A 55,959-nucleotide genomic window follows, 5' to 3' on the forward strand; every position below is an offset into this window, starting at 1 on the left:
CCGTCACGCACGGCGTGAACGAGTGGCTGGCGATCCTGGCGGCCGTGGCCGGCGGCGCCGTGATCGGCTCCATCCACGGCTTCTTCTTCGCCAGGATCGGCGCCCCGGCCTTCGCCGTCACCCTGTCGGGCCTGCTGTTCTGGCTGGGCGCGATGCTGCAGATCCTCGGCAGCAACGGCACGATCAACATCGACTCCGACGGCGTGGTCGGTCAGCTGACCACGTACTTCTTCTCGGACGTGGCCGTCGCCTACGGGCTGGCCGCGCTCGCGGTGGCCGGCTACTTCCTCGCGGCCTTCTTCGACGCGAAGCGCCGCGACGCCGCCGGGATGCCCTCCCGGCCGCTCGCCGAGATCCTGCTGCGCACCGGCATGCTCGCGGTGTTCACCTTCGGCCCCGCCGTGGTGTTCAACCAGTACAAGGGCCTGCCGCTCGCGGTGGTGCTCTTCCTGCTGGCGCTGGTCGTCACGGACTTCGTGCTCCGTCGCACGACCTTCGGGCGAAACGTTTTCGCACTGGGCGGCAGCGTCGAGGCCTCCCGCCGCGCGGGCATCAACGTCACCCGGATCCGGATCACGGTCTTCGCGATCTCCGGCACCTTCGCCGCCATCGGCGGTCTGTTCTGGGCCTCCAAGATCGCGGCGGCCAACCAGAGCGCCGGCGCCGGCGACCTGCTGATGAACGTGATCGCGGCGGCCGTCATCGGCGGCACCAGCCTCTTCGGCGGCCGGGGCCGGACCTGGAACGCCCTCCTCGGCGTCATGGTCATCATCTCGATCCAGTACGGTCTGGCACTGGAAGGCATCGCGACGCCGATCCAGTACATGATCACCGGTGCGGTGCTGCTGACCACCGTGGTGATCGACTCGGTCTCGCGCAAGACCCAGAAGACGGCCGGACGCGCCTGACGGCGCGGCCGACTGCCCGCCGGAGCGGCATCCGGCGGTAAGACCGGTCACAGTGCCCGGCGCCACTTCACGTGGCGCCGGGCATCCGTGCGTACATCCGCGGGTACTCCTGTGCGGGTATACGCCCGTATGTGATGTGTGGCCGCGCGGTGGTGCGTACATGTATGACAAAGGTGTGACTCCGCCGGGACGGCCCGATGACCGCGTCCCGCAGCGGAACATTAGACTCGACAGACCAGCAAGCAACTGCAAGGAGGCACGGGTGCTGCTGACCCGCATCAAGGGACCGCGCGATCTGGACCGGCTCAGCCAGGAGGAGCTCGACCAGCTCGCCGCAGAGATCAGGTCCTTCCTCGTCGACGCCGTCTCCAAGACCGGCGGGCACCTCGGCCCCAACCTCGGCGTGGTCGAACTGACGATCGCCCTGCACCGGGTCTTCGAATCGCCCAAGGACAAGGTCCTCTTCGACACCGGCCACCAGGCCTACGTCCACAAGCTGCTCACGGGCCGCCAGGACTTCGGCAACCTGCGCTCCAAGGGCGGCCTGTCCGGCTACCCCTCGCGCGCCGAGTCCGACCACGACGTGATCGAGAACTCGCACGCCTCCACCGTGCTGGGCTGGGCCGACGGCCTCGCCAAGGCCAACGAGGTGCTCGGCCGCGAGGACCACCACGTCGCCGCCGTCATCGGCGACGGCGCGCTGACCGGCGGCATGGCCTGGGAGGCGCTGAACAACATCGCCGCCGCCAAGGACCGCCCGCTGGTCATCGTCGTCAACGACAACGAGCGCTCGTACGGCCCCACCATCGGCGGCCTCGCCAACCACCTGGCCACCCTGCGCACCACGGACGGCTACGAGCGCTTCCTGGCCCGCGGCAAGGAGATCCTGGAGCGCACCCCGGTCGTCGGGAAGCCGCTCTTCGAGACCCTGCACGGCGCCAAGAAGGGCCTCAAGGACTTCATCGCCCCGCAGGGCATGTTCGAGGACCTGGGCCTGAAGTACATCGGCCCCATCGACGGCCACGACATCGAGGCCCTGGAGTCCGCCCTGCAGCGCGCCAAGCGCTTCAGCGGCCCGGTCATCGTGCACTGCCTCACCCAGAAGGGCCGGGGCTACGAGCCGGCCGTCCAGGACGAGGCGGACCGTTTCCACGCCGTCGGCGTGATCCACCCGGACACCGGCCTGCCGGTGTCCACCGACGCCGCCAGCTGGACCTCCGTCTTCGCCGACGAGATGGTCAAGCTCGGCAAGGAGCGCAAGGACATCGTCGGCATCACCGCCGCCATGCTCCAGCCGGTCGGCCTGAAGAAGTTCGCGGACGCCTTCCCGGACCGGATCTACGACGTCGGCATCGCCGAGCAGCACGGCGCCACCTCGGCGGCGGGCCTCGCCACCGGCGGCGCCCACCCGGTCTTCGCGGTGTACGCCACCTTCCTCAACCGCGCCTTCGACCAGGTCCTGATGGACGTGGCCCTGCACAAGTGCGGGGTCACCTTCGTCCTGGACCGGGCCGGGGTCACCGGCACCGACGGCGCCTCCCACAACGGCATGTGGGACATGTCGATCATGCAGGTCGTGCCCGGTCTGCGCCTGGCCGCCCCGCGTGACGCCGAGCAGCTGCGCGCCCAGCTGCGCGAGGCCGTCGAGGTCAAGGACGCGCCCACCGTCGTCCGTTACTCCAAGGGCGTCGTCGGCCCGGCCGTCCCGGCCGTCGGCAAGGTCGGCGGCATGGACGTGCTGCGCGCCCCCGGCGCCGACGTCACCCGACCGGACGTACTGATCGTCTCGGTCGGCGCGCTCGCCCCGATGTGCCTGGAGATCGCCGGCCTGCTCGACAAGCAGGGCATCACCTCGACCGTGGTCGACCCGCGCTGGGTCAAGCCCGTGGACGAGGCGCTGGCCCCGCTGGCCGACCGCCACCGCGTGGTCGTCACCGTCGAGGACAACGGCCGTACCGGTGGCGTGGGCTCCGCCGTCTCGCAGGCCCTGCGGGACGCGGGCGTCGACGTACCGCTGCGCGACTTCGGCATCCCGCAGCGCTTCCTCGACCACGCCTCCCGCAAGGAGGTCATGGCCGAGATCGGGCTGACCGCTCCGGACATCGCACGGCAGGTCACGGGCCTGGTGGCCAAGCTGGACGGGCGCTACGACAGCGAGCCGGCCGCCGCCGTCGACTAGGACGGGTACCAGCCACTAGATCGCCGCGCGGTTGCACGTCACGGGCCGGGAGATCACCCTTGAAGGGGTGGGCCTCCCGGCCCGTTCGTGTGCGTCGTCACCTGTCGGAGGTGCGTCGGTGAGCAAGGACCTGAACAGCGTCTTCCGCACCAAGACGGTCGAGCAGTCCATCCGTGACACGGAGGAGCCGGAACACGCGCTCCGGAAGTCGCTCTCCGCCTGGGACCTGACGGTATTCGGTGTGGGTGTCATCATCGGCACCGGCATCTTCGTCCTCACGGGCATCGCTGCCCGGAACAACGCGGGACCCGCCACCGCCCTCGCCTTCGTGGCGGCGGGCATCGTGTGCGCCCTCGCGGCCCTCTGCTACGCCGAGTTCGCGTCCACCGTCCCGGTGGCCGGATCGGCGTACACCTTCTCGTACGCCTCGATCGGTGAGCTGCCCGCCTGGATCATCGGCTGGGACCTGGTGCTGGAGTTCGCACTCGGCACGGCGGTGGTCGCGGTCGGCTGGTCCGGGTACGTGCGCCACCTCATGGACACCAACCTCGGCTGGACCCTGCCGACCTCCCTGTCCGGCCCCGATGCCGGCGGCCACTTCGACCTGCTGGCGTTCGTGCTGGTCCTGGCACTGACGTGGATCCTGGTCGTCGGGACGAAGCTCTCGGCCCGCATCACCGCGGTCGTCGTCGCCATCAAGGTCACGGTCGTGCTGCTGGTCATCATCGCGGGTCTGTTCTTCATCAAGGCCGACAACTACTCGCCGTTCATCCCGCCGGCCCAGCCACAGGCCGAGGGCGTCAGCGGCTGGCACTCCCCCCTGGTCCAGCTGCTCTTCGGCTACGAGCCCACGAACTTCGGCGTCATGGGCATCTTCACGGCGGCCTCGCTCATCTTCTTCGCCTTCATCGGCTTCGACGTGGTGGCGACGGCGGCCGAGGAGACCAAGAACCCCCAGCGGGACATGCCGCGCGGCATCCTCGGCTCGCTGCTGGTCTGCACGGTGCTCTACGTCGCCGTGACCCTGGTGGTCACCGGCATGCAGAAGTACTCGGAGATGTCCCCGACCGCGCCGCTCGCCGAAGCCTTCAAATCGGTGAACCAGCCCTTCTTCTCGGGCGCCATCAGCCTCGGCGCGGCCGTCGGTCTGATCACCGTGTGCATGATCCTGCTGCTCGGCCAGACCCGCGTGTTCTTCGCGATGAGCCGTGACGGACTGCTGCCCCGGGTCTTCTCCGTGACGCACCCGAAGTACCGCACCCCCTACCGCGCGACCCTGCTGCTCGGCGGGATCATCGCGATCGTCGCGGGTTTCACCAGCCTGGAGACCCTCGCGGAACTGGTGAACATCGGCACGCTGTTCGCCTTCGTGGTGGTCGCCCTCGGCGTGATCATCCTCCGCAAGAGCCGCCCCGACCTGCACCGGGCCTTCCGGACCCCGTGGGTGCCGTTCGTCCCGATCGTGTCCATCGCGGCCTCGTTCTGGCTGATGCTCAACCTGCCGGCCGAGACCTGGCTGCGCTTCGGCATCTGGATGGCCATCGGCATCATCGTCTACTTCGCCTACGGGTACCGCAACAGCCGGCTGCACAAGGTCGGCCAGGACGCCAAGTTCTGAGCGCCGCTCACCGGCCGCACACGACGGCAGCGGGCCCGCACGGGAAATGTCTCCCGTGCGGGCCCGCTGCGTCGTGCGTGCGGTAGTCGGCGGCTCAGCCCTTGGCGGGGGAGTCCTTCGCCGAGGCGGGGACCTTCTCGTCCTTGCGCAGGGCGTCCCACAGCTGGGTGGCCTGCGGCTCGGCCACGACCACGCGGTTCGGGTCCACCTTGTCGTAGGCGACCGGCAGCATGATCGTCTCCATCGTGTCCGGGTTCACGCCCTTCATGCTCTGCGCGAAGTCGGACAGCGCGGTGAGCGAGGCGAGGTCGGAGTCGGTGGTCAGCGACTTGGTCCCGGCGTCCGCGAGCTTGTACAGCCGGGCCGGGTTGCCGAGGGCGTCCTGCTTCTTGATCTCCGACAGCATCGCCAGCATGAACTGCTGCTGCAGGCCTATGCGCCCGAGGTCGCTGCCGTCGCCGTAGCCGTAGCGGGTACGGACGAACTTGAGCGAGTCGGTGCCGTTCAGCCGGTGCGTGCCCGCGTCCAGCTTCAGGCCGCCCTTGGCGCCGCTCATCGGCTTGTCGAGGGTGACGGTGACCCCGCCCAGCGCGTCCACCAGGCCCTTGAAGCCGGCGAAGTCCACCTCGACGAAGTGGTCCACGCGCACCCCGGACAGCTGCTCCACGGTGTTGACCACACAGGCCGGACCGGCGAGCGAGTAGACGGAGTTGAACATGACCCGCTTGGCGGACGGCACGGTCTTGCCCTTGCCGTCCTTGCACTCGGGCCGGGTGATGAGGGTGTCGCGGGGGATGCTCACCGCGGTCGCCTTGGCCCGGCCCTCGGGTATGTGCACCAGCATCGCGGTGTCCGAGCGGGCGCCGCTGACGTCACCGTGGTCGAGGTCGGCATTGGCGCCGGCGCGCGAATCGGAGCCGAGCACCAGGATGTTCTGCGCGTTCGCGACGACCTTCGGGGGGCGGTTGTCCCCGATCGCCTGATCCAGGTCGACGCTGTCGATGTTGCCGTTGAGATGGCTGTACGTCCACCAGCCCGCCCCGGCCGCGCCCAGGATCAGCACGGCGACCAGCAGCAGGGTGATCCGCAGAATGCGGCGTCGGCGGCGCCTGGGCCGCGCGTGCGTTTCCGTCATGGGGGTGAATCTTAGACAGATATTCGAACGGCCGAAGCCCGCCCCCCGAAGGGGGCGGGCCAGGCCGTGGAATGCCCGTCTGCGACCCGGACTAGGCCGGGACGCTCGCCAGGCCGGGAGCGAGGAACTTCTTGCCGTTCACGCGCTCCGAGACGCCTTCACGGTCCAGGTACGGCGTGATGCCGCCCAGGTGGAAGGGCCAGCCGGCACCGGTGATGAGGCAGAGGTCGATGTCCTGGGCCTCGGCCACGACACCCTCCTCCAGCATCAGGCCGATCTCCTGCGCCACCGCGTCCAGGACGCGGTCGCGGACCTGCTCCTCGGTCAGGACGGAGTCGCCCTGCACCAGGAGGGCGGCGACCTCGGGGTCCAGCTCCGGCTTGCCGGAGTCGTAGACGTAGAAGCCGCGCTTGCCGGCCTTGACGACCGCCGCGAGGTTCGGGGAGACGGTGAAGCGCTCCGGGAAGGCGCGGTTCAGGGTCTCGGAGACGTGCAGACCGATCGCCGGGCCCACGAGCTCCAGGAGCACCAGCGGGGACATCGGCAGGCCGAGCGGCTCGATGGCCTTCTCCGCCGTGACGACCGGGGTGCCCTCGTCGATGACGTTCTGGATCTCGCCCATGAAGCGGGTCAGGATGCGGTTCACGACGAACGCCGGGGCGTCCTTGGTGAGGACCGCGGTCTTCTTCAGCTTCTTGGCGACACCGAAGGCCGTGGCCAGCGAGGCGTCGTCGGTCTGCTCACCGCGGACGATCTCCAGCAGCGGGAGGATCGCGACGGGGTTGAAGAAGTGGAAGCCGACCACGCGCTCCGGGTGCCGGAGCTTCGAGGCCATCTCCGACACCGACAGCGAAGAGGTGTTGGTGGCGAGGATCGCGTGCGCCGGGGCGACCGCCTCGACCTCCGCGAACACCTTCTGCTTGACGGACATCTCCTCGAACACGGCCTCGATGATGAAGTCCGCGTCCGCGAAGCCCTCGGCCTTGTCCAGGACACCGGTCACCAGGGCGGTCAGGCGGTTGGCCTTGTCCTGGTTGATGCGGCCCTTGCCGAGCAGCTTCTGGATCTCGGCGTGGACGTAGCCCACGCCCTTGTCCACGCGCTCCTGGTCGATGTCGGTGAGGACCACCGGCACCTCCAGGCGACGCAGGAAGAGCAGCGCCAGCTGCGAGGCCATCAGGCCCGCGCCGACGACGCCGACCTTGGTGACCGGACGGGCCAGGGACTTGTCCGGGGCACCGGCCGGGCGCTTGGCGCGCTTCTGGACCAGGTTGAAGGCGTAGATGCCGGAGCGCAGCTCGCCGCCCATGATGAGGTCGGCCAGGGCCGTGTCCTCGGCGTCGAAGCCCTTCTGCAGGTCGCCGTCCTTGGCCGCCTCGATGATCTCCAGCGCGCGGTAGGCGGCCGGGGCCGCGCCGTGCACCTTGGAGTCCGCGATGGCGCGGCCGCGGGCGACGGCCGCGTCCCAGCCCTCGGCGCGGTCGATCTCGGCGCGTACGACCTCGGTGGTGCCGTTCAGCACGTTCGCGGTCCACAGGAGCGACTGCTCCAGGAAGTCCGCGCCCTCGAACAGCGCGTCCGCGATGCCCAGGTCGAAGACCTGCTTGCCGCGCAGCTGCTTGTTCTGGTTGAGCGAGTTCTCGATGATCACCGAGACCGCGCGGTCCGCGCCGATCAGGTTCGGCAGGATGGCGCAGCCGCCCCAGCCCGGAACCAGGCCGAGGAAGACCTCGGGCAGCGAGAAGGCCGGGATGGCCTTCGAGACGGTGCGGTAGGAGCAGTGCAGGCCGACCTCGACGCCGCCGCCCATCGCCGCGCCGTTGTAGTAGGCGAAGGTCGGGACCGCGAGCGCGGAGAGGCGCTTGAAGACGTCGTGGCCGCCCTTGCCGATGGCGAGCGCCTCGTCGTGCTTCTTCAGCAGCTCGACACCCTTGAGGTCGGCGCCGACCGCGAAGATGAACGGCTTGCCGGTGATGCCCGCGCCGACGATGGAGCCCGCGAGGGCCTCCTGCTCGACCTGGTCGATCGCCGCGTTCAGGTTGGCGAGGGACTGCGGACCGAAGGTGGTCGGCTTGGTGTGGTCGAAACCGTTGTCCAGCGTGATGAGCGCGAAGCGCCCGGCGCCGAACGGCAGGTCCAGGTGGCGGACGTGCGCGGAGGTGACGACCTCGTCCGGGAACAGCTCGGCCGCACCCTTCAGGAGCTCGGCGGTGGTGCTCACTTGGCGTCTCCCTCGGCGGTGAAGTGCGGGTTCTCCCAGATGACCGTGGCGCCCATGCCGAAGCCGACGCACATGGTGGTCAGGCCGTAGCGGACGTGCGGCTGCTCCTCGAACTGACGGGCCAGCTGCGTCATCAGGCGCACGCCCGAGGAGGCGAGCGGGTGACCGAAGGCGATGGCGCCGCCGTACTGGTTCACGCGGGCGTCGTCGTCGGCGATGCCGTAGTGCTCCAGGAAGGCGAGCACCTGCACGGCGAACGCCTCGTTGATCTCGAACAGGCCTATGTCCTCGATGGACAGGCCGGCCTGGGCGAGGGCCTTCTCGGTGGCCGGGATCGGGCCGTAGCCCATGACCTCCGGCTCGACACCGGCGAAGGAGTACGACACGAGGCGCATCTTGACCGGGAGGTTGTTCTCGCGGGCGAAGTCCTCGGACGCGATGATCGCGGCGGTGGCACCGTCGTTGAGACCGGCGGCGTTGCCCGCGGTGACCCGGCCGTGCGTACGGAACGGGGTCTTCAGGCCGGCCAGGTTCTCCAGCGTGGTGCCCGGGCGCATCGGCTCGTCGGTGGTGACCAGGCCCCAGCCCGTCTCACCGGCCGCCTCGTTGGTGTTGCGCACCGAGATCGGGACCAGGTCCTGCTGGATCTTGCCGTCGGCGTACGCCTTGGCGGCCTTCTCCTGCGAGCGCACGGCGTACTCGTCGGCGCGGAGCTTGGTGATCGTCGGGTACCGGTCGTGCAGGTTCTCGGCGGTCATGCCCATGAACAGGGCGGACTCGTCGACCAGCTTCTCGGAGACGAAGCGCGGGTTCGGGTCCACGCCCTCGCCCATGGGGTGACGGCCCATGTGCTCGACACCGCCGGCGAGGGCGACGTCGTACGCACCGAAGGCCACACCGCCCGCGACGGCGGTCACGGCGGTCAGCGCGCCGGCGCACATGCGGTCGATGGAGTAGCCCGGGACGGACTGCGGGAGGCCCGCGAGAATGCCGGCCGTACGGCCCAGCGTGAGGCCCTGGTCGCCGATCTGCGTGGTCGCGGCGATGGCGACCTCGTCGATCTTCTTGGGATCCAGGTCCGGGTTGCGGCGCAGCAGCTCCCGGATCGCCTTCACGACGAGGTCGTCGGCGCGGGTCTCGTGGTAGATGCCCTTCGGGCCCGCCTTGCCGAACGGGGTGCGGACGCCGTCGACGAAGACGACGTCCCTGACGGTACGAGGCACGTTGGCTCTCCTCCAGGTGCGGGTGTGCACTGCTGCGCGCGGGGGCGTTCGGCATGCGTTGCTGAGCGCCCGCTCACCCGACCATGCTACTTGCGGGTAACCCTTGTGGACACCCCCTCCCCCAGGAGCGGTGAAGGTCACACTCCGCCCGCGGCGGTGCGATCGTGCGCCCCCGTCCGATCGGACCCGGCGGGCCAACCCGTTCAGGTCACGTGTGGCGGGCGCCCGGCCGTGGTCGTGGCATTTCCCCCGGACCGTCCCGATCCTGACCCGGCCGGAGCGTCCCTCCTCCGGCTGAGTCGACGGATCGGATGCCAGCGATGCCCCCCACCACCCCGGCCGTGAACCACCAGGTCCCGCACACCTCGACCGTCCCCGCCAACAAGGGACAGGCCGTCAGCCTGTTCGTGCGCGAGTACGACGGCACCCCCACGGGCCCCAACGCGCAGCGCAAGACCGTCCTGATGCTGCACGGCCGGAGCGTTCCGTCGGTCGTGGCCTTCGACCTCCAGCACGACGGAGGCAAGTACAGCTGGGCGCGGTTCCTGGCCGGCGCGGGGTTCGACGTGTTCCTCATGGAGCTCACCGGATCCGGCCTGTCGCCGCGGCCGGAGATGGACAAGCCCCGCAACGCCAACCCGCTGCACCAGGGCATCCTGATCCCGAACCCGCTGCCGGACGCCAGCCCGCCGCCCTACCCGCACGAGCTGGGGAACTCGGAGAGCGAATGGGGCGAGGTCGACACGGTGGTCGAGTTCATCAAGAGCCTGCGGGGCGTGGCCAAGGTGTCCCTCGTCGGCCAGTCGGCCGCCGCCTTCGTGTTCGGGCCGTACGCGATCCAGCACCCCGAGAAGGTCGAGAGCCTGCTCCTCCTGGCGCCGATCTATCCGCCCGACGGCCGGGCCAGCGTGCCGCCCGACGGCTTCGGCGCACCGGTCCCGATGTTCCCCGTGTCCGACCCGCCGTCCCTGTTCGGTTTCCCGATGAACCTGACCAGCAGGACGGGTCTCGAAAGCGCCTGGGACAAGGAGGTGCACGGCAAGAAGCAGCGGGCGGCCGGCATGGTCGAGGCGGTGTGGAAGGAGTGCATGGAGGTCGACCCGATCGGCAGGACCTGGGGCGGCCCGGTCGCCGGAGCGCCCGAGGGCGTCCTGCGGTTCCGCAACTCCTTCTGGTGGGGCTGGAACAAGGACACCGTCTCGATCGGCGGCGTGCTAGGGGACCGGGTCCCGGTGATGATCGTCTACGGCGAGCACGACCAGACGGCGAACTCGCCCACCTTCTCCGTCCCGGCGTTCTACGACGCGATCCCCGGCGTCCGCAAGCTGATGTTCCGGGTGGCCGGCGCAGGACACTCCATGGTCTGGGAGCGCCAGCACAAGGTCCTGCACCGGCTGTCCAAGCGGTGGCTCCAGCACGCCAAGGTCGACGACCTGGAGAAGGGCAGCTTCTACGTGGACGAGGACGGCGCCTACACGGACACCATCTAGCCAGTGCCCCCCGGCGCCGGGCCGAGGGGCCGGACCGGGGGGTTCCACCGCGTCGGGGCGGTCAGGCCGTGGCCGCCAGGGCCGGGACCAGGACCGGCGTCACCTGTTCGATCTGCCAGGCGCGGGCGCCGTAGCCGGCCAGGGCCTGCGCCACGGTGTCCGCGTCGAGCCGCTGCGGCGGCTCCCAGCACAGCCGGCGGACCGTGTCCGGGGTGATCAGGTTCTCCTGGGGCAGGTTGAGCGCTTCCGCCAGCGCCGAGACGGCGGCGCGGGCCGCCGACAGCCGGGCCGCGGCGGCCGGGTCCTTGTCCACCCAGGAGCGCGGCGGCGGCGGACCGGCCGGGGTCGCCCCCGGCTGCGGCAGCTCGCTCTCGGGCAGGGCCTTCGCCCGGTCCACGGCGGCCATCCACTGGTCCAGCTGGCGCCGGCCCATCCGCTGCCCGTAGCCGGGCAGGGCGGACAGGGTGTGCACGTTCGCGGGCAGGGCCAGCGCGGCCTCGACGATCGCGGCGTCGCCCAGCACCTTGCCGGGCGACACGTCGCGCCGCTGCGCGATCCGGTCCCGGGACTCCCACAGCTCCCGTACGACCGCCATCTGACGGCGCCGGCGCACCTTGTGCATGCCGGACGTACGGCGCCAGGGGTCCTTGCGGGGCGGCGCGGGCGGGGCGGAGGCGATGGCGTCGAACTCCTGGTGGGCCCACTCCAGCTTGCCCTGCCGGTCCAGCTCCTTCTCCAGCGCGTCCCGCAGGTCCACCAGCAGCTCCACGTCCAGAGCGGCGTAGCGCAGCCACGGCTCGGGAAGCGGGCGGGTGGACCAGTCGACGGCGGAGTGGCCCTTCTCCAGCGCGTAGCCGAGCACGCTCTCGACCATCGCGCCGAGTCCGACCCGGGGGAAGCCGGCCAGGCGGCCGGCCAGCTCGGTGTCGAACAGGGAGGTGGGCACCATGCCTATTTCGCGCAGGCAGGGCAGGTCCTGGGTGGCGGCGTGCAGGATCCACTCGGTGCCGGACAGGGCCTCGCCCAGCGAGGACAGGTCGGGGCAGCCCACCGGGTCGATCAGCGCGGACCCCGCACCCTCGCGGCGCAGCTGCACCAGGTAGGCGCGCTGGCCGTAGCGGTATCCGGAGGCTCGCTCGGCGTCGACGGCGACGGGGCCGGTGCCCGCGGCGAAGGCCGCGACCACTTCGGCGAGGGCGTCCGCGTCGGCGACCACCGGCGGGATCCCCTCACGGGGCTCCAGCAACGGAATCGGCAGCCCACCGGGCGGAACAACGACGTCGTCCGGGGGGCCGCCCCCGGTGGTGGTGCGCAGGTCTGCTGCGGTCTCTTGGGCGTCGGTCACCGGTCAAGGGTATCCGTGTATACGACGCGCCCGTCGCCGGAACGTTCCGTCGACGGGCGCGAGCAGTATGCGGGGAGTTTTCCGGGGGTATCCCGGGAGGTTCCCCCGGACCGGGTCCGGGGGACGGTATCCGGGAGTTGCGCCCCGCGCTCAGTGGATGATCCCGGTGCGCAGCGCGACGGCGACCATTCCGGCGCGGTCACCGGTGCCCAGCTTGCGGGCGATGCGGGCGAGGTGGGACTTGACGGTCAGGGCGGACAGGCCCATCGAGACGCCGATGGCCTTGTTGGACTGGCCCTCCGCGACGAGGCGCAGGACCTCGACCTCGCGGCCGGAGAGCTCGCGGTAGCCGCCCGGGTGGCTCGGGGCACCCGGGGGGCGGCGGTGCATGCGGGCGGCCGCGGCGCCGATGGGGGCGGCGCCGGGGCGGGTGGGGAGCCCGATGTTGGTCCGCGTACCGGTGACGACGTAGCCCTTCACTCCGCCCGCGAGGGCGTTGCGCACGGCGCCGATGTCGTCGGCGGCGGACAGGGCCAGGCCGTTGGGCCAGCCGGCGGCGCGGGTCTCGGAGAGCAGGGTGAGACCGGAACCGTCGGGCAGGTGGACGTCGGCCACGCAGATGTCGCGCGGGCTGCCGACGCGGGGGCGGGCCTCCGCGATGGACGACGCCTCGATCACGTCACGTACTCCGAGGGCCCACAGATGGCGGGTCACGGTGGAGCGGACGCGCGGGTCGGCCACGACGACCATGGCCGTCGGCTTGTTCGGGCGGTAGGCGACCAGGCTTGCGGGCTGCTCGAGAAGAACGGACACCTAGGCCTCCTGGGGGAGTGGCGGGACGGCCGGCTCGGGGAAGGAAGCCGGTGCGAACCGTACGGATGGTCACTGACTCCTTCGGCACGTCACCCGCCCGGCTTTAGGGAATGATCACGATTTGGTGAGTAACAATTCGGGCAATTCGGACGCACGATCGATCATCGGGTGATCAGAAGCCCGCATCGGACGCCGCCTTCCGACACCCACTGGACGAGGTGGTCCGCGGGAGCGGCCGTACGGCCCTGCGGCTACGGGTGGTGCGGACCGCGCCGCTGTGGCAGGGAGACGACGCCCGTGACGGTGTCCGTCGGACCCACCGGCGGCAGTCCCGCGATCTGGCACAGCAGCTCGCACCACGCCGACAGGTGCGCCGAGGTGTCCGGCACCCCGCCCACCCCCTCGCGGGGCGTCCACGAGGCTCTGATCTCGATCTGCGTGGCCGGGCGCCGCTCCGCGAGCCCGCCGAAGTAGTGCGAGCCGGCCATGGTCACGGTCCCGCTCGCCTCCCCGTACGTCAGCCCGCGCGCGTCCAGCGCACCCGTCAGCCAGGACCAGCACACCTCGGGCAGGAGCGGGTCGGCGGCCATCTCGGGCTCCAGCTCCGCCCGTACGAGCGTCACCAGCCGGAAGGTCCCGTGCCAGGCGTCGTGCCCGGCCGGATCGTGGAGCAGGATCAGCCGGCCGTCGGCGAGGTCGTCCTCGCCGTCCACCACCGCGGCCTCCAGCGCGTAGGCGTGCGGGGCCAGTCTCTGGGGCGGTTTCGTCGGGTCGATCTCGATGCCCGGGCGCAGCCGCGCCTTCTTCAAGCCGTCGACCGCCCGGCGGAACGGGAGCGGGACGGAGCTCTCCTTCGCGCTGTCCATACCGTCAGCGCCATCTGAAAATCGTCCCTGAGCCGCAGCCATGCGGGGAAGACTAGGCGGTATGTGCGGCCGTACGGCGCAGGGACACCCGCGCCGGGTCGGGCACTTCTTCATACGTGCGAAGATTTGGGTCGTGAGCGCCAACGAACGCCCGACGGGCCAGCCGAGTCAGACGTACGATTCCGCCTTCCTGAAGGCGTGCCGGCGCGAGCCGGTGCCGCACACCCCGGTGTGGTTCATGCGGCAGGCCGGGCGCTCGCTCCCGGAGTACCGCAAGCTGCGCGAGGGCACGCAGATGCTCGAGTCCTGCATGCGCCCCGACCTGGTCACCGAGATCACGCTGCAGCCGGTGCGCCGCCACAAGGTGGACGCGGCGATCTTCTTCTCCGACATCGTGGTCCCGCTGAAGGCCATCGGGGTCGACCTCGACATCAAGCCTGGCGTCGGCCCGGTCGTCGCCCAGCCGATCCGCCGCCGCGAGGACCTCGCACAGCTGCGCGACCTCACCCCCGAGGACGTCTCGTACGTCACCGAGGCGATCGGCATGCTCACGGGTGAACTGGGCGCCACGCCGTTGATCGGATTCGCGGGCGCGCCTTTCACCCTCGCGAGCTACCTCGTCGAGGGCGGCCCCTCGAAGAACCACGAGCACACCAAGGCCCTCATGTACGGGGACCCGGAGCTGTGGGCCGACCTGCTGGACCGCCTCGCGGAGATCACCTCCGCCTTCCTGAAGGTCCAGATCGAGGCCGGCGTCTCCGCCGTCCAGCTCTTCGACTCCTGGGTCGGCGCGCTCGCCCCGGCGGACTACCGCCGCTCGGTGATGCCCGCGTCGGCGAAGGTCCTGGAGTCCGTCGCCTCGTACGGGGTCCCGCGGATCCACTTCGGCGTGGGCACGGGCGAGCTCCTCGGCCTCATGGGCGAGGCCGGCGCCGACGTCATGGGCGTCGACTACCGGGTCCCGCTGGACGAGGCCGTCCGCCGCGTGGGCCCGGGCAAGGCGCTCCAGGGCAACCTGGACCCGGCGGTGCTCTTCTCCACGCCGGAGGCGGTCGAGGCCAAGACGGACGAGGTCCTCGCGGCCGCGGCCGGCCTGGAGGGCCACGTCTTCAACCTGGGCCACGGCGTCCTCCCGACGACCGACCCCGACGCGCTGACCCGCCTGGTGGACTACGTCCACACCAAGACGGCCCGCTGACCCGAGCAGGATCGAAACGTCGGTACCGCGCCGTGCAGGACATGGCACGGGCCGACGTTTCGCATGTCCGGCGGATCAGACGCCCGCCGAGCGGACCGCGGAGACGGCCTTGCGGGCCGCCACCAGGACGGGGTCCCAGACGGGGGAGAAGGGCGGGGCGTAGCCCAGGTCGAGGGTGACGATCTGGTCCACCGTCATGCCGGCCGTGAGGGCGACCGCCGCGATGTCCACGCGCTTCGCGGAACCCGCGCCGCCGACGATCTGGACGCCCAGCAGGCGGCCCGTGCGGCGCTCCGCCAGCATCTTCACCGTCATCTCCGCCGCGCCCGGGTAGTAGCCCGCCGTCGTCGTGGAGGTGATCGTGGCCGTCACGAAGCGCAGACCCGCCTCCAGGGCGTCCCGCTCGCGCAGTCCCGTACGCGCGATCTCCAGGTCGCAGACCTTGCTGACCGCCGTGCCGACGACCCCGGGGAAGGTCGCGTAGCCGCCGCCCACGCCCGAGCCGATGACCTGACCGTGCTTGTTGGCGTGCGTGCCCAGCGGGATGTGCCGGGTGCGGCCCGCGACCAGGTCCAGGACCTCCACGCAGTCCCCGCCCGACCAGATGTCCTCGTGGCCGCGCACGCGCATCGAGAGGTCCGTGAGGATGCCGCCCGACGGGCCGAGCGGCAGGCCCGCGGCGCGGGCGAGAGCCGCACGGGGCTCCACGCCGATGCCGAGCACGACCACGTCCGCCTCGTACTCCTCGCCCGAGGCCGTGGCCACCGCACGGGCCCGGCCCTGCTCGTCCGTGAGGATCTTCGTGACCTCGGCGCCGGAGACCGTACGGATCCCCATGCGGTTCATCGCGCTGTGCACCAGGCCGCCCATGTCCGGGTCCAGCGTGGCCATCGGCTGCGCGCCCCGGTGCAGCACGGTCACCTCGTAGCCCCGCTCCACCAGGGCCTCCGCCATCTCCACGCCGATGTAGCCCGCGCCGACCACGACCGCCCGGCGGCCCGGCGTGCGCTCCAGCGACTGCATCAGGCGCTGGCCGTCGTCCAGGGTCTGGATGCCGTGGACCCCGTGCGCGCCGATGCCGGGGAGCCGGGGGCGGACGGGGCGGGCGCCCGTGGCCAGGACGAGCTTGTCGTAGCCCGTCCAGGATTCGGATCCGCTGTCCAGATCCCGGGCGCGGACCCGGGATCCGGGCAGGTCGAGCTCCACGACCTCGGTGCGGGTGCGCAGGTCGATGCCCCGCGCGCGGTGCTCCTCGGGGGTGCGGGCGATCAGGTCGTCGCGCTCGGCGACCCGGCCGCCGACCCAGTACGGGATGCCGCACGCGGAGTACGAGGTGAAGTGCCCGCGCTCGAAGGCGACGATCTCCAGCTCCTCCGGGCCCTTGAGCCTGCGGGCCTGTGACGCGGCGGACATCCCCGCCGCGTCACCGCCGACCACCACCAGTCGTTCCGTCGCCATCGTCCGTACCGCCCCTTCACCCCGACATCGGATGGTGAACACGCTACGGGCGAACGCGCGTTCAGTCCTGCACGTCGGCCTCGGAGTCCGGAGCCGGTGTCCGGGGCGCGGGGACCTGGGCCGCCGTCCGCTGCGGAGCGGGGAAAGGGGCAGGGGTCGTGACCGGGGCCGCCTTCGGGCGGGCCGGGCGCCGCCGGCGGTACAGCCGGACCAGCAGCGCCACGACGGCGGCCGTCAGCACGAACGGGAGCAGCGCTCCCACCGCCACCGTCAGGTACCGCACGATCTTGGTGAAGACCTCCCAACCGCCGCTCAGGGCGCCCAGGAAGGTGGGCTCCTTCTCCTTCTTCTTCTCCTCGGCCACCGGCTTCGCCGCGGGCTCCGAGACTTCCAGCGTGATGGTGCCCATGGAGGTCTGGTCCTTCAGCGCCGCCTGCTGCGCCTGCAGCGACTCCAGGTCGGACTGGCGCCGGCTCAGCTCGCTCTCCAGCATCACCACCTCGCTCAGCGCCGTGGCCTTGCCCATCATCTCCCGTACCCGGGCCACGCTGGCCTGCTGCGACGCGACGCGGCTGCCGATGTCGGCGACCTTCTCGGTGACGTCCTGGGCGTCGACCTTCCGGTGCAGGAGCTTCCCGCTGCCCTCCATGGCGCCGAGCACGGCGTCGTAGCGCTCGCCGGGCACCCGCAGGGTCACCGTCGAGGTCATCCGGCCGTCCTCGCCGCGCCGGGTGGACTCGTGCCGACGTAGCCGCCCGCCCCGTCGGCCGCCGCGCGGGCCGCGGCGAGGGCCTTCTGGGCGTCCGTCGTCTCGATGCCGAGCGTCGCCGTACGGATCACGTTCGGGCGGACCACGGCGGCCGGCGGGGCGTTCTTGTCGCCCGGAGCCGCGGACGCGGCCGGGGCCGCCGCGGCCCCCTTCGCCCCCTCCGGGGCCTTGCCGTCCTGGGCGGGCGCCGGCGCGACCGCCGCCCGGTCGGCCGAGGACGTCTTGCCCCCGGAGTCCGCGCCGCAGCCGGTGAGCGCGAGCGCCCCGGCCAGCGAGAGGGCGGCCAGGGCCGCCGCGGAACGGTGTCTGTGCGGAGCACGCATCATGCAAACCCCCGGTGTTCGGCTGGTGTTGCCGTTTCGACGTACAGAGTCCCGTCGCGGGTTTCGCATCCACGGTCCCGGGCCGGTCCCGATGCGGTCACGGTCCGGCCTCGGAGATCGGTCTGAGACGATGTGTCCATGCACGAAGCGGACATGCGTACGGATCGGCCGGCCCGGCCGGGCTCCCCCGGCCACGTCGTCGTCATCGGCGGCGGCATCGCGGGCCTCGCGGCGGCCCACCGGCTGCTCGCCGAAGGCGCCCGCGTCACGCTGCTGGAGGCCGGACCGCGCCTCGGCGGCAAGCTGTACGCCGGCGAACTCGCCGGGGCCCGCGTGGACCTCGGCGCCGAATCGATGCTCGCCCGCCGCCCCGAAGGCGTGGACCTCGCCCGGGCCGTGGGCCTCGGCGAAGCCGTGCAGCCGCCCGCCACCGCCACCGCCCACCTGTGGACCCGCGGCGCGCTGCGGCCGATGCCGCGCGGGCACGTCATGGGGGTCCCGGGCGACCTGGGGCCGCTCGCCGCCTCCGGGGTGCTCTCCGCGGAGGGCCTGGCCCGCATCGAGGCCGAGCGCGAACTGCCGCCCACCGAGATCGGCGAGGACGTCGCCGTCGGCGCGTACGTCGCCGCCCGGCTCGGCCACGAGGTCGTCGACCGGCTGGTGGAGCCGCTGCTCGGCGGGGTCTACGCGGGCAACGCCTACCGCATCTCCATGCGGGCCGCCGTGCCCCAGCTCTTCGAGGCCGCCCGCACGCACGCGCTGCTGTCCGACGGCGTACGGGAACTGCAGCGCCGGGCCGCGGCCCAGCCCCAGCAGGCGGGTCCGGTCTTCGCCGGCATCGACGGCGGCATCGGACGGCTCCCGCTCGCCGTGGCCGAGGCCTGCCGCGCGGCCGGAGCGCGGATCGTCACCGGCGCCCCCGTCACCGAGGTCATGCGTACGGCTGAAGGCTGGCGGATCGTGACCGGCGCGGGGACCGCAGGGGCCGCCGGGTCGATCGAGGCGGACGGCGTGATCCTGGCCACCCCGGCCGGGCCGGCCGCCCGCCTGCTGGACGGGCTCGCGCCCACCGCCGCAGCCGAGCTGCGCGGCGTCGAATACGCCTCGATGGCCCTGGTCACCATGGCCTTCCGCCGCTCCGACCTGCCGGCCGCCGTCGCCGGCGGGGGCGCCAGCGGGTTCCTCGTACCGCCCGTCGACGGGCGGACCATCAAGGCCTCCACCTTCTCCAGCAACAAGTGGGCCTGGGCCGGGGCGGATCCCGAGCTCTTCCTGTTGCGCACCTCGGTGGGCCGGTACGCCGACGAGGCCGACCTGGGGCGCGAGGACGGCGAGCTGGTCGACGTCTCCCTCGCCGACCTCGGCGAGGCCGTGGGCCTCGCGGCCCGCCCGGTCGCCTCCACCGTCACCCGCTGGGACGGCGGGCTGCCCCAGTACCCGGTCGGCCACCTCGAGCGGGTCGCCCGGATCCGCGGCGCCGTCGCCGCCCTGCCGGGCCTCGCGGTGTGCGGCGCGCTCTACGACGGGGTGGGCATCCCGGCCTGTATCGGCAGCGCCGGCCGGGCCGCGGAGGCGGTGCTCGCCTCCCTCGGTGCGCGGACGGCACCCCTGGCGCCGACCACTGATCAGCGCACGGGACAATAGGAACATGACTGCACCAGAGAAGATTCCCAACGCGGGGAAGAAGGCGAAGGACCTCAACGAGGTCATCCGCTACACCCTGTGGTCCGTCTTCAAGCTGAAGGACGTTCTTCCCGAGGACCGGAGCGGCTACGCCGACGAGGTCCAGGAGCTGTTCGACCAGCTGGCCGCCAAGGACATCACCGTCCGCGGCACCTATGACGTCTCCGGCCTGCGCGCCGACGCCGACATCATGATCTGGTGGCACGCGGAGACGGCGGACGAGCTGCAGAGCGCGTACAACCTGTTCCGCCGCACCAAGCTGGGCCGCGCGCTGGAGCCGGTGTGGTCGAACATGGCCCTGCACCGCCCGGCCGAGTTCAACAAGTCGCACATCCCGGCCTTCCTCGCCGACGAGGTCGCGCGCGACTACGTCAGCGTGTATCCCTTCGTGCGCAGTTACGACTGGTACCTGCTGCCGGACGAGGACCGTCGCCGCATGCTCGCCGACCACGGCAAGATGGCCCGCGGCTACCCCGACGTCCGCGCCAACACCGTCGCCTCCTTCTCGCTGGGCGACTACGAGTGGATGCTGGCCTTCGAGGCGGACGAGCTGTACCGCATCGTCGACCTCATGCGTCACCTGCGCGCCTCCGAGGCCCGCATGCACGTCCGGGAAGAGGTGCCCTTCTACACCGGACGCCGCAAGTCCGTCGCCGATCTGGTGGCCGGGCTCGCCTGATACCTCCCCTGGGGGGAAGGACCGGAGGACGACCACACCGTCAGGTGAGTTCCTCCGGTGGATCGGGAGGCCCTGCCCCCGAAACGACGCAGCCGGAGATCCCGCCCGGAAGTTCAGACGACTGGCGGCAGCAGCGCCCTGCGGGCGCTCGCTGCCCGGTCGTCCAGCGACACCGGTGCGGGCTCCGGATGCGGCGCACACGTGACACGCCACCCGGGGGTGGCGCCCGTCAGCAGATACCGCTCCACGTGACGGTCCACGCAGTCGTTGCGTCCGCCGACCACTCCGTGCGAGCCGGACCCCGCCTCCGTCACCAGCCCGGCCCCGGCGCCCAGCCGCCGCTGGAGCTCCAGCGCTCCCGGGTACGGGGTCGCCCCGTCCCGCTCCGCCGCGACCACCAGCGTCCGCGGCAGCCGGACCGGCCCCTCGACCGCCACCGGCCGCTGCCGCCGCGCCACCGGCCACGAGGCGCACGGCAGGTTCAGGAAGGCGTTGGCCCAGGTCTCGAAGGGGGCCGTGCGGGCCAGCTCCGTGTTGTCGCGGTCCCAGGTCTCCCAGTCCGCGGGCCAGGGGGCGTCGTTGCACAGCACCGCCGTGTAGACGGCCGTCGCGTTCTCCGCCGCGGCCGCCCGGGCGGGGTCCGGAGCGGCCTGGGCGGCCAGTTGCGCCGGATCGCCGCGCAGGAAGGCCGCCAGGGCCGACGCCCGCTCCGGCCAGACGTCGTCGTAGTACGCGGCCTGGAGGTAGGCGGCCCGGAGTTCGCCGGTGCCGACCCTCCCGCCGGCGGGGGTACGGGCCACCGCGTCCCGGGCCCGCTCGTAGCTCGCCTGCACGGCCGCCGGGGTGGCGCCGAGGCGGTACGTTCCGTGGTGCCGGGCGGCCCAGGCGCGGAAGTCGTACCAGCGGCGCTCGAAGCCGGGCGCCTGGGCGAGGTTGTTGCCGTACCAGACGCGGCGCGGGTCGGGATCGACCGCCGAGTCCAGCACCATCCGGCGGACGTGGCCCGGGTGGAGGGTGGCGTAGACGGCGCCGAGGTAGGTGCCGTACGAGGCGCCCAGGAAGGTCAGCCGGTCCTCGCCGAGTGCGGCGCGCAGGACGTGCAGGTCGCGGGCGTTGTTCAGGGTCGAGTAGTACGGCAGGGCCGCGCCGGCCCGCCGCGCGCAGCCGCGGGCGTAGGCCAGGGCGGCCCGGGCGCGCTGCCTCTTGTACGCGGGGGAGGGGTCGGCCGGCTCCTGGGTGGGGCCCGCGGCACGTGTGGCGGGGTCCTGGCAGGACAGCGGGGCGGAGCGGCCGACACCGCGCGGGGCGTAGCCGACGAGGTCGTAGGCGGCGGCGATCCGCTGCCACTCGGGCAGTTCGGCGACGAGCGGGAAGTGCATCCCGGAGGCTCCGGGGCCGCCGGGGTTGTGGACGAGCGCGCCCTGACGGACGGCTCCGCGGGCGCGGGTGGCGGTGACCCGGCTGACGGTGAGGGAGATCTGCGGGCCGTCGGGGCGGGCGTAGTCGAGCGGTACGCGCAGCTCGGCGCAGCGGACCGGGGCGGGGAGCCCCTCGACGCCGGGGCAGGCGCGGAAGTCGAGGCGGGCGGTGGCGGCGCGGCGGGCGGCGAGCGCGGCTCCGGCCGACTCGGCGTCGGCGGTGGCGGCCTGGCCGGTTCCGGCGGACCCGGCGGTTCCGGCGGTCGGTGGGACCGGTGCGGCGCCGGCGGCCGGTGTGCACAGGGCGAGGGAGAGCGCCGCCACGGCGGCTCCGTGGCGCGCGAGTCGCGTCCGCATGACGGGGGCCTGCCTCTCATCGTATGAAGTGATGAGAGGCCGGACCGTGTTCGTTGTAAAGGATCACCGGCGGGTGTCGCCCGCCATGCCCCCGTCGGCGTATCAGGAACTGCTGGAACAGCTCGAACTCGAACTGCTGGAACAGCTGGAGCCCGAACTGCTGGAGCAGCTGGAGCCGGAACTGCTCGAACAGCTGGAACCGGAGGAGCCGCCACAGCTGGAGCTACTGCCTCCGCAACCGCTGCCGGAGGAGCCGCAGCCGCCGCCCGAGGCCCCGCAGCTCGAACCCCCGCTCCCGCCGTCGCTCGCGGCGCACCAGACCACCGGCAGCAGCATGTCCGAGGAACCGGACGACGAGCCGTGGGTGTGGTGGGAGCGCGCGCCCGGCTGCGCGGCGGCCAGCCGGGTGCCGCGGGCGGCGGGCACCAGCTGCTGCCGCAGGTACGGGTCCCGCAGGCCGCGCAGCCCGAACAGGGCGGTCTGCACGTACGGGGTCCGGTCGTTCACGTACGCGGAACGCAGCGCCCGCAGCGCCCGCAGCCCCGCCCCGGTGACCCGGCTCTTGGCCCGGACCGAGCCGATCAGGCCCACGACGATGCCGATCACCAGTACGGGCAGCACCTTCACGATGAACGGCACCTGGGCGCCGCGGTCGACGGCGAGCCCCACGAAGGTCAGCACCAGCGAGAACGGGATCAGGAGCGCGCACACGGCGGCCTGGACCAGCCCCCGGCGGCGCCGGGTCCGCCCGGATCCGGGCGGGCAGACCAGCCCGCGGTCGGCCAGCGCGTCGCCGATCTCCTGGACGGCCGGATCGCACATGGCGGCGTAGCGCACCTGGTAGAGCCAGCCCGAGGGAGCCCCCGCGTAGGCCTGGAGCACGGCGCGCTCGGCCGGGTCGCCGGCCCGCGCCCCGGGGCGCACCTGGACGATGCCCGGCCCGCCGACCACGAGGCGGCCGTCGCCGAGCATCGAGACGAGCGCCGCGTCCACGACGGTGGCGGGCCCGCCCACCACGAAGGCGGCCTCGGACAGGTCGTGGAGACCGGCCGAGGGCCCCGCGGAGACGGGGCGGCCCCTGCGCGCCCCGCGCAGCAGCAGGAAGGAGGAGACGGCGACGGCGATCCAGATCGCCAGGGCGAGGAGGTTCATGCCGCCCTCCCCGCGAGCGCGCGGGCCCAGCGCACGACCCGGCGGGGCGGCCGCACCCCGGCCCGTTCCCGCCACCAGGCGGTGAGCCGGCGCCGGGCCGCCGGATCGGCCGGCAGGTCCCGGATCAGCAGGTGTTCGGCGAAGTCCAGCGCGTCCCGCCGGTACCCGGCGGTCATCGGGCGGCCCTTGGCGTACGCGAGGAAGGCCTCGCGGTACGGGTCGCGGCCGCCCAGGAGCCCGGGCAGCTCCGGAGCCACCTTGGCCACCACGTCGGCCCGCTTGGCGGCCAGCGCCCGGGCCTGCACCCGGATGCGCCCGCGGTCGAAGCCCTCGGGTACGGGGGTCCCGGCCACCAGCGCCGACAGCAGCGCGGCCTGCCCGAGCGCGACCCGGGTCCGGGCGGGCTCGATGGCGACGGGAGCCCCGGGCCCGGCGAGGGCCTCCGGCGCGGCCCCGGCTGCGGCCTTCGGCTCGGCCCCCGATACGGCCTTCGGCTCGGCTGCGGCCTCCGGCGCGGGCTCCGCCCGGACGCCCGCCGCGGGGCCGGCCGTCACCACCGACCGGATCGCCTCCAGTTCGCCCACGAGCTCGGCCTCCGGCGGGAAGTCGTCGTCCCGCTCCAGCAGCACGCCCGGCGGGTCCACCCGGGAGCGGAGCGCGGCGAGCAGGTCGAGCACCACCGGCGGCACCGGGTGCGCGTGCGTGTCGTGCCAGACGCCGCCCCGCTCGACCCCGCCCGCCACGTGCACGTACGCCAGCGCCTCCAGCGGGATCGCGTCCAGGACGGCCGCCGGGTCCTCGCCCCGGTTGACCCGGTTGGTGTGCAGGTTGGCCACGTCGATGAGCAGCCGGACACCGGTCCGCTCGACCAGTTCCGTGAGGAACTGCCCCTCGGTCAGCTCCTCGCCCGGCCACGAGAACAGCGCCGCGATGTTCTCCAGGGCCAGCGGTACCGGCAGCGCGTCCTGCGCGATCCGTACGTTCTCGCACAGCACGTCCAGCGCGTCGCGCGTGCGCGGCACCGGCAGCAGGTGCCCGGCCTCCAGCACCGGCGAGGAGGTCCGTACGAAGGCGATGTGCTCGGTGACGAGCGGCGCCCCCAGCGCCACCGCCCGCTCGCCGAGCGCCGCCAGCTTCGCGGGGTCCGGCCGCTCGGCGCCGCCGAGGCCCAGCGCGACCCCGTGCGGCACGACGCTCGTGCCGCGTTCGCGCAGCCGCAGCAGTGCCTCGGGCAGGTGGCCCGGGCAGATGTTCTCGGCCACCACCTCGACCCAGTCGAGGCCGGGCAGCCGCTCGACGGCGTCCGCGATCTCCGGCCGCCAGCCGATGCCCACCCCCAGGTGTGCCATGGGCTTCATGTCCCCTCGCCCCCTCTCAACGCATCGTGTGCCGGTGTCATGGCCCCGACGGAGTCGAGCCAACCGCAGCAGGGGACGTTCAGAGCAACATTTGAGGTTCCCGCGCACCCGCAGGGTCCCCGGGGCGGCGCCGTCAGAGCCGGGCGCGCAGCGCCGGATGGTCGGCGACCACCGTCGCACTGCCCGGCGCGATCTCCGTGAACCCGGCGTCGCGGACCACCGGCAGCCCGCTCCCGCCCAGTTCCGCCCACCGCTCGCGCGGGGCCGTCCGTACGGCCAGCCGGAAACCGGACTCCCGCCAGGCGGCGCGCTCCGCACCGGTCAGCTCCCACCACGCCAGCTGCGCGGCGTGCCCGGCCTGGGCCATCGCCTTGCCGGCCGACATGTCGAGGCCGGGGTTGAGCCACAGCACCGGCAGCTCCGGGTCCTCGACCGCGGCCACCGGCTCCGGGTCGTCCAGATCGGTACCCGACACCTGGAGCTTCGCGAGCTCCTTGGGCCAGCCGTCCAGGGGCACCGGCGGGAAGACCCGTACCTCCGAGGTGTCACCGTGCACCGTGACACCCGGCAGGGTCTGCGCCTTGCGCCACTCCGCCCCGCGGGCGCGCCGGACCACCTTGCGGATCCGCGCGTCCTGCCAGTCGCGGACCGCCTCGGCCCACTCGCCCTCGCCCTGCGACCGCTCGTCGGTGAGCAGGACCAGCACCGCGCGGGCCGCCGTCTCCAGGGCGTCGGTCCGGGCCGGCGGCTCGGCCTTCTCGATCCGGACCACCAGCGGCAGGACGAACTGCGGGGCCTCGTCGCGCAGGGCGTGCTCCTGCCGGAAGGGGCTGTCCGCGCCGACCGCGGGCACGTCGGTGGTGTCGTTCGTGTGCTGGCTGCTCATCCCGCCAAGGATGCCAGGCTCCACCTCAAGGAGGATGCCCCGGGTGCTCGCCGCGGGTGAGGATCGGCGGCATGAAGAGTGATCTTTTCGCGTCCGAGAACCTGGCCCAGGCCGCCGTCACCCCTGGCATGAGCCTGCAGAACGCCAAGTCCGTCAAGTACAACGTCAACGGTGAAATGCTGGCCCGCCAGGGCTCGATGGTCGCCTTCCGCGGCAACCTCCAGTTCGAGCGCAAGGGCCAGGGCATAGGCGGCATGCTCAAGCGCGCCGTGACGGGCGAGGGCCTGGCGCTCATGTCCGTACGGGGCCAGGGCGAGGCCTGGTTCGCCCACCAGGCGGCCAACTGCTTCATCATCGACTTCGAGCCGGGCGACGCCCTCACCGTCAACGGCCGCAACGTGCTCTGCTTCGACCCGACCCTCTCCTACGAGATCAAGATGGTGAAGGGCGCCGGCATGACCGGCGGCGGCCTCTTCAACAGCGTCTTCACCGGCACCGGCAAGCTCGCCGTGATCTGCGACGGACACCCGATCATCATCCCGGTCACCGCCCAGGCCCCGGTCTACGTCGACACGGACGCGGTCGTCGGCTGGAGCGCCCAGCTGGAAACCGGCCTGCACCGCTCGCAGTCGGTCGGCTCGATGATCCGCGGCGGCTCCGGCGAGGCCGTCCAGCTGATGCTGCGCGGCGAGGGCTTCGTCATCGTCCGCCCGAGCGAGGTCACCGAGACGGCGGCGGGGCACTGAACCTCACCGGTGTGGGCCGGCGTTACGGAGCACGCCGGCCCTGGGTGCTGCGCGGGGTCTCGCTGGAGCTGCCGCCCGGCACGCTGGTCCGTATCGAGGGCGGCAACGGCGGCGGCAAGTCCACCCTGCTGCGGCTCGTCGCCGGGATCGACACCCCGACCGAGGGGCGCGTCGACGGCCGCCCGCGCCGCACCGCCTACGTACCCGAGCGCTTCCCGGCGGCGCTGCCGCTCACGGCCGCTTCCTACCTGACCCACCTGGGCCGGGTGCACGGGCTCGGGCGGGCCGCGGCGGCCCGGCGGGCGGCGCACTGGCTGGAGCGGTTCGGGGCCGAAGGGCACGCCCGCACCCCGATGGCCGAACTGTCCAAGGGGACCAGCCAGAAGGTGGCCGTCGCCCAGGCCCTGCTCGCCGAGCCGGAGCTCCTGGTCCTCGACGAAGCGTGGACCGGGCTGGACGCCGCGGCCCGCGCCGAGCTGGACCTCGCCGTCGCCGAACGGACCGCCGCCGGAGCCACCGTGGTGTTCGTCGACCACGATCCCCGCCGGCTCGCCGGCACGCCCGACGCGCACCACCGGGTCGAGGGGACCGCGCTGGTCCCCGTCCCCGTCCCCGCCCCTGTTTCCCATTCCGGGACGGCCGGGCCCCGCGTACGGATCCGGGCCGCCGGACCGCCCGGCGGCCCGCTGCCGCCGGGGCTCGACGGGCGTCCGGACCCCGACGGCGCCGTGGTGCTGACCGTGGCCGCCGCCCGCTCCGACGACGTCCTGCGCGTCCTGCTCGCCGCCCGGCCGCCCTGGCACGTCCGCGCCGTGGAGGAACTGCCGTGACCGCTCTGCTCCGCTACCAGGGCGCCCTGTTGCTGCGCTCCCAGTGGTGGCTCGCCCCCTTCGCCCTGTACGCCGCCTTCGTGGCCGTCGGGATCCGGCCGGGCGACCCGGTGCTCGACTCCCTCGGCTACGCGGCCGCCGGCCTGGTCCCGCTGACGGCCTGGCTCGTCCGGATCTGCGTCACCAACGAGCCCGCCGCGGCCCGCGACGTCGCGGCCGCCGCGTCCGGTCCGGTACGGGTGCACGCGGCGGCCCTGCTCACCGCGCTGGCCGGAGCGCTGCTCAGCGGCGCGGCGGGCGCGGCCGTGGCGCTGCTGCTCTGTGACCCGGGCGGGTTCGGCCCCGCCCGGACCGCCCTCGCCGGCGGCCTGGCTGTGGCGGTGTGCGCGCTGACCGGCGCCGCCGTGGGGGCGCTGTGCAGCAGGCCGCTGGTGCGGCGGCGCGGCTACGGGGTCCTGGCCGCGGCCCTCGGCTCCCTGCTGGCCCTGGTCCTCGCGCCCTCCCCGGCCCACGGTGCGCTGTCCGCCCTGGTCGCGGGGGCGCGCTCGGGCTCCGTACCGCTGCCGCTCACGGCTCTCGCGGGGGCGATGCTGCTGGCCGCCGGGGCGGGCACGACGGCCTGCCTGGTCGCCGCGCGCCGGACCTAGGCCGGCGTCTCGTGGAGGCCCATGGGCGGCCGCCGGGCGGATGGGTGACCCGTCGCCGCCATTCGAGGCCTTCGACCGTTCCGAAGAGTGATGATATGTGACCTTCAGTGATTATCCGTCCGTGAGCGGGGATGCCCCTTCCCGTAGAAAGGCCGCTCCGTGCATGTCACGGGGGGCCTCCCCTCCAGGAAAGGACGCACATGAGGAAGCTGGCTTGGGCTGCGCGGGGCATGTCGGTCGTATCGGGAGCGGTCCTGCTCGGGGCGCTCATTGCCCCGTCCGCGGTCGCCGACAACGGCCCGGGGAGCACCGCGGATCCCAGCAGTTCCATGGCGGTGGGCAAGAAGTGCGGCGCACGCGACGTCAGCTCTGCTGCTCCGGACTTCATCAACTTCCCGGACGGCGTGATCTTCCGTGTCGCGAGTGACGCGCAAGGACACGCGTTCCTCAACGACAGCCGGAACCCGGGCGTGTGGGTCAACCTCGGCGTTCTCGACAACGCGCCGACGTGCGTCATCGGCACCGCGACCTCGGTCACCGAGCGGAACCCGGGTCTCCTCTACATCACGCTGCTGACCCAGGACGGGGAGCAGCACCAGGCCGTGTGCACCAGCGACAACACGCCTTTCGCGCCGTCGACCATCGTGGCAGCTTGCGGCACCGGGTTCTCGCTGCTCCCGAACACCCCCGTCAAGTAAGCCAGGGCTCTGAGGGGGTGTCTTGCCGACAGCCGGCAAGGCACCCCCTCAGCCCACGTCTGCGGGTGACGAACCGCCCGGGACGAGCAGGCGGGGCTCGCCCGTGCCGTCCGCCCGGGCCGACCAGATGTCGCTCGCCCGGCCGTCCTGTCCCGGCAGGGCGTAGGCCAGGGTCGCGTCGTCCAGCCAGGCGGCCTGGTCGTCGACGCTGTGCGGCTCGGCCGACGGGTGCTCGCGCATCGTCGCGAGGTCGAGGACGTACAGCCGCCACGGTGCCCGGGGGTCGTCGGAGACCTTCTTCTTGAAGGCGACGCGGGTGCCGTCCGGTGACAGCGAGGGGCATTCGGCGTTCTCCCGCAGCGCCTTCGCGGACCAGGCGCGCAGGTCTCCCTCGACGAGGTGGGTGGCGCCCCGGGTGGAGACGGTGGCGTAGAAGCGGTTGTCGTCGGCGGCGAAGGTCACGCCCCAGTAGTTGACGTCGGAGTCGTGGTGGCGGGCCCCGCCGAGGGTCAGCGGGATCTGCTCGATCGACTTGATCAGATAGCCGGTGCGCAGGTCCAGGATCGCCGTCCGGGTGGAGAACGCGGCGGTGTTGTAGGAGTCGCCCGTCGTGAACGTGGTCCAGGACGCGACCTGGCCCGAGGGTGAGACACGGGCCCGGTTCGGGATGCCGGGCACGGTCACCGAGCGGACCTCCCGCATGCGCCGGTCGAGTACGAGGGCCTCGGTGCGGGCCGGGACGCCGGGCAGCTTGCGCAGGCACAGGGCATGGTCGCCGGCGGTGTGGAAGCGGTCGCAGGACGGGCCGCCGGTCACCCGTGGCAGGCCGGGGCCGCCCTGGCGCGCGATCCGCCCGCCGGCCGAGTCCCGGAAGTAGAGGCCCGGCTCCTCGACGGTGAAGGAGGCGTCGGCCCGCTGCCCGGGCGGCCGTTCGCGGTGCCGTGCGTGCAGGACGTAGCCCAGCGAGCCGCCCGCCAGCAGCAGCACCGCGGTGACGACGAGGGCGAGGCGCAGCCGGCGGGACGGCGGATTCACGGGACCTCCGGGGTGGTCGGGGCGGTCGGGGGAGCGGCGGGCAGGATGCGCGAGGCGGCCGCGAGCGCCCCGGCCAGCGCGAGGGCGGCCGCCCACAGGGCGGGCCGCTGCCCCCAGAGGGTCCAGGCCGCGCCGAAGCCGGCGGCGCCCAGCAGCCGGGCCAGCGCCTGGCCGGTCTGCAGCACCGCGAGCCCGCCCGCCCGGCCGGCCGCGGGCAGCGCGGGAGCCGCGAGCGCCATCAGGACCCCGTCGGTGGCCGCGTAGAAGATCCCCAGCAGGACGAGCACCCCCACGACGGTCGGCGGGGAGAGCGGGGTGAGCAGCAGGGCGTACGCGCCGAGCAGGGCGCAGTGTCCGAGCAGGAAGGCCGTCCGGCGCCCGGTCCGGTCGGCGATCCGGCCCGCGGGGACGGCGAGCAGCAGGTAGACGGCGGCGGCCCCGAGCGGCAGCAGTGTGAACAGGGCGGGCGGCAGGTCGAGTCCGCGCAGGAGCAGCAGGTAGAGGAAGGCGTCGCCGATGGTGGTGGCGCCGAGCAGGGCCGAGGCCCAGAGCACCCGGCGGAACGCCGGGTCGCGCAGGACCGGGCGCCGGAGCGGGAGGGCCTTCGGCGGGGGAGCGGCGGCCGGCCCGGGCGCCGCCGGGACGTACACGACGAGCAGCAGCACGCCGAGCAGGCCGGTGCAGAAACTGACGGCGAACACCGCGTCGTAGGCGTCGGCGGTCGCCCACAGCACGGCGAACGCGGCGAGCGGCCCGAGCAGGGCGCCCGTGGTGTCCATGGCGCGGTGCACGCCGAAGGACCGGCCGAGGCTCTCCGGGGGCCCGCTGAGCGAGATCAGGGCGTCGCGCGGGGCCGTACGGATGCCCTTGCCCAGCCGGTCGGCGGCGAGCGCGGCGGCGATCGCGCCCGTGGCGCCCCCGGCGAGGAGCAGTCCGAGCCGGGAGAGCGCGGAGAGCAGGTAGCCGGCGCCGGCGACCCGCTTGTGGTGGCCGCGCCGGTCGGCGAGCCGCCCGCCGAGCAGGCGCACGAGGGCGGTGGCCCCGTTGAACATGCCGTCCAGGAAGCCGAACTGCAGGGGGGTCAGGCCCAGGCCCAGGACGAGGTAGAGCGGCAGTACCGCCGTGACCATCTCCGAGGAGATGTCGGTGACGAGGCTGACCGCGCCGAGCGCGAGGACGGCGGCGGGGACGCGCCGCCCGGCCCCCGGGGGGCGGGGCGGCGCGTCCGGGCGGCCGTTGGCGGCCAGGTACATCAGTGGCAGCTGTACTTCGGGCTCGTGTCCTTGACCTGGCCGTCGGTGGCCACGTAGGTCCACCCGTAGCCGGAGTCGGTGAAGTCCAGCTTCACCACGCCGTACGGTCCGCTGATCCGCTTCTGGCTGTTGGGCTGGACCTCCTCGATCGGGTAGGGCTCGGCGCCGCCCATCCCGCCGACGATCTCCACGATCCCGTCGGCGGTCGCCCGGCCCTCGGGGTCCTGCGGGGCGAACCGCTCGTAGTGGTGGTCGTGCCCGTTCAGGACCAGGTCGGCCCCGGCGGCGTAGAGGATCTTCCAGACCGGCTTGGAGACGGGGTCGTTGCCGTGCCCGCCGGAGGAGTACAGCGGGTGGTGCCAGTAGGCGGCGACGCACGGCCTCGCGTTGGCGGCGAGGTCGGCCTTCAGCCAGTTGAGCTGGGCGGCCTGGTCGAAGGAGTTGGAGTCGAGGGCGACGAAGTGCCAGTTGCCCTCGTCGAAGCTGTAGTAGCTCTTGCCCTGCGGGAAGGCGATGCTGCCGAAGTACGACTTGTACCCGGCGAGCGGGCCGGCCGGGTCGTACGTCTCGTGGTTGCCCGGCACCGGCCGGGTCCGGGCCTTGAAGGCGCCCCAGCTCTTGTCGTAGTAGGCGCGGTAGTCGGAGAGCCGGGCGTCGTCGTACTGGTTGTCGCCCATCGTCAGGTAGAACTTCGGGTCGATCCGCTGGGCGAGCGCGGCCGTCTTGGGGTGCGCGCAGCCGCTGTCCGAAGCCGTGCACTGCGCGGCGATGTCACCGGCGGCGACGACCGTGAAGGAGCCGCCCGGAGGAGGCCCGCCCCCGACGGTGCCGTACACCTCGGCCTCGAAGAGCGAGTAGCCGTACGAGGTGGCGCGCGCGGTGCCCTGGACGCGCAGGTAGCGGCCCTTGCCGGACAGGCCGGTCCAGTCGTCGACGCCGCCGTTGCCGGCGGTCTCGGTGGCGAGCGCGGTCCAGGCGGCGCCGTCGGCGGAGACCTCGACGCGGTACGCCTTGGCGTGGGCCGCCTCCCAGGTGAGCCGTACCCGCGAGACGGTGGCCCCGGCGCCGAGGTCGACCCGGATCCACTGCGGGTCCTTGCCCTCGGCGCTGGCCCAGCGGGTGGCCGGGTCGCCGTCGAAGGCGTTCTTCGCGCCCAGCGAGGAGGACTCCGTTGAGGAGGCGGTGGCGGGCTTCCCGCGGGATATGAGGGGGTCGGCGGCGGCCCCGGCCCGTCCGGGCCAGGCCAGGAGGAGCCCGCCGACGAGCGTGAGTGCGGCGAGGCCGGTGAGGGCGGTGAGGAGGAGGGGGCGAAGTCTGCCGCGTAACAGAGGGGGGCGAGCGGAGGCGTTCAGGTGCATACCTGTAACTCCCTGCCTTGAGGGGCGGCGAGAGCTGGACACTGGCGCGGGGCGCCGCACCCGCCCGCGGGCAGGGAACGGCGCCACGGCGGCCGGGTCAGAGCTCTCACTGAGCGCGTCATGCCCGTGGGGGTGGGCACCGCGCCAAGCCGCCGCCCGGGACACTAACAGGAAGGAAACTTTCCTACCAGTGCTCGGGCGGCACTTGTCCGCGAGCCGTCCGCCGATAAGCTCGTAGGCATGAACCGGTCGGACGAGACCCCGTCGTACGAGACCCCGTCGTACTGCCCCGCCCCCGCCGCCCCGGCCGGGCGGGTGGACGGGCCGCCGTACGCGGACTGCCTGGAGTGCGGCAAGCCCACCGAGTACGGGGTCGCGACACCGGGTGTGGTGCTCTGCCCGGTGTGCGAGTGGCAGGACGCGCAGCGCACCGCCTGTTCCGGCTGACGGGCCCGGTCACTTCCCGATGAGCTCGGAGACCTTCACGAAGCGGTAGCCGCGCTTGCGCAGCTCCGGGACGATCTTCCCGATGGCCTCCTCGGTGACCGGGGCGGCGCTGCGCGTGCAGTGCATGACCACCACCGAGCCGGGCTTCACCCCGTTGAGGACCTGTTCGGCCACCGCGTCGGGGTCCTTCGCGAAGGCGTCCCCGCTGACCACGTCCCACTGGACGGCCGTGACCTGGGCCGTGGACAGGGCCCGCAGTGCCTGGTCGTCGTAGCAGCCGCCGGGGAAGCGGAAGTACGGGACGGTGTTGACGGCCCCTGCCTTCCGGAAGGCGGCGAAGGCCCGGTCCACGTCGGCGCGGGCGGCGGCGCCGTCGAGCGCCGGCAGTCCGTAGCAGGGGGACTTGAAGGCGTGGTGGCTGTACGAGTGGTTGGCGATCTCGAAGTTCGGGTCGGTGCCGATGGCCTTCGCCTGGTCCGGGTACTCCTCGGCCCAGCGGCCCGTCATGAAGATCGTCGACGGCACCTTGAGCGTGCGCAGGGTCGAGATCAGCTGCGGGTTGTCGAAGTGTTCGCCGTCCGCGGCGCGCGGCCCCTGGTCGGAGGTCATGTCGGCGTCGAAGGTCAGCGCCACGGTCTTGTCGGTGTGCTGCTTCGCCCGCTCGAAGACCGGGGTCAGGCCGTTCGGGCCGGGGGCCAGGGTCGGCGGCTTGGCGGGGGCACCGGCCTGCGGGGCGTTGGGGGAGGGGCTCTGGGAAGCGGCCGGGGCGCCGGGGGCGGAGGCCGCGGGGGCGGAGGCCGCCGGCGTGCCCATGCGGGCTTCGCGGCCGGCGTCCGTGGTGCCGGAGCCGCCCCCGCATCCCGCGAGCGAAGCGGTGAGGGCGGCACTGAGAGCGGCCGAGGCCGCCACCTTGCGCACAGAAATGGTCACGCACGCAAACTATATGACTGTGTGACAAGTAGCCGTCTGCGGCACTCCCACTTGCCCGCAGGGCCCCCGGTCAGCGGTGCCAGGGGCCCGTCACCGCGAAGGTGGTGCCCGGGGTGTAGGCGTTGACGTACATCGTCCGCCCGTCGGGGGAGAAGGTGACCCCGGCGAACTCCCCCCACTCCGGGGCCCCCGGCTGCCCGATGTCCTGGGCGTTGCGGGCCACCGGATAGACCTCGCCGCCCGCCGTCACGCCGAAGACGTACTGGGCGCCGCCGCCGTCCTCGCACACCATCAGGCCGCCGTCCGGCGCCAGGCAGATGTTGTCGGGGGAGTCCCCGGGCAGCGCGATGTCGGCGGCCGGCCCGAAGAGCACGTCCAGCCGCAGCCGGGCCCGGCGCGGATCGTAGAACCACACCTGTCCGTGGTGGTCGGCCGACGCGCCTTCGCCCGTGCGGGCGAAGCTGGACACGAAGTGGACGCCGTCGCCGCCCCAGTAGCAGCCCTCCAGCTTCTGCGCGTGGGTGGTCCCGCCCGGCCCGAAGTCCTGGAGCCGGATCGGGGTCGAGGCCGCCGACGGGTCCGGTACGGGCACCCACTCCACCGGGAACTCCGCCCCGGGCTCGTCCACCGCGGCGAGGTCCGCGATCCCCGGTACGCGCAGGGCCTCCAGGGCGCCTCCCGCCCGCAGCGAGCCGAGCCCCCCGAGCGGCCGCGCGGGCAGGAAGCGGTAGAACAGCCCGAACGGCTTGACGAAGGCGTCCTCGGTCTCGTAGACGACCCCGCGGTACGGGTCCACGGCGACGGCCTCGTGCGCGAAGCGGCCCATCGCGGTGAGCGGGACCGCGCCCGAGCGGTGCGGGTCGGCGGGGTCCACCTCGAAGACGTAGCCGTGGTCCTCGGCGTAGCCGGAGGTGCCCGCGCGGTCCTCGGTCTCCTCGCAGCTCAGCCAGGTGTTCCAGGGGGTGCGGCCGCCCGCGCAGTTGACGGCGGTGCCGGCGAGGGCGACCCGCTCGCCGGTGACCGTCCCGGCCGCGTCGATCTCCAGGGCCGTGCAGCCCCCCAGGGCCCCGGGGTCGTACGTCAGCCCCGGGACGGCGGGGACGCGCAGGGCGGCGGTGGTGCGGTTCTCGTGGTTGCGGACCAGCCGCACGCGGCCGCCGCCTGCGTCGAAGGCGGCCATGCCGTCGCAGTTGGCCGGGACGGTGCCCTCGCCGGAGCGCAGCGGACCGCCCGCCCGCGAGAGCACCCGGTAGCCGAACCCCGCGGGCAGGTCGAGCAGCCCGCGCGGGTCGGGGAGCAACGGCCCGTACCCGCGCCCGGCGCGGGCGGCCAGGGCGGCGGGGGAGCCGCCGGCGAACAGCGCGCCGAGCGTCCCGCTGAAGGCGATCGCGCCGGCGGCGAGCAGGCTGCGTCGGGTGACGGACATCGGCGGCTCCGGGCGGTGTGCGGCAGCGGTGTTCGGCAGCAGTGTCCAGGAAGGACGCCGGGGCGGCGTCGGGGGCGCGCCGGGGACGGTGTCAGGGGCGGGTGGTGCCCGGAAGGCAGGTCACCGCCGGGTTGAAGGTCTGGAACAGGCCGCCGGGGTTGTCCTTCCAGAGCCACAGCTGCAGGGCGTAGTGGACCGGCTGGCCGGGGAAGTTGCCGGGCTTGGGGCCCTTGAAGGGGACGCCGAACAGCGTGGGGCGGTCGTCGTCCGTGGTCAGCTTCTGGTCGCGGTCGTAGACCAGCCACTGGACCCCGACGAGGCGCTTGCCGCCGCGCCCGTCGTCCTCGTAGTACAGCGCGGCGGGCTTCGCCGGGTCGAGGGAGTTGTCGTACGCGTGGTTGAAGTGCGGGTAGCCGAGCGCGCCCGTACCCCCCGCCTTGTCGACGACGCAGTACTTGTCGGGCTTGTAGCCGGCCGCCACCCCGTTGGCGTGCACCTGGTACCTGGCGGTCGCCTTGTACACGAGGGCCCGGTCGGCCACGGCCCGCCCGGTGCCACCGTCGGCGCCGGCGCCGGGACGGGGCGGGGCGCCGGACGAGGCGGGGGCGGCGGCGACGGCCGTCACGGCGAGCGAGGCGACTGCGGTGAGGGCCAGGGCGAGACTGCGGGCCATGCGCGGGCTCCTTGCGACGGGCTGGCAAGAGACCCCCTACCCCTTCCCCGGGCCGTCGCGCCCGCCACACATGCGGCCCCGGACGGCGGACCGCCGATCGGCTGAGGGCCGGCCGGACCCCGTACGCGGACGACCCCGTGCCCGGCCCCGCGGCCCTCACTCGAACGGGAACGGCGCCGTTTCGCGACGCACCCGCACGGGGAACCGGTGTGTCCGCAGAAGGCGAGTGCGAGCGAGTGCGACGGAGGGTGCGGAACATGGCGCAGCAGGATGCGGCACCGAACGGCGGCGGAGAGCTGCGGGACATCGTCTCGGCCGTGTCCAGGGGCGCGCCGGAGTACCGGCAATGCCCCCACCCGATGTACGCCGCCCTGCGCGAACAGGCCCCGGTGTGCCTGCTGACTCCGCCGCACGGGGTCGACACGTACCTCATCACGCGCCACGACGACGCCCGCGACGCGCTGTCGGACCCGCGCTTCAGCAAGAACATGCGCGGCGCCATCGACACCTACCACGCCGTGTACGGCAGCTTCTTCGACGCGCTCGACGACAACGTGCTCTTCTCGGACCCGCCCCGCCACACACGGCTGCGCCGCATCCTGCGCAGCGCCTTCACCCCCCGGCGGGTGGAGGAGATGCGCCCACGGATCACCGAGATCGCCGAGGGCATCCTCGCCGAGTGCCGGAAGGCCGGCACGGTCGACCTGATGGCCGCGTTCGCGTTCCCGCTGCCCATCGCGGTCCTGTGCGAACTGATGGGCATCCCGCAGGAGGACCGCCCGGAGATCCTGGAGCAGTTCGCCGTGGTGACGCGCTCCCGGTTCGATCCGAGCAGGCGGGCGGAGCTGAAGGCGGCCGAGGAGCGGCTGCAGCACCGGCTGGAGCGGCTCATCTCCGACACCCGCGCGCACCCCTCGGACTCCTTCCTCAGCGACCTCCTCCAGGCGGAGGAACGGCTGGAGGACCCCGAACTGGTCGCGTCGCTGTGGGTGCTGTTCTTCGCCGGCCACAAGACCACCGCCTACCAGATCGGGAACTCCGTGCTCAACCTGCTGCTCCGCCCCGACCAGGCGGCGAAGCTCCGCGAGGACCCCCGGCTGATCCCGCGGGCGGTCGAGGAGATGCTGCGCTTCGAGGGTTCGGTGGAGACGTCGACCTTCCGGTACGCGGCGCAGGACGCCCGGATCCGGGACACGCTGATCCCCGAGGGCTCCCTGGTGCAGATCGCGATCTCCTCGGCCAACCGGGACCCCGAGAAGTTCGACTCCCCGGACGAACTGGACGTGACGCGGGAGGGACTCCAGGGGACGCACCTGGGCTTCGGACACGGCACCCACTACTGCCTGGGGGCGCCGCTGGCGCGGCTCGAACTCGAGATCGCGTTCGCCTGCCTCCTGCGGGAGTTCCCGGACATGGAGCTCGCGGACGCGGAGGAGACCAAGGGGGCGTGGCTCAAGGGGCCGGTGGCGGCGTTCCGGGGACTCGAACACCTCCGGATCGTCCTGGAGCCCTCGCGCCCGGACGGGGATCCCGGCGAGCCGACCCTGGCCTCCGTGGCCTCCGGAAAGTAACCCAGACCCGATGGGCGGTGGATCGGCATGACGGATTCCGTGAGTACTCCCGCGCTGCGCCTCCTGGGCACGCCGGCGGACGAACTGCGCATCGCCGCGGTGGGCACCAGTGAGGTCATCCGCGTCGGGCGGGGCCCCTCCGCGCCGGGCCCGGACGCGGCGCGCGCGGTCCATTCGAAGATCGACATGCATCACCACTACTGCGCGCCGCAATGGCGCGAGTGGGCCGTGCACCACGGGCTGATCACGCAGGAACAGCTGCCCCCGTGGACGCGGCTCGGCATCGCGGACGCGATCCGCTTCATGGACGGGGCGGGCATCACGACCGCCGTCCTCAAGCCGATGCTGCCGGCGCGCTACCGCTCGTCCGCGCAGCTGCGCGAGGCCGTCAACATCACGCTGCAGTCGATGATCGAGGTGGCGGCCTCGCATCCGGGCAGGTTCTCGTACTACGTGCCCCTGTTCCTGGACGACCCGGAGGCCTCGTCGTGGGCCGTGCGCCGCGGCCTCGGTCAGCTCGGCGCCGTCGGCGTGAACGTGACGGCCAACTACGGGGGCGTCTACCTCGGGGATCCCGCCTATGACAGGCTGTTCCACGAGCTGAACGAGTTCTCCGCCGTGGTGGACACCCACCCGCACAACCTGCCCGGCTGCCCGCCCGGCGCGTCGAGCGTCCCCGGCATTCCGAACTTCATGTGCGACTTCCTGCTGGACACCACGCGGGCCGCCGTGAACATGATCAGCAGGCGGACGTTGGACCGCTTCCCGGACATCTCCGTCGTCCTGCCGCACGCCGGCGGCTTCCTCCCGTACATCGCCACGCGCCTGGAGGCCCTCGGACGGTTCTGCGAACCGCGCGTGGAACCGGCCGCCGTCCGCGATCACCTGAGCCGCTTCTACTACGACACGGCGGGCCCCATGGCGCCCGCGGCGACCCTGCTGGAGCACGTGCCGGCCGATCACGTCCTCTTCGGCACGGACTGGCCCGCCGCCCCCGCCGATACGGTCACGGAGCTGGCGTTGCCCGCCCTCGAAGCGGACCCGGCCTTCACGCCGGAGCAGCTGCAGGGCATCTACCACGGCAACGCGCTGCGGCTGATCCCGCAGCTGGCGAACGCCTGACGGGGGCGCGGGCCGCAGCCGCGGCCCACGCTCCCGATCGCGTCCCGCCGGAGCGGGAGCGTCAGACGAGCTCGGCGCTCAGGGTGATCGTCGTACCCGTCAGGGCCTGGCTGACCGGGCAGTTCTTCTTGGCGTCCTCGGCGGCCGCGGCGAAGCCCTCGGCGTCCAGTCCGGGGACCTCGGCGCGCACGGTCAGGTGGATGCCGGTGATGCCCTCGCCCGGCTGGAAGGTCACGTCCGCCTTGGTCTCCAACCGGGTGGGAGGGGTCCCGGCGCCGTCCAGACCGTGCGAGAGGGCCATCGAGTAGCAGCTGGAGTGCGCGGCCGCGATCAGCTCCTCCGGGCTGGTCTTTCCGTTCGCGGCCTCGGCGCGGGAGGGCCAGGAGACGTCGAACGAGCCCTGGCCGGAGGAGTCGAGGGTGACGACGCCTGAGCCCTTGAGCAGGTTGCCTTCCCAGACGGTGTGCGCGTGACGCGTGGTGGCCATGGGTGATCCCTTCGCAGAAGTGGAAACGGCCGGACACCGGTGAGGGCGTCCGGCATCCCCAAACCTACTGGGACACCAGGGGTTTCGCGTCGCGCGCCAGCGCGGTGAGCCGCGAAATGGCGCGGAAGTACTTCTTCCGATAGCCGCCGTTCAGCATCTCTTCGCTGAAGAGCCGGTCGAAGGGGACCCCGGAGGCCAGGACCGGGATCTCGCGGTCGTACAGCCGGTCGGCCAGTACCACCAGCCGCAGCGCCGTCGACTGGTCGGGCACCGGGCCCACGTCGGTCAGGCAGACGACCGTGATCCCGTCGGTCAGCGCGCCGTACCGGCTGGGGTGCACCCGGGCCAGGTGCTCCAGCAGGCCGGGGAAGTCGTCCAGGCTCGCGCCGTCGGTCGCGTACGCGGCCTTGGCGACCTGCTCGTCGGAGAACGGGGCGGGAGCCTCCGGCAGGCCGCGGTGGCGGTAGTCCTGGCCGTCGATCCGCAGCGGCCGGAAGTGCGCCGACAACCCCTGGATCTCGCGCAGGAAGTCCGCGGCGGCGAAGCGGCCCTCGCCCAGCTTGCCGGGCAGCGTGTTGGAGGTGGCGGCCAGGGCCACGCCCTGCTCGACGAGGCGGCTGAGCAGCGAGGACACCAGCACGGTGTCGCCCGGGTCGTCCAGCTCGAACTCGTCGATGCACAGCAGCCGGTGGCCGCCCAGGGTCTGCACGGTCTGCTGGAAGCCGAGCGCGCCGACCAGGTTGGTCAGCTCCACGAAGGTGCCGAAGGCCTTGAGCGCGGGCTCGGCGGGGGTGGCGTGCCACAGGGAGGCGAGCAGGTGGGTCTTGCCGACGCCGTACCCGCCGTCGAGGTAGACCCCGCGCGGGCCGGAGGGGGCCGCGGGCTTCTTGGAGAACCAGCGCCTCTTGCCGGCGCCGCTCGCGTGCGCCCCGCCCAGACCGGCGGCGAAGCCGCTGAGCACGGTGACGGCCTCGGACTGGCTCGGCTGGGTCGGGTCCGGGTTGTACGTGTCGAAGCGGACCGAGTCGAAGCGCGGCGGCGGCACCATCTCGGCCACCAGCCGTTCGGCGGGCACCCGCGGCTCGCGCGCACACAGGGCCTGGGGTCCCGCGTCGGCTATCGGCGGCCGGCCGGAGGTGTAACCGGAGGTGGAGAGTGATGTCGACACAGCCCTTAACTCTACGGGGCGTGGCACACTGCCCGGATGCGACGCCTGTTCCCTGTGACCGATCAGACACCAGCCTCGCCGCGGGACCGGGCCGACCGGGAGTGGTCGCTCGACGAGCTCGCGGACGCCTACGCGTACCCCGCCTTGGGGCCGGACGGGCACTGGCTGCGGGCGAACATGGTCTCCACCCTGGACGGGGCGGCCCAGCACGACGGCCGCTCGCAGCCGATCTCCGGCGAGACCGACATGAGGATCTTCGGCACCCTGCGGGCGCTGGCCGATGTGGTGGTCGTCGGGGCGGAAACGGTTCGCCAGGAGGGCTACCGTCCGGCCCGGGCCCGGGAGGCCTTCGCCGCCCGCCGGGCGGCCGCCGGACAGGGCCCCGCCCCCGCGATCGCCGTGGTCACCGCGCGCATGGACCTGGACTTCTCGCTCCCCCTGTTCACCTCCCCGCTGGTGCCCACCCTGGTGGTCACCGGGGCCGCCGCGCCCGCCGACCGGGTGGCCGAGGCGGTCAAGGCGGGGGCCGAGGTCGTGGTGGCCGGCGACGGCGCGGCCGTGGACCCGGCCCGCGCGGTACGGGAGCTGGCCGGGCGGGGGCTGCGCCGCCAGCTCACCGAGGGCGGACCCCGGCTGCTGGGCCAGTTCGTGGCCGCCGACGCCCTGGACGAGCTGTGCCTGACGATCTCGCCGATGCTCGTGGCCGGTGACGCCCAGCGGATCGCCGGGGGACCCTCCGTCACGGTTCCGCACCGGCTCGCGCCCGCCTCCGTGCTGGAAGAGGCCGGGTTCCTCTTCACGAGCTACCGTCGGATCTGACAAGGGGCGGAATTTGGCGTTCCGCTTTGCTTCCGCTGGGCACATAACTGGGCAGACATGTCTGCGCAAGGCCCCGTGCGACAGCGGGGCAGGATGGTTTCCGCAGGGGCCGGCCAGCCGGCCTCGGCCCATGAAGGAGAGGGCGTCCGTGTTCACGAGCGTATTGATGATCGAGCAGCCGCTGACCACGGTGGACGTGGACTTCGTCACCACCCTGCACGGGGACGACCCGGTCTCCTTCATCGTCCTCATGCGACCCCGGGGCGACCAGGACCGACTGCTGCGCGCCATCGACGACGTCGCGCTCGGTGAGCTCCCCGAGGCCATCCACGAGGGCGACGAACCCGAGGGCGAAGCCGCCCAGGGCCCGGCGGCGCACGCCCTCGCGCACTCCCTGAACGCCCTGCGGCAAAAGGGCGCCAACGCCACCGGGCAGATCATCGGGGACCACCCGCTCGACAAGCTGAAGGCGGTCGTGGACGAGATCGGCGCCGACGAGGTGATCGTCCTGACCGCCCCGCACTTCGTGGAGGAGTTCTTCCACCGGGACTGGGCCTCCCGGGCCCGGCACAAGGTCGGCGTTCCGGTGCTCAAGCTCTTCGCCCACAACGAATAGGCTTGGCCCGTCAGAGCTCGACAGCACCACCCCTCGATCCTGGAGCGACCTGAATGAAGCCCGGCCTGCCGACCGCCATGGAACGGCCCCACTTCATCGGCATCGGCGGCGCCGGGATGTCCGGCATCGCGAAGATCCTGGCCCAGCGCGGCGCGCAGGTCGCCGGCAGCGACTCCCGCGACTCCGAGACCGCCCAGGCCCTGCGCGCCCACGGCGCCACGGTCCACGTCGGACACGCGGCCGGCCACCTCGCCGCCGACTCCACCTGCGTGGTCGTCTCCAGCGCCATCCGCGCCGACAACCCGGAGCTGGCCCGCGCCGCCGAGCTCGGCATCCCCGTCGTGCACCGCTCCGACGCGCTCGCCGCCCTGATGGACGGGCTGCGCCCGATCGCCGTCGCCGGCACGCACGGCAAGACCACCACCACCTCGATGCTGGCGGTCTCCCTCTCGGCCCTGGGCCTGGACCCCTCCTACGCCATCGGCGGCGACCTGGACGCCCCCGGCTCCAACGCCCACCACGGCGAGGGCGACATCTTCGTGGCCGAGGCGGACGAAAGCGACCGCACCTTCCACAAGTACAGCCCGCAGGTCGCGATCATCCTCAACGCGGAGCTCGACCACCACGCGAACTACGCGTCGATCGAGGAGATCTACGAGTCCTTCGAGACCTTCGTCGGCAAGGTCGTGCCCGGCGGCACCCTCGTCGTCGCCCACGGCCAGGAGGGCGCCGCCGAGATCGCCCGCCGCGTCGCGGGCCGGGAGGGCCTCACCGTCGTCACGTACGGCGAGGAGGAGGACGCCGACGTCCGGATCACCAAGATCACCCCGCGCGGCCTGACCAGCGAGGTCACCGTGGTCCTCGACGGCCGGATGCTCACCTTCACCGTCTCCGTGCCCGGCCGCCACTACGCGCACAACGCCGTCGCCGCCCTCGCCGCCGGCGTGGCCCTCGGCGTCCCGGCGCACAACCTGGCCTCCGCCCTCGGCAAGTACACCGGCGTCAAGCGCCGCCTCCAGCTCAAGGGCGAGGCCGCCGGCGTTCAGGTCATCGACTCCTACGCGCACCACCCCACCGAGATGACCGCCGACCTGGAGGCCATCCGCGGAGCCGCCGGGGACTCCCGGATCCTGGTCGTCTTCCAGCCGCACCTCTTCTCCCGCACCCAGGAGCTGGGCAAGGAGATGGGCCGGGCGCTGGCCCTGGCCGACGCCTCGGTGGTCCTGGACATCTACCCGGCCCGCGAGGACCCGATCCCCGGCATCACCAGCGAGCTGATCATCGCGGCCGCCCGGTCCGCGGGCGCCGACGTCACCGCCGAGCACGACAAGGCGGCCGTCGCCGACGTCATCGCGGGAATGGCCAAGCCCGGCGATCTCGTTCTCACCATGGGCGCGGGAGACGTCACGGACCTCGGTCCGGCCATCCTCGCCCGGCTGTCGAGCTGAAGGTACGAGGGAGCGGGAGAGTCATGTCCTACGAGGTAGAGAAGACGGACGAGCAGTGGCAGGCGGAGCTGACCCCGTCCGAGTACCAGGTGCTGCGCCTCGCGGGCACCGAGCCGGCCTTCCGCGGTGAGTACACCGACACCAAGACGAAGGGCGTCTACTCCTGTCGCGGCTGCGGGGCCGAGCTGTTCCGCTCCTCGGAGAAGTTCGAGTCGCACTGCGGCTGGCCGTCCTTCTTCGACCCGAAGGACACCGACGCGGTCGAGCTGATCGCCGACACCTCGCACGGCATGGTCCGTACCGAGGTCCGCTGCGCGAAGTGCGGCTCCCACCTGGGCCACGTCTTCGAGGGCGAGGGGTACCCCACCCCCACCGACCAGCGGTACTGCATCAACAGCATCTCCCTGCGCCTGACCCCCTCCTCCGACGAGGGCTGACACCGCGGGACCCCGGCGGGCCCCCACCGACCCCGTATGCGGGCCGGTGGGGGCCCGCGCGCGTCCACGGGTTCCGGTTGCCGGTCCGCCCGCGGCGGGCGGGCGCTCGCGCGGCTGGCCGGAACGGGTCCGCCCAGGTGTCGAGGACATCGCAGTTCGATTCCGATCCGGTCTCTGGCCTGCGGTGATCCAACGGCGATAGCACGGTTGGCCAGTGAAGACACCTATCCGTTTTCTCCATGTGTCTGGTTATGATCGGCACCCTCACATCCCGCCGCGGCCGGACCGGTTGTGGCCGTCCCCTCCCCAGGACCGTGCCGTCCGGCTGCTCGGCAACCCCCGACATCCCCCTGCCGCCCCCGCTCCCGAGGACCGATGTCTCCCATAGAACCCGAAGGCGTACGAGGGCAGTCGACGACGCGTCGGTGGCGCAACGTGCGCCTGCGCACCCTGCTCATCTGGCTGGCGGTCGTCCCCACCCTGGCGATGGGCACTCAGGTCACCGTGACCGCACAGCGGTTGCTGGCCCAGTCGGAACAGCTGCGGGCCGACGTGGAGGCCGCCGAGCGGATCGGCGCCCCGCTCTACACGCTCATGGTCGACATGCAGGCGGAGCGGACGGCGACCGCCGCCCAGTGGGCGGGCAACGACGGGGCCGAGGGCGAACTGCGCGCCCGGCGCGCGGCAACGGACCTGGCCGCCGCCGAGTTCCGCCGACTGGCCGACGATCCGTCGAGGTCCTTCGCGGAAGTGACCCGGCAGCTCGACAAACTGCCCGCGTACCGCCAGCGCGCGGACACCCGCAGCGGCGCCGCCGACAGCACGCTCGCCTACTACTCCGAGGTGATCGGCAAGGTCATCCAGGTGTACCAGCAGGAGTTCAGCCACGCGGAGGACGCCGAACTCGCGCAGGCGAGCCGGCCCGTGGTGGCGATGCTCCAGGCCACCGAGATGGTGGCGCGCGAGGACACCGTCCTGGCCCTGGCCGGGCCCTCCGGGGAGCTGACCTTCGTCGGCTACGACCAGTTCGTCAGTTCCCTGGGCGCCCAGCGGTACCTGCACGAGGCGTTGATCGTGCCGCACCTCGCGGAGGGGGACGAGCGGTTCTACGAGCGGGTCATCGGCTCCGCGGACTGGCAGACGAAGACGCGCATCGAGAACGCGGTCCTCTCCGGGCACAAGGACACCGTCTCGGGCATCAGGGTGCCCGCCGAGGTCGCCGGCTGGTCCTCCGCGCACGCCAACTTCTCCGTGCAGATGACCACGCTCAACATCGACCTGGCGCGCTCGGTGCTCGCCCGCGGCGAGGCCAAGGCCGCGGAGCTGCAGACCGAGGTCGCCTGGCTGATCGGGGGAAGCGGCGGCGGACTGCTGGCCGTTGTGATCGTCGTCGTGTTCACCACCCGGTCGGTGCTCCGCCGGCTGCACGAGCTGCACGTGCGCACGGTGACCGTGGCCGAGGAGACCCTTCCCGACGTCGTCGCCCGCCTCCAGCGCGGACAGAGCGTGGACCCGGCGGCCCTGCCGGCCGTGAGCGGGGACCGGGACGAGGTCGGACGCATCAGCGACGCGTTCGCCCGGGCCGTCGCCGTGTCGGTCGACGGGCACCGGCAGCTCGCCGCCGAACGCCACGGGTTCGGCCTGTTCGCCTCGGGCATCGCCTCGCGCACCGGAAACCTGGTCAGCCGTCAGCTGAGCCTCACCGAGGACCTCCAGGACACCTTCGGCCACGACGAGGCGCTGCTCGCCCAGTTGATGCGGTCCGACCAGCTGACGGTCGGCATGCGGCGGCAGATCGAGAACCTGCTCATCCTGGCGGGCGGCGAGGTCCCCGACCCGCACACCGAGCCCATGCGCGTCGCCGACCTGCTGCGCGAAGCCGCCGCGGAGGTCGAGGACTTCCGGCGCATCGAGCGGCAGGCCCTGGACGAGACCAGCGTGGAACCGAGCGCGATCAGCCAGATCAGCCACCTGCTGGCCGAGCTGCTGGACAACGCCACCCGCTTCTCCCCGCCGAAGGCCAAGGTGGTCATCCGCGCCGAACTGGTCGCGGACGGACTGTCGGTCGAGATCGAGGACCGCGGACCGCGGGTGAGCCCCGAGCGCTACGAGGAGATGAACGGGCGCCTGCACCAGGCCCCGCCGTACTCCGTCCTGGCACAGAACGCGCACCGGCTCGGCCTCTTCGTCGTAGGCCACCTCGCCGACCAGCTCGGGGCGACCGTGACCCTGCGCCGCTCGGTGTACGGGGGGACCTGCGCCGTGGTGGTCCTCCCCGGGGAACTCCTGCTGGCGACCGAGGCGGAGACCCCGCGCGAGCCCGCCCGGCGCGAACCCGCACCCCGGGCCCTGGCCGCGCCCGAGCCCGCGGTCGAGCCCGAGCCCGATCCGGTGGCCGAGCCCGAGCCCGAGCCGCTCCTGCTCACGGGCGCCGGCCTGCCCAGCCGCCGTGCGAAGGCGCCCGCTCCCGCGCCCGCCCTCGCGGTCCGGCCGGCTCCGGCGGACGCCCCCGCGCGGCCGGCCCTCCCCGAGCGCGTCCCGCAGACCCACATCGCAGACCAGCTGCGCGCGCCCCGCGCGCCGGAAACACCCGTGCGGCCGGACACCGAGACACCCGAAGAGGTGGCCGACGCCTGGGCGGACTACGAACAGGGGACCCAGACAGTGGAAGAAGAGCTCCGACGGGATCAGCCATGACCACCTCATCGAACACCACCGCATCCAACGACGCCATATACAGCGTCCTGGACAACAACCTGAGCAGGATCGCGGGCATCCAGGGCGCCGTGCTCCTGTCCAACGACGGCATCCGGCTCAGCGCCTACCTGCTGGACCAGCCCCAGGCCGAGCGCATGGCGGCCGCGGCCTCCGGCATCGCCTCCACGATGAAGGCGATATCGCGGGAGATCGACGGCGGCGGCGTCATCCGCCAGCTCGTCGAGATGGACGACCGGTACCTCTGCATCGTCGGGTGCGGGGAGGGCAGCACGCTCATCGTGGTGACCTCCCGCAAGGCCCGCCTCGGCGAGCTGGGCGGCGAGGCCGTACGCACGGCCCAGGCGCTCGGCGAGTGGCTGGGCACCCCCGACCGCGGTCAGGTGCCGTCCTCGTAATGCCGCAGGACGAGTCGCAGCCCGCGAGCCGCCGCCGTACGCGGCTGTACGCCCTGACCGACGGACGTACGGCCGCTTCGCAGACCGTCCTCACCATGGACACCACCATCACGGCGGCGGTCGCCGACGAGGCGCTCGGCGGGCTGCCCACCGAGTGGCAGGAGATCCTCGCCATGTGCGCGCCGCCGGGCGGCCGGGCGGTCGCCGAGATAGCGGCGCGGATGCACATCCGTCTCACCCCGATGACGGTGCTCCTCGGGGAACTCGCCGACCGCGGGCTGATCGACCACCGGCCGCCCCTGGCGGCCACCGACACCACCGACGTCAACCTGCTCATGAGAATCAGGGACAACCTTGCCCGGATATGACATGCCCGCCTCCGGGGAACCCGACCCGGTCAAGATCCTCATCGCCGGCGGGTTCGGGGTCGGCAAAACGACCCTGGTGGAGACGGCCTCCGAGATCGAGCCGTTGCGGACGGAGGAGCGGCTGACGGCCGCGGGGGTCGGGGTCGACGACCTCGACGGCATCGAGTCCAAGACGGTCACCACGGTGGCGATGGACTTCGGCCGGATCACCCTCACCGATGCCGGGGTCGTCCTGTACCTCTTCGGCACGCCCGGCCAGGAACGCTTCTGGTTCATGTGGGACGACCTGCTGAACGGGGCCCTCGGGGCGATCGTGCTGGTCGACACGCGGCGCCTCGACCGCAGCTTCCCTGCCGTCGACTTCTTCGAGAGCCGCGGACTGCCGTTCGTGGTCGGCGCGAACTGCTTCCACGGCGAACAGCCCTACACCGCGCAGGAGATCGCGGCGGCCCTGCACCTGCGCGATCCGCTGACGCCCGTCCTCATGCTCGACGCCCGCTCCCGCGACGACGTCCGCGCCTCCCTGCTCGCGCTGCTCGACCGGCTCATCGTCAAGGCCCAGGCACCGGCGGCCGTCAGCGGCTGAGGGGCGGGCGAGGGGCTGTTGTTTCGGGGGGAGTTCCCCTACCCTCCCACCAGCGCGGCCGCGGCGGGCGGAGGAACGCCGTCCGTTCTCCAGGTGTACGGCACCGCGTCACGAGGGGATCCCCGGCCGGTACCCCGGGGCCGCTGTCCTTGGGGCGCCCCTCGACTCCCCCCTCACCCGCAGAGGTCGTCACGCCATGGCAGAACTCAACCGTCGCAGGTTCCTGCAGATCGCCGGCGGCACCGCTGCCCTCACGATGCTGAACGACAGCATCGCGCGGGCCGCCGCCATCCCGGCGCAGGGCACCACCGGCACGATCCAGGACATCGAGCACGTCGTCGTCCTGATGCAGGAGAACCGGTCCTTCGACCACTACTTCGGCGCGATGAAGGGCGTCCGGGGCTTCGGCGACCCGCGCCCCGTCCTCCAGGACAACGGCAAGTCCGTCTTCTTCCAGTCCAACGGGACCAAGGACGTCCTGCCCTTCAACCCGCAGGTCGCGGACCTCGGGATGCAGTTCCTGGAGGGGCTGAACCACGACTGGGCCGGCGGCCACCAGGCGTACAACAACGGCAAGTACGACAAGTGGATCCCGGCGAAGACGGCCACCACCATGTCGTACATGACCCGGAACGACATCCCGTTCCACTACGCCCTCGCCGACGCCTTCACCGTGTGCGACGCCTACCACTGCTCCTTCATCGGCGCCACGGACCCGAACCGCTACTACATGTGGACGGGTCACACGGGCAACGACGGAGTGGGCGGCGGCCCGGTCCTCGGCAACCAGGAGGCCGGGTACGGCTGGAAGACGTACCCCGAGCGCCTGGAGTCCGCCGGGGTCTCCTGGAAGGTCTACCAGGACATCGGCGACGGCCTGAACGCCGCCGGCTCCTGGGGCTGGATCAACGACGCCTTCCGCGGCAACTACGGCGACAACTCGCTGCTGTACTTCAACACCTACCGCAATGCCCAGCCCGGCAGCGCCCTGTACGAGAAGGCGCGCACCGGCACGAACGTCAAGGCGGGCGAGGGCTACTTCGACCGGCTGCGCGCGGACGTCGTGAACGGCACGCTGCCCTCCGTCTCCTGGATCGCCGCCCCCGAGGCCTTCAGCGAGCACGCCAACTGGCCGACGAACTTCGGCGCCTGGTACATCTCGCAGGTCCTGGACGCGCTGACGGCGAACCCCGCGGTGTGGGCGAAGACCGCCCTCTTCATCACCTACGACGAGAACGACGGCTTCTTCGACCACGTGGTCCCGCCGTACCCGCCCACCTCCTCGGCCTGGGGCCTGTCCACGGCCGATGTGTCCAAGGACCTGTACGCCGGTGGCGGCGGCTACGCGGCCGGACCGTACGGCCTCGGCCCGCGCGTACCGATGATCGTGGTCTCCCCGTGGAGCAAGGGCGGCTACGTCTGCTCCGAGACCTTCGACCACACCTCGGTGATCCGCTTCATGGAGAAGCGGTTCGGCGTGCAGGAGCCCAACATCTCCCCGTGGCGCCGCGCCGTCTGCGGTGACCTCACCTCGGCCTTCGACTTCACCCGCGCCGACGCCGCGCCCGCCGCCCTGCCCTCCACGGCCGGGTACGTCCCGCCGGACAAGAACCGCCACCCGTCCTACCACCCGACCCCGCCGGCCACGGGCACCCTGCCCAAGCAGGAGGCCGGCTCCAAGCCCACCCGCGCCCTGGGCTACAGCCCGTACGTGGACGGCGCCCGCACCGCCTCCACGGGCCAGTTCACCCTCACCTTCTCCTCCGGCCCGACCCTGGGCGCCCACTTCCACAGCACCTCGGGCAACCGTACGGACGGCCCCTGGCCCTACACGGTCGAGGCGGGCAAGACCCTCTCGGACACCTGGTCCACCAGCAGCTCCACCGGCAACCAGATCAACCTGACGGTGTGGGGCCCGAACGGCTTCCTGCGCACCTGGAAGGGCCCGGCGAAGAAGACCGGCCCCGAGGTCACGGCCCGCCACGTCGCCGGCACCGGCAACCTGGCCCTGACCCTCACCAACTCCGGTACGGCGGCCGTCAACCTCACGGTGACCAACGCCTACGGCGGCGCCGCGCAGGTCATCAGGGTCCCGGCCGGCGGCACCGCCGCGCACACGGTGGCCCTCGGGACCACGGGCCGCTGGTACGACGTGAACGTCGTCTCCGACGCCGACGCCACCTTCCTCCGCCGCTTCGCGGGCCACGTGGAGACGGGCGCCCCGGGCGTCTCCGACCCGGCGATCAAGACCGTCTGACGCGGTCGTCGGGCGTGCGCAGCAGCCGCCGTTCCAGGACCGGAAGGTCCCCGGGGCGGCGGCTGCGGGCGTACCGGAGCAGCAGATCGCGGGCAGTGTCCGGAACCCGCCGCCGCTTCGGGTGGCGGGTGGTGAACTCCTCGCCCGCGAAGAACCGCACGGCGCCCTCCAGCCCGGTGCGGTCCGTCTCCCGCACCGCCCAGGCGAGTTCCTCCGTGGACCTCCCGGCCAGCAGCAGCCGGGGAGCCCGTTCCGCGAGGAGCCGCGCCGCGTCGCGCGGTTCCTCCCGTACGGCGCCCAGCCAGCCGAACACCACGGCCGGCGGCACCCCGTGCGGCGGCCCGGGCGCGCCGCCGCGGGCCAAGTCGACGGCGTACTCCCGCAGTCCCTCCGGGGCGGCGGCCGCCCACCGGTCCCGGTGCCGGGCCGGGATCCCGTCGGGGTCCAGTGGATCGAACAGGGGCCGGAGCGGACCGGTCGGCGCCGCGGACCCGATGCGCTCACCGCCGGCCTCGTACAGCGAGAGCCCGCCGTCCCCGTGGCACATGCACTCGAAGCCGTCGTGCGCTTCGCCGCGCGGCCACAGGGCGAGCACCTCGGCGATCTCGGCCCGGTCCAGGACCTCGTACTCATTCGGGTGGTGAGGGTGGTGAGGGTGGTGCGGCTGGTCGGCGCCGGTACGGGAGGCCGTGACGGCGATGCGCACCGTGCGCGATGTCGGCTTCACGGTGTGATCGTAGACCCGGTGGGCAGAACGTACGGGTCCGTTTTCGTCGTACCCGTCACCGAGGGAGAACGCATGGCCATCGCCCACCGCAGGATCGGTACCGGACCCGTTCGCGTCATCGTGCTGCACGACTGGTTCGGCACCTCCGCCAACTGGGGCTCCGTGCTGGACCACCTGGACCCCCAGGGGTTCTCGTACGCCTTCCTCGACTACCGCGGCTACGGCGACAGGCGGGACGTGACGGGGCGCCACACCCTCGACGAGATCGCCGACGACGTCCTCGAACTCGCCGACCAGCTCGGCTGGGCCACCTTCTCCCTGCTCGGCCACTCCATGGGCGGCAAGGCGGCCCAGCAGGTCCTCGTGCGCGCCCCCGAGCGGATCGAGAAGCTCGTCGGGATCAATCCGGTCCCGGCCGCGCCGTACGAGATGGACGACGCCACCCGCACCCTCTTCTTCGGCGCCGCGGAGAGCCCCGAGAACCGGCGCGCCATCCTCGACCTCGTCACCGGCAACCGGGCGAGCCGGCGCTGGATCGAGCGGATGGTCGCCCACTCCCTGGAGATCTCCCGCCCGGAGGCCTTCGCCGACTACCTCGCGAGCTGGCAGTCCCTGGACCTGTCCGACGCCGTCAAGGGCAACACGGTGCCGGTGCTCGTCCTGGTCGGCGAGTACGACCTCGCGCTCACCGCCGACGTGATGCGCGCCACCTGGCAGGTCTGGTACCCGAACTGCCGCATCCGCACCCTCCCCGGCGCCGGGCACTACCCGCCGCACGAGACCCCCGTGGCCTTCGTCACCGAGGTCGAGGCCTACCTGCGCGACTAGCCGCGGCCGCACGCCGGGCCCGAACGCAAAAAATCCCCGGGGTACGAGGAGACCTCGTACCCCGGGGGATCAGGGTGAGTGACGGGACTTGAACCCGCGGCCACCTGGACCACAACCAGGTGCTCTACCAACTGAGCTACACCCACCACGAAGGGCGGCGGACCACCCGTCGACGTGCATGCACAGCATAGCCGATCTGCGGGGTGGTCCCGCGACGGGTTATCCGGCCGAGCGGCTGGTGGCCAGCGTCGCGGCGAGCCGGGCCGCGACCCCGTCCCGGCGGCCGGCCGCGTGCGCGACGGCCGCCGCGGCGAGGGCCGAGACGATCGGGTGCGGCCGCGAGCCGTCCCCGTGCAGCTCCGGCTGGAACAGCGTGGCCAGGAAGAACGGGTGCCCGGGCAGCTCGGCGATGCGGGCCTGGCCCTCCTCGTCGTACCCCGACAGCCGCAGCCCGTGGGCGATGAGCGTCGGCAGGTGCCGGGGCGCGGGTCCGTAGTTGCAGTGGTAGCGCTCCATCGACCGCTCCGCGCCGAGCGCGGCCTCGGCGAGCGAGCCGGGCTCGGCCCGTACGAGGCCCTCGTGCCCGACGAGCGAACAGGCGAGCGGCGCGATCAGCTGGTCCGCCGCCCCCGGGTCGTTCTCGGCGTGCGCCACGGAGGTCAGCCCGCAGACCGTCCGGGCGTACTCCAGCAGGGTGTGCTGGAAGCCGCCGCAGGTCCCGAGGAAGGGGATGCCCTCCTCGCGGGCCACCCGGATCGCGGCCAGCGCCCCGGCCTCGCTCGCGTACGGGCTCCCGGGCAGCACCCACACGGCGTCGAAGCGGGCCAACGTCCCGGCGGCCGCCTCGGCCTCCGCGTCGCCGGTGGGGATCCAGTAGGCGTCGAGGACGAGCCCGTCGCGGGAGGCCAGGGCGTCGAGGAGGAGGGGGACGCGGGTGTGGGACTTCACGTGCGGGGAGCGGTCGCCGACGAGTGCGATCCGCGCCGCCGGTGTGGTCTGCGGGGTCTGTGCGGTGGTCATGTGGATCATCCTGCGGCCGGCTCCCCGTTCAGCGCCAACGATTGTTCCTGCACCCTCCATCAGTGATCCTGATGACCATGGACCCGCACCTGCTCCGCACCTTCGTCGCCGTGGCCCGCCTCGCCTCCTTCTCCGCCGCCGCCCGCGAGCTCGGCTACACCCAGTCCGCCGTCTCCCAGCACATCGCCGCCCTCGAAGGGGACCTCCGGGCCGAACTGCTCACCCGCCGGCCGGTCGCGCCGACCGCGGCCGGGACGCGGCTGCTGGAACACGCCGGGCCGCTGCTCCTGCGGCTCGACGCCGCCCGCGCCGACGTGCTCCGGCTGACCGCCGCCCCGCCCGGCCGGGTCACCCTCGCCGCCTCCCCGCTCGCCGTCGGGCCCCGGCTGCTCGCCGCCCTGCCCGCCACCGGGGTCACCCTGCGGGTGCTGCCCCCGGCCGAGGTGCCCGCGGCCGTCGCCACCGGGGGCTGCGACCTCGGCCTCGTCGACGGCCCGGCCGCGCCCAGCGACCCGCTGCGGCTGCCCGACGTGGCCCCCCTCACCGTGACCGGCGTGGCCGAGGAGGAACTGGCCGTGCTGCTGCCCGCCGGGCACCCCTTCGCCGGGCGGGCCGCCGTCCGGCTGGACGACCTCGCCGACGCCCGCTGGCTCGACGCCCCCGGCGTGGGGCTGCCGCTCACCGCCGCCCGCGCCTCCGTCCGCTACGACGGCACCGACCTGCACGCCCTCTGCGCCCTCGCCGCGGCCGGGCACGGCCTCGCGCTGCTCCCGCGCCGGGTCGCCGAGGCCGCCGGCGCGGGGGTCGCCGTGCCGCTGTCCACCCCGCGCCTGGTGCACCGTACGGAACTCCTCACGCCCGGCACCCCGACCGGCGCGGCCGCTGCCCTCGCCGCCCGGCTCACGGCAGGATCACCCGTATGACACGTGACGCCGCATTCAAGGACCCGGCACCCTTCACGGCCGACGACTACGCCGCCCGGATGGCCGCCGCCGCCCGGACCGCCGCCGACGCCGGACTGGCCGGCCTGCTGATCGCCCCCGGGCCCGACCTCACGCACCTCACCGGATACCGGCCCACCGCCGAGACCGAGCGGCTGACCCTGCTCGTGCTGGCCGCCGGACAGGACCCGGTGCTCGTCGTCCCCGCACTGGAGGCCCCCGACGCGGCCAAGGCCGCGGGCGCCGCCGCGCTGACCCTGCGGGACTGGGCCGACGGGAAGAACCCGTACGCCGTGACCGCCCCGCTGCTGGATCCGGCCGGCCGGTTCGGGGTGAGCGACAACACCTGGGCGCTCCACCTCCTCGGCCTCCAGCGGGAGCTGCCGCGGACCTCGCACGCGCCGCTCACCGACTGCCTGCCCATGCTGCGCGCCGTGAAGGACGAACGGGAACTGGAGCGCCTCGCCGCGGCGGGGGCCGCCGCCGACGCCGCGTACGCGCAGGTCCTCCACCTGCCCTTCGCCGACCGCCGGGAGACGGACGTCGCCGCCGACCTGGCCGCCCTGCTGCGCGCCCACGGCCACTCCCAGGTCGACTTCACCGTCGTCGGCTCCGGCCCCAACGGGGCCAACCCGCACCACGAGGCCGGCGACCGGGTCATCCGCCGCGGCGACATGGTGGTCCTCGACTTCGGCGGCCTGCGGTTCGGCTACGGCTCCGACATCTCCCGCACCGTGCACGTGGGCGAGCCCGCCGCCGAGGAGCAGCGGGTCCACGACATCGTCCGCGAGGCCCAGCAGGCGGGCGTGGCGGCGGTCCGCCCCGGGGTCTCCTGCCAGGAGGTGGACCGGGCGGCCCGCGCGGTGATCACCGAGTTCGGGTACGGGGACCGCTTCATCCACCGCACCGGCCACGGCATCGGCGTCACCACCCACGAGCCCCCGTACATGGTCGAGGGCGAGGAGCAGCCCCTGGTCCCCGGCATGTGCTTCTCAGTGGAGCCGGGCGTCTACCTGCCCGGCCGGTTCGGCGTCCGCATCGAGGACATCGTGACCGTCACCGAGGAGGGCGGGCGCCGCCTCAACAACGCCCCGCGCGAGCTGGCGGTCGTCGAGTAGCCCGCACGGCGGGCCGCGGCGGCCGCGGCCTCACGGGCCCAGCACGACCGCCGATTCGCCGGGGACGTGGATCCGGCCGTCGGGGCCCGGGTGTTCGAGGGGCTCCCAGGCGGCCAGCACCCGCACCCCGTTGCGGCCCAGCGCGATCGTCACCGGCTCCGGGGAGAGGTTCACGGCCACCCGTACGTCGCCGCGCCGGAAGGTGATCCAGCGGCGCTCCTCGTCGTGGGCGACCCGGACCGACGCCAGGTCCGGGTCGCGCAGGTCCGGGTGGCCGCGGCGGAGCGCGACCAGGGTGCGGTACCAGTCCAGCAGGCGGGCGTGGGCGGCCTGTTCGGGCTCCGACCAGTCCAGGCAGGAGCGCTCGCGGGTCGCCGGGTCCTGGGGGTCGGGGATCTCTTCGGCCTTCCAGCCGTGCGCGGCGAACTCCCGGCGCCTGCCGGTCCGTACGGCCTCGGCCAGCTCCGGGTCGGGGTGGTCGGTGAAGTACTGCCAGGGGGTGCGCGCCCCCCACTCCTCGCCCATGAACAGCATCGGCACGAACGGGCCGGTCAGCGCCACCGTCGCGGCGCACGCCAGAAGCCCGGGGGAGAGGGAGGCGGCGAGCCGGTCGCCGAGTGCCCGGTTGCCGATCTGGTCGTGGGTCTGGGTGTAGCCGAGGAAGCGGTGCGCGGGGGTCCGGCGGCGGTCCACCGGGCGGCCGTGGGTGCGGCCGCGGAAGGAGGACCAGGTCCCGTCGTGGAAGAAGGCCCGGGTCAGGGTCTTGGCGAGGGCGGCGAGCGGGGCCTCGGCGAAGTCCCCGTAGTACGCCTGCGATTCACCGGTCAGCGCACAGTGCAGCGCGTGGTGGAAGTCGTCGTTCCACTGGGCGTGCAGGCCCAGCCCGCCGGCCGCGCGCGGGGTGGTGGTGCGCGGGTCGCACTGGTCGGACTCGGCGATCAGGAACAGCGGCCGGCCGGTCTCCGCGGCCAGAGCGTCGACGGCTCCGGACAGTTCCTCCAGGAAGGTCAGCGCCCGCCCGTCGGCCAGCGCGTGCACGGCGTCGAGCCGCAGTCCGTCGATCCCGTAGTCGCGCAGCCAGGCCAGCGCGCTGCCCACGAGGTACGCGCGCACCTCGTCGGAGCCCGGCATGTCCAGGTTCACCGCCGCACCCCACGGGGTGTGGTGGGCGTCGGTGAAGTACGGGCCGAAGGCGGGCAGGTGGTTGCCGGACGGGCCGAGGTGGTTGTGGACCACGTCCAGCACCACGCCCAGCCCCGCGGCATGGGCCGCCTCCACGAACCGGAGCAGCCCGGCCGGGCCGCCGTACGGCTCGTGCACCGACCACGGCGCGACCCCGTCGTAGCCCCAGCCGTGCCGGCCGGGGAAGGAGCAGACCGGCATCAGCTCCACGTGCGTGACGCCGAGGGCGGTGAGGTGCCCGAGGCGGGCGGCGGCCGCGTCGAAGGTGCCCTCGGGCGTGAAGGTGCCGATGTGCAGCTCGTACAGGACCGCGTCCTGGAGCCGGGTGTGCGGCGGCGGGACCGGCGGGGCCGCGGCCCGGACCAGCGCCTCGAAGTCGACCACGGCGGACAGGCCGTCGGGGCCGTCAGGCAGCCGCCGGCCGCGCGGATCGGGCCGCGGGACCGTGTCGCCGTCCAGCAGGAACCCGTAGCGGCTCCCCTCGCCGGCCGGGGCCTCCACGGTCCACCAGCCGGACCGTTGCGGATCGCGCTCCATCGCGTACGTCGCGTCGTCGAGTCGCATGGCGACATGACCTGTCAGCGGTGCCCACACCTCGAAGTGCAACGGACGGTCCCCTCGTCAGCGGCGGTGGCCGGCATGCGTATCCTGCCCATCATTCCGGGCGTGGCGGGGGAGTTCTGGACACTCCGGCCCCGACGGGCCGACAATCACCCTGTGACGTCGAGTTTCGAGATCCCCGCCTTCCCCGCGCCGCGGCTGTCCGACGCCGAGCGCGACCGGGCGCTGGGCCAGCTCAGAGAGGGCGCTGCCCTCGGCAAGCTGTCCCACGACACCTTCCTGCGCCGGATGGAACTCGCCCTGGTCGCCCGCCGTTCCGAGGACCTCGCCGTCCTCACGGCCGACCTCCAGGCAAGGGAAGCCGCCGAAGGCCCGTGGACACGTCGGCTGTTCGGCTGGGTCGGCCGGGTCTCGGCCGTGTCCGTCGGCATCCGGCACGCCTGGGCCGCCGAGAAACTGCCCAAGCTG

General features: G+C 73.0%; 51 protein-coding genes and 1 tRNA gene (2 of these 52 running past the window's edge). 27 read left to right on the forward strand and 25 right to left on the reverse strand.

The window, feature by feature from the left end; genetic code table 11:
• From AB0D29_RS23160 to AB0D29_RS23170, 3 genes are all read left to right on the forward strand, one after another.
• Positions 1 to 908 carry the 3' portion of a sugar ABC transporter permease gene (locus AB0D29_RS23160; protein ID WP_362856802.1) on the forward strand. Its footprint begins 385 nt before the window's first position, so only the last 908 of its 1,293 coding nucleotides appear in the window; the start codon falls outside the window, past its left edge; its stop codon occupies positions 906 to 908.
• Positions 909 to 1,170: 262 nt separating this feature from the next.
• The gene (dxs, locus tag AB0D29_RS23165; RefSeq protein ID WP_362856696.1) at positions 1,171 to 3,087 is read left to right on the forward strand and encodes a 1-deoxy-D-xylulose-5-phosphate synthase; all 1,917 of its coding nucleotides are present in this window, start codon (positions 1,171 to 1,173) and stop codon (positions 3,085 to 3,087) included.
• 118 nt (positions 3,088 to 3,205) lie between these two features.
• Entirely contained in the window at positions 3,206 to 4,705 is a 1,500-nt protein-coding gene (locus AB0D29_RS23170; RefSeq protein ID WP_362856698.1) for an amino acid permease, read from the forward strand.
• A 94-nt stretch (positions 4,706 to 4,799) separates the two neighbouring features.
• On the opposite strand, the gene AB0D29_RS23175 is transcribed toward AB0D29_RS23170, so the two are convergent.
• From AB0D29_RS23175 to AB0D29_RS23185, 3 genes are all read right to left on the reverse strand, one after another.
• A complete protein-coding gene (locus tag AB0D29_RS23175) occupies positions 4,800 to 5,840 on the reverse strand; it encodes an LCP family protein (RefSeq protein ID WP_362856699.1) in 1,041 nt (346 codons plus the stop codon).
• A 91-nt stretch (positions 5,841 to 5,931) separates the two neighbouring features.
• Positions 5,932 to 8,061 (reverse strand): 3-hydroxyacyl-CoA dehydrogenase NAD-binding domain-containing protein, encoded by a 2,130-nt coding sequence (locus tag AB0D29_RS23180; protein WP_362856701.1) that lies wholly within the window; start codon positions 8,059 to 8,061, stop codon positions 5,932 to 5,934.
• Positions 8,058 to 9,284 carry an acetyl-CoA C-acyltransferase gene (locus AB0D29_RS23185; protein WP_030713513.1) on the reverse strand — a complete coding sequence of 409 codons (1,227 nt, stop codon included), beginning with the start codon at positions 9,282 to 9,284 and terminating at the stop codon, positions 8,058 to 8,060. The genes AB0D29_RS23180 and AB0D29_RS23185 overlap by 4 nt, the downstream gene beginning before the upstream one ends.
• 320 nt (positions 9,285 to 9,604) lie before the next feature.
• Between AB0D29_RS23185 and AB0D29_RS23190 the strand changes: the two genes are divergently transcribed.
• Positions 9,605 to 10,774 (forward strand): alpha/beta hydrolase, encoded by a 1,170-nt coding sequence (locus AB0D29_RS23190; protein ID WP_362856703.1) that lies wholly within the window; start codon positions 9,605 to 9,607, stop codon positions 10,772 to 10,774.
• A gap of 61 nt (positions 10,775 to 10,835) precedes the next feature.
• Here AB0D29_RS23190 and AB0D29_RS23195 read toward each other — a convergent pair whose 3' ends face one another.
• From AB0D29_RS23195 to AB0D29_RS23205, 3 genes are all read right to left on the reverse strand, one after another.
• The gene (locus AB0D29_RS23195) at positions 10,836 to 12,119 is read right to left on the reverse strand and encodes a ribonuclease D (RefSeq protein ID WP_351585526.1); all 1,284 of its coding nucleotides are present in this window, start codon (positions 12,117 to 12,119) and stop codon (positions 10,836 to 10,838) included.
• A 150-nt stretch (positions 12,120 to 12,269) separates the two neighbouring features.
• Complete coding sequence (locus AB0D29_RS23200; protein WP_007267191.1) at positions 12,270 to 12,932, reverse strand: response regulator transcription factor; 663 nt, start codon at positions 12,930 to 12,932, stop codon at positions 12,270 to 12,272.
• Positions 12,933 to 13,183: 251 nt separating this feature from the next.
• Positions 13,184 to 13,840, reverse strand: a complete 657-nt coding sequence (locus AB0D29_RS23205; protein WP_351585525.1) for a DUF3000 domain-containing protein — start codon at positions 13,838 to 13,840, stop codon at positions 13,184 to 13,186.
• A 91-nt stretch (positions 13,841 to 13,931) separates the two neighbouring features.
• Between AB0D29_RS23205 and hemE the strand changes: the two genes are divergently transcribed.
• Positions 13,932 to 14,996 (forward strand): uroporphyrinogen decarboxylase, encoded by a 1,065-nt coding sequence (hemE, locus tag AB0D29_RS23210; RefSeq protein ID WP_362856705.1) that lies wholly within the window; start codon positions 13,932 to 13,934, stop codon positions 14,994 to 14,996.
• Between the two features lie 75 nt (positions 14,997 to 15,071).
• On the opposite strand, the gene AB0D29_RS23215 is transcribed toward hemE, so the two are convergent.
• The 3 genes from AB0D29_RS23215 to AB0D29_RS23225 form a co-directional block, all read right to left on the reverse strand.
• A complete protein-coding gene (locus tag AB0D29_RS23215) occupies positions 15,072 to 16,454 on the reverse strand; it encodes an FAD-dependent oxidoreductase (RefSeq protein WP_362856706.1) in 1,383 nt (460 codons plus the stop codon).
• Between the two features lie 61 nt (positions 16,455 to 16,515).
• On the reverse strand, positions 16,516 to 17,163 hold the full coding sequence (locus AB0D29_RS23220) for a DUF4349 domain-containing protein (protein ID WP_362856708.1): 648 nt from the start codon (positions 17,161 to 17,163) through the stop codon (positions 16,516 to 16,518).
• A complete protein-coding gene (locus AB0D29_RS23225; RefSeq protein ID WP_362856710.1) occupies positions 17,160 to 17,549 on the reverse strand; it encodes a hypothetical protein in 390 nt (129 codons plus the stop codon). Before AB0D29_RS23225 ends, AB0D29_RS23220 begins: the two co-directional genes overlap by 4 nt.
• Positions 17,550 to 17,684: 135 nt before the next feature.
• Here AB0D29_RS23225 and hemG point away from each other — a divergent pair, with 135 nt between their 5' ends.
• Together hemG and hemQ are read left to right on the forward strand one after the other, a co-directional pair.
• Positions 17,685 to 19,190 (forward strand): protoporphyrinogen oxidase, encoded by a 1,506-nt coding sequence (gene hemG / locus AB0D29_RS23230; RefSeq protein ID WP_362856711.1) that lies wholly within the window; start codon positions 17,685 to 17,687, stop codon positions 19,188 to 19,190.
• Positions 19,191 to 19,194: 4 nt separating this feature from the next.
• On the forward strand, positions 19,195 to 19,908 hold the full coding sequence (hemQ, locus tag AB0D29_RS23235; protein WP_362856713.1) for a hydrogen peroxide-dependent heme synthase: 714 nt from the start codon (positions 19,195 to 19,197) through the stop codon (positions 19,906 to 19,908).
• A gap of 113 nt (positions 19,909 to 20,021) precedes the next feature.
• Here hemQ and AB0D29_RS23240 read toward each other — a convergent pair whose 3' ends face one another.
• The 4 genes from AB0D29_RS23240 to AB0D29_RS23255 all read right to left on the reverse strand — a co-directional run bounded on the left by AB0D29_RS23240 (position 20,022) and on the right by AB0D29_RS23255 (position 25,079).
• Positions 20,022 to 21,683 (reverse strand): alpha/beta fold hydrolase, encoded by a 1,662-nt coding sequence (locus AB0D29_RS23240; RefSeq protein ID WP_362856714.1) that lies wholly within the window; start codon positions 21,681 to 21,683, stop codon positions 20,022 to 20,024.
• Between the two features lie 102 nt (positions 21,684 to 21,785).
• Positions 21,786 to 22,835: a TIGR04222 domain-containing membrane protein gene (locus AB0D29_RS23245; RefSeq protein WP_362856716.1), complete on the reverse strand. Its 1,050-nt coding sequence runs from the start codon at positions 22,833 to 22,835 to the stop codon at positions 21,786 to 21,788.
• Positions 22,832 to 24,193, reverse strand: coding sequence for a DUF692 domain-containing protein (locus AB0D29_RS23250; RefSeq protein WP_362856718.1), 1,362 nt, complete (start codon positions 24,191 to 24,193; stop codon positions 22,832 to 22,834). Before AB0D29_RS23250 ends, AB0D29_RS23245 begins: the two co-directional genes overlap by 4 nt.
• A gap of 133 nt (positions 24,194 to 24,326) precedes the next feature.
• Positions 24,327 to 25,079 carry an aminoacyl-tRNA hydrolase gene (locus AB0D29_RS23255; protein WP_362856719.1) on the reverse strand — a complete coding sequence of 251 codons (753 nt, stop codon included), beginning with the start codon at positions 25,077 to 25,079 and terminating at the stop codon, positions 24,327 to 24,329.
• Positions 25,080 to 25,150: 71 nt separating this feature from the next.
• On the opposite strand from AB0D29_RS23255, the gene AB0D29_RS23260 reads away from it, so the two are divergent.
• The 4 genes from AB0D29_RS23260 (at position 25,151) to AB0D29_RS23275 (ending at position 28,000) form a co-directional block, all read left to right on the forward strand.
• Positions 25,151 to 25,825, forward strand: a complete 675-nt coding sequence (locus AB0D29_RS23260) for an AIM24 family protein (protein ID WP_362856720.1) — start codon at positions 25,151 to 25,153, stop codon at positions 25,823 to 25,825.
• Positions 25,822 to 26,655: an ABC transporter ATP-binding protein gene (locus tag AB0D29_RS23265; protein ID WP_362856803.1), complete on the forward strand. Its 834-nt coding sequence runs from the start codon at positions 25,822 to 25,824 to the stop codon at positions 26,653 to 26,655. Before AB0D29_RS23260 ends, AB0D29_RS23265 begins: the two co-directional genes overlap by 4 nt.
• On the forward strand, positions 26,652 to 27,302 hold the full coding sequence (locus AB0D29_RS23270) for an ABC transporter (protein WP_362856722.1): 651 nt from the start codon (positions 26,652 to 26,654) through the stop codon (positions 27,300 to 27,302). Before AB0D29_RS23265 ends, AB0D29_RS23270 begins: the two co-directional genes overlap by 4 nt.
• A gap of 200 nt (positions 27,303 to 27,502) precedes the next feature.
• On the forward strand, positions 27,503 to 28,000 hold the full coding sequence (locus AB0D29_RS23275) for a hypothetical protein (RefSeq protein ID WP_362856723.1): 498 nt from the start codon (positions 27,503 to 27,505) through the stop codon (positions 27,998 to 28,000).
• Between the two features lie 48 nt (positions 28,001 to 28,048).
• Here the strand turns inward: AB0D29_RS23275 and AB0D29_RS23280 are convergent, their stop codons facing one another.
• From AB0D29_RS23280 to AB0D29_RS23290, 3 genes are read right to left on the reverse strand one after another with little or no spacing between them, the layout of a single operon-like run.
• Complete coding sequence (locus AB0D29_RS23280) at positions 28,049 to 29,035, reverse strand: hypothetical protein (RefSeq protein WP_362856725.1); 987 nt, start codon at positions 29,033 to 29,035, stop codon at positions 28,049 to 28,051.
• The gene (locus AB0D29_RS23285) at positions 29,032 to 30,288 is read right to left on the reverse strand and encodes an MFS transporter (RefSeq protein WP_362856727.1); all 1,257 of its coding nucleotides are present in this window, start codon (positions 30,286 to 30,288) and stop codon (positions 29,032 to 29,034) included. Before AB0D29_RS23285 ends, AB0D29_RS23280 begins: the two co-directional genes overlap by 4 nt.
• Positions 30,288 to 31,646, reverse strand: a complete 1,359-nt coding sequence (locus tag AB0D29_RS23290; RefSeq protein ID WP_362856728.1) for a discoidin domain-containing protein — start codon at positions 31,644 to 31,646, stop codon at positions 30,288 to 30,290. The genes AB0D29_RS23285 and AB0D29_RS23290 overlap by 1 nt, the downstream gene beginning before the upstream one ends.
• Positions 31,647 to 31,886: 240 nt before the next feature.
• On the opposite strand from AB0D29_RS23290, the gene AB0D29_RS23295 reads away from it, so the two are divergent.
• On the forward strand, positions 31,887 to 32,093 hold the full coding sequence (locus tag AB0D29_RS23295) for a hypothetical protein (protein ID WP_362856730.1): 207 nt from the start codon (positions 31,887 to 31,889) through the stop codon (positions 32,091 to 32,093).
• 9 nt (positions 32,094 to 32,102) lie between these two features.
• Here AB0D29_RS23295 and AB0D29_RS23300 read toward each other — a convergent pair whose 3' ends face one another.
• From AB0D29_RS23300 to AB0D29_RS23310, 3 genes are all read right to left on the reverse strand, one after another.
• Positions 32,103 to 33,023 (reverse strand): polysaccharide deacetylase family protein, encoded by a 921-nt coding sequence (locus AB0D29_RS23300; RefSeq protein ID WP_362856732.1) that lies wholly within the window; start codon positions 33,021 to 33,023, stop codon positions 32,103 to 32,105.
• Positions 33,024 to 33,093: 70 nt separating this feature from the next.
• Complete coding sequence (locus AB0D29_RS23305; protein WP_362856734.1) at positions 33,094 to 34,449, reverse strand: alkaline phosphatase PhoX; 1,356 nt, start codon at positions 34,447 to 34,449, stop codon at positions 33,094 to 33,096.
• Between the two features lie 91 nt (positions 34,450 to 34,540).
• Entirely contained in the window at positions 34,541 to 35,122 is a 582-nt protein-coding gene (locus AB0D29_RS23310) for a hypothetical protein (RefSeq protein WP_362856735.1), read from the reverse strand.
• A 257-nt stretch (positions 35,123 to 35,379) separates the two neighbouring features.
• Here AB0D29_RS23310 and AB0D29_RS23315 point away from each other — a divergent pair, with 257 nt between their 5' ends.
• Together AB0D29_RS23315 and AB0D29_RS23320 are read left to right on the forward strand one after the other, a co-directional pair.
• The gene (locus AB0D29_RS23315; protein WP_362856737.1) at positions 35,380 to 36,693 is read left to right on the forward strand and encodes a cytochrome P450; all 1,314 of its coding nucleotides are present in this window, start codon (positions 35,380 to 35,382) and stop codon (positions 36,691 to 36,693) included.
• Between the two features lie 27 nt (positions 36,694 to 36,720).
• Positions 36,721 to 37,815, forward strand: a complete 1,095-nt coding sequence (locus AB0D29_RS23320) for an amidohydrolase family protein (protein ID WP_362856738.1) — start codon at positions 36,721 to 36,723, stop codon at positions 37,813 to 37,815.
• A 61-nt stretch (positions 37,816 to 37,876) separates the two neighbouring features.
• Here the strand turns inward: AB0D29_RS23320 and AB0D29_RS23325 are convergent, their stop codons facing one another.
• Together AB0D29_RS23325 and zapE are read right to left on the reverse strand one after the other, a co-directional pair.
• The gene (locus AB0D29_RS23325; RefSeq protein ID WP_362856740.1) at positions 37,877 to 38,302 is read right to left on the reverse strand and encodes an OsmC family protein; all 426 of its coding nucleotides are present in this window, start codon (positions 38,300 to 38,302) and stop codon (positions 37,877 to 37,879) included.
• A 64-nt stretch (positions 38,303 to 38,366) separates the two neighbouring features.
• Positions 38,367 to 39,470, reverse strand: a complete 1,104-nt coding sequence (gene zapE, locus AB0D29_RS23330; RefSeq protein WP_362856742.1) for a cell division protein ZapE — start codon at positions 39,468 to 39,470, stop codon at positions 38,367 to 38,369.
• A gap of 36 nt (positions 39,471 to 39,506) precedes the next feature.
• Between zapE and AB0D29_RS23335 the strand changes: the two genes are divergently transcribed.
• The 9 genes from AB0D29_RS23335 (at position 39,507) to AB0D29_RS23375 (ending at position 49,114) form a co-directional block, all read left to right on the forward strand.
• Positions 39,507 to 40,289, forward strand: a complete 783-nt coding sequence (locus AB0D29_RS23335) for a pyrimidine reductase family protein (RefSeq protein WP_362856743.1) — start codon at positions 39,507 to 39,509, stop codon at positions 40,287 to 40,289.
• Between the two features lie 148 nt (positions 40,290 to 40,437).
• Positions 40,438 to 40,905 carry an indole-3-glycerol phosphate synthase gene (locus AB0D29_RS23340; protein WP_362856745.1) on the forward strand — a complete coding sequence of 156 codons (468 nt, stop codon included), beginning with the start codon at positions 40,438 to 40,440 and terminating at the stop codon, positions 40,903 to 40,905.
• Positions 40,906 to 40,958: 53 nt separating this feature from the next.
• Positions 40,959 to 42,353, forward strand: coding sequence for a UDP-N-acetylmuramate--L-alanine ligase (gene murC / locus AB0D29_RS23345; RefSeq protein ID WP_362856747.1), 1,395 nt, complete (start codon positions 40,959 to 40,961; stop codon positions 42,351 to 42,353).
• Positions 42,354 to 42,376: 23 nt separating this feature from the next.
• Positions 42,377 to 42,790, forward strand: a complete 414-nt coding sequence (msrB, locus tag AB0D29_RS23350) for a peptide-methionine (R)-S-oxide reductase MsrB (protein ID WP_362856748.1) — start codon at positions 42,377 to 42,379, stop codon at positions 42,788 to 42,790.
• Between the two features lie 375 nt (positions 42,791 to 43,165).
• Positions 43,166 to 45,487 (forward strand): nitrate- and nitrite sensing domain-containing protein, encoded by a 2,322-nt coding sequence (locus tag AB0D29_RS23355; RefSeq protein WP_362856749.1) that lies wholly within the window; start codon positions 43,166 to 43,168, stop codon positions 45,485 to 45,487.
• Entirely contained in the window at positions 45,484 to 45,903 is a 420-nt protein-coding gene (locus tag AB0D29_RS23360; RefSeq protein ID WP_362856751.1) for a roadblock/LC7 domain-containing protein, read from the forward strand. Before AB0D29_RS23355 ends, AB0D29_RS23360 begins: the two co-directional genes overlap by 4 nt.
• Positions 45,903 to 46,271, forward strand: coding sequence for a DUF742 domain-containing protein (locus AB0D29_RS23365; protein WP_362856753.1), 369 nt, complete (start codon positions 45,903 to 45,905; stop codon positions 46,269 to 46,271). Before AB0D29_RS23360 ends, AB0D29_RS23365 begins: the two co-directional genes overlap by 1 nt.
• Before the next feature lies 1 nt (position 46,272).
• On the forward strand, positions 46,273 to 46,857 hold the full coding sequence (locus AB0D29_RS23370) for an ATP/GTP-binding protein (protein WP_362856755.1): 585 nt from the start codon (positions 46,273 to 46,275) through the stop codon (positions 46,855 to 46,857).
• 196 nt (positions 46,858 to 47,053) lie between these two features.
• On the forward strand, positions 47,054 to 49,114 hold the full coding sequence (locus tag AB0D29_RS23375; RefSeq protein WP_362856756.1) for a phosphocholine-specific phospholipase C: 2,061 nt from the start codon (positions 47,054 to 47,056) through the stop codon (positions 49,112 to 49,114).
• Here AB0D29_RS23375 and AB0D29_RS23380 read toward each other — a convergent pair.
• On the reverse strand, positions 49,101 to 49,841 hold the full coding sequence (locus AB0D29_RS23380; protein ID WP_362856758.1) for a hypothetical protein: 741 nt from the start codon (positions 49,839 to 49,841) through the stop codon (positions 49,101 to 49,103). The genes AB0D29_RS23375 and AB0D29_RS23380 overlap by 14 nt on opposite strands.
• 72 nt (positions 49,842 to 49,913) lie before the next feature.
• Here AB0D29_RS23380 and AB0D29_RS23385 point away from each other — a divergent pair, with 72 nt between their 5' ends.
• A complete protein-coding gene (locus tag AB0D29_RS23385; RefSeq protein WP_362856759.1) occupies positions 49,914 to 50,669 on the forward strand; it encodes an alpha/beta hydrolase in 756 nt (251 codons plus the stop codon).
• Between the two features lie 73 nt (positions 50,670 to 50,742).
• Here the strand turns inward: AB0D29_RS23385 and AB0D29_RS23390 are convergent.
• Together AB0D29_RS23390 and AB0D29_RS23395 are read right to left on the reverse strand one after the other, a co-directional pair.
• Positions 50,743 to 50,815: transfer RNA gene (locus tag AB0D29_RS23390), tRNA-His, on the reverse strand.
• Between the two features lie 73 nt (positions 50,816 to 50,888).
• Positions 50,889 to 51,689, reverse strand: coding sequence for a hypothetical protein (locus tag AB0D29_RS23395; RefSeq protein ID WP_362856760.1), 801 nt, complete (start codon positions 51,687 to 51,689; stop codon positions 50,889 to 50,891).
• 77 nt (positions 51,690 to 51,766) lie between these two features.
• Here AB0D29_RS23395 and AB0D29_RS23400 point away from each other — a divergent pair, with 77 nt between their 5' ends.
• Together AB0D29_RS23400 and AB0D29_RS23405 are read left to right on the forward strand one after the other, a co-directional pair.
• Positions 51,767 to 52,612 (forward strand): LysR family transcriptional regulator, encoded by an 846-nt coding sequence (locus AB0D29_RS23400; RefSeq protein WP_362799805.1) that lies wholly within the window; start codon positions 51,767 to 51,769, stop codon positions 52,610 to 52,612.
• Entirely contained in the window at positions 52,609 to 53,748 is a 1,140-nt protein-coding gene (locus tag AB0D29_RS23405; protein WP_362856762.1) for an aminopeptidase P family protein, read from the forward strand. The genes AB0D29_RS23400 and AB0D29_RS23405 overlap by 4 nt, the downstream gene beginning before the upstream one ends.
• A gap of 30 nt (positions 53,749 to 53,778) precedes the next feature.
• On the opposite strand, the gene treZ is transcribed toward AB0D29_RS23405, so the two are convergent.
• Positions 53,779 to 55,494 (reverse strand): malto-oligosyltrehalose trehalohydrolase, encoded by a 1,716-nt coding sequence (gene treZ / locus AB0D29_RS23410; protein ID WP_362856764.1) that lies wholly within the window; start codon positions 55,492 to 55,494, stop codon positions 53,779 to 53,781.
• A gap of 153 nt (positions 55,495 to 55,647) precedes the next feature.
• Here treZ and AB0D29_RS23415 point away from each other — a divergent pair, with 153 nt between their 5' ends.
• Positions 55,648 to 55,959 carry the 5' portion of a DUF1707 and FHA domain-containing protein gene (locus AB0D29_RS23415; RefSeq protein WP_351593222.1) on the forward strand. It continues 252 nt past the right edge of the window, so the window shows 312 of its 564 coding nt (coding positions 1–312); the start codon lies at positions 55,648 to 55,650; the stop codon falls past the right edge of the window.

It is taken from the genome of Streptomyces sp. NPDC048424 (assembly GCF_040651555.1).
In the GTDB taxonomy this organism is placed as follows: Bacteria; Actinomycetota; Actinomycetes; order Streptomycetales; family Streptomycetaceae; genus Streptomyces.

Bases quoted from the DNA above. Each gene is read 5' to 3' on its own strand.
- AB0D29_RS23290 (WP_362856728.1), bottom strand. From the start codon at position 31,646: ATGCACCTGAACGCCTCCGCTCGCCCCCCTCTGTTACGCGGCAGACTT.
- AB0D29_RS23335 (WP_362856743.1), top strand. From the start codon at position 39,507: ATGCGACGCCTGTTCCCTGTGACCGATCAGACACCAGCCTCGCCGCGG.
- AB0D29_RS23175 (WP_362856699.1), bottom strand. From the start codon at position 5,840: ATGACGGAAACGCACGCGCGGCCCAGGCGCCGCCGACGCCGCATTCTG.
- AB0D29_RS23255 (WP_362856719.1), bottom strand. From the start codon at position 25,079: ATGAGCAGCCAGCACACGAACGACACCACCGACGTGCCCGCGGTCGGC.
- AB0D29_RS23400 (WP_362799805.1), top strand. From the start codon at position 51,767: ATGGACCCGCACCTGCTCCGCACCTTCGTCGCCGTGGCCCGCCTCGCC.
- AB0D29_RS23370 (WP_362856755.1), top strand. From the start codon at position 46,273: ATGCCCGCCTCCGGGGAACCCGACCCGGTCAAGATCCTCATCGCCGGC.
- AB0D29_RS23250 (WP_362856718.1), bottom strand. From the start codon at position 24,193: ATGAAGCCCATGGCACACCTGGGGGTGGGCATCGGCTGGCGGCCGGAG.
- AB0D29_RS23215 (WP_362856706.1), bottom strand. From the start codon at position 16,454: ATGGCGACGGAACGACTGGTGGTGGTCGGCGGTGACGCGGCGGGGATG.
- hemQ (WP_362856713.1), top strand. From the start codon at position 19,195: ATGACTGCACCAGAGAAGATTCCCAACGCGGGGAAGAAGGCGAAGGAC.
- AB0D29_RS23260 (WP_362856720.1), top strand. From the start codon at position 25,151: ATGAAGAGTGATCTTTTCGCGTCCGAGAACCTGGCCCAGGCCGCCGTC.
- AB0D29_RS23385 (WP_362856759.1), top strand. From the start codon at position 49,914: ATGGCCATCGCCCACCGCAGGATCGGTACCGGACCCGTTCGCGTCATC.
- AB0D29_RS23245 (WP_362856716.1), bottom strand. From the start codon at position 22,835: ATGAACCTCCTCGCCCTGGCGATCTGGATCGCCGTCGCCGTCTCCTCC.
- AB0D29_RS23240 (WP_362856714.1), bottom strand. From the start codon at position 21,683: ATGCGGACGCGACTCGCGCGCCACGGAGCCGCCGTGGCGGCGCTCTCC.
- AB0D29_RS23310 (WP_362856735.1), bottom strand. From the start codon at position 35,122: ATGGCCCGCAGTCTCGCCCTGGCCCTCACCGCAGTCGCCTCGCTCGCC.
- AB0D29_RS23305 (WP_362856734.1), bottom strand. From the start codon at position 34,449: ATGTCCGTCACCCGACGCAGCCTGCTCGCCGCCGGCGCGATCGCCTTC.
- AB0D29_RS23225 (WP_362856710.1), bottom strand. From the start codon at position 17,549: ATGATGCGTGCTCCGCACAGACACCGTTCCGCGGCGGCCCTGGCCGCC.
- AB0D29_RS23320 (WP_362856738.1), top strand. From the start codon at position 36,721: ATGACGGATTCCGTGAGTACTCCCGCGCTGCGCCTCCTGGGCACGCCG.
- AB0D29_RS23405 (WP_362856762.1), top strand. From the start codon at position 52,609: ATGACACGTGACGCCGCATTCAAGGACCCGGCACCCTTCACGGCCGAC.
- AB0D29_RS23205 (WP_351585525.1), bottom strand. From the start codon at position 13,840: ATGGCTGCGGCTCAGGGACGATTTTCAGATGGCGCTGACGGTATGGAC.
- treZ (WP_362856764.1), bottom strand. From the start codon at position 55,494: ATGCGACTCGACGACGCGACGTACGCGATGGAGCGCGATCCGCAACGG.
- AB0D29_RS23190 (WP_362856703.1), top strand. From the start codon at position 9,605: ATGCCCCCCACCACCCCGGCCGTGAACCACCAGGTCCCGCACACCTCG.
- murC (WP_362856747.1), top strand. From the start codon at position 40,959: ATGAAGCCCGGCCTGCCGACCGCCATGGAACGGCCCCACTTCATCGGC.
- AB0D29_RS23375 (WP_362856756.1), top strand. From the start codon at position 47,054: ATGGCAGAACTCAACCGTCGCAGGTTCCTGCAGATCGCCGGCGGCACC.
- AB0D29_RS23275 (WP_362856723.1), top strand. From the start codon at position 27,503: ATGAGGAAGCTGGCTTGGGCTGCGCGGGGCATGTCGGTCGTATCGGGA.
- AB0D29_RS23285 (WP_362856727.1), bottom strand. From the start codon at position 30,288: ATGTACCTGGCCGCCAACGGCCGCCCGGACGCGCCGCCCCGCCCCCCG.
- AB0D29_RS23220 (WP_362856708.1), bottom strand. From the start codon at position 17,163: ATGACCTCGACGGTGACCCTGCGGGTGCCCGGCGAGCGCTACGACGCC.
- AB0D29_RS23325 (WP_362856740.1), bottom strand. From the start codon at position 38,302: ATGGCCACCACGCGTCACGCGCACACCGTCTGGGAAGGCAACCTGCTC.
- AB0D29_RS23395 (WP_362856760.1), bottom strand. From the start codon at position 51,689: ATGACCACCGCACAGACCCCGCAGACCACACCGGCGGCGCGGATCGCA.
- hemG (WP_362856711.1), top strand. From the start codon at position 17,685: ATGCACGAAGCGGACATGCGTACGGATCGGCCGGCCCGGCCGGGCTCC.
- AB0D29_RS23365 (WP_362856753.1), top strand. From the start codon at position 45,903: ATGCCGCAGGACGAGTCGCAGCCCGCGAGCCGCCGCCGTACGCGGCTG.
- AB0D29_RS23295 (WP_362856730.1), top strand. From the start codon at position 31,887: ATGAACCGGTCGGACGAGACCCCGTCGTACGAGACCCCGTCGTACTGC.
- AB0D29_RS23360 (WP_362856751.1), top strand. From the start codon at position 45,484: ATGACCACCTCATCGAACACCACCGCATCCAACGACGCCATATACAGC.
- AB0D29_RS23355 (WP_362856749.1), top strand. From the start codon at position 43,166: ATGTCTCCCATAGAACCCGAAGGCGTACGAGGGCAGTCGACGACGCGT.
- AB0D29_RS23315 (WP_362856737.1), top strand. From the start codon at position 35,380: ATGGCGCAGCAGGATGCGGCACCGAACGGCGGCGGAGAGCTGCGGGAC.
- msrB (WP_362856748.1), top strand. From the start codon at position 42,377: ATGTCCTACGAGGTAGAGAAGACGGACGAGCAGTGGCAGGCGGAGCTG.